This is a genomic window from Caldicellulosiruptor acetigenus, assembly GCF_026914305.1.
In the GTDB taxonomy this organism is placed as follows: Bacteria; Bacillota; Thermoanaerobacteria; order Caldicellulosiruptorales; family Caldicellulosiruptoraceae; genus Caldicellulosiruptor; species Caldicellulosiruptor acetigenus.
This window is the reverse complement of the sequence record NZ_CP113866.1, coordinates 1,749,557-1,807,227: the sequence shown is the minus strand read 5'-3', so window position 1 is coordinate 1,807,227 and position 57,671 is coordinate 1,749,557. Positions and strand designations below refer to the sequence as shown.

Here is a 57,671-nt window from a genome sequence, read left to right as displayed (position 1 = left end):
CAGATAAAAGAAGTAAATTTGTACAATAAGATAATTCCTACCATAAGCTGCGGTATTGGCATAAGGCAAGACTCTATATTCCAGGCACAAAAGGATGCAAAAACAGCTCTTGACATGGCACTCAGCCGCGGCGGTGACCAGTTTGTAATATTTCATGATGGTAAATTTGAATTTTTTGGAGGTAAAACAAAAGAACACGAAAAGCGTTCAAAGGTGCGCTCACGTGTTATGGCACAGACAATAAAAGAGATTGTGAAACATTCTGATAAGATATTTATTATTGGCCATCAGTATTTTGACCTTGACTGTCTGGGTGCAGCTGTGGGTTTGAGTAAGTTGTGCCTAAATTTGGGTAAGGAAGTGTACATTGTAATTAATTCTTACAATCCTACGATTAAAAACTTTCTTCAGATGCTACTTGATGATCCTCAATATCAGAATATAATAATTGACCAGCAAAAAGCTTTGAAGATGAAAACAAAAACCTCTCTTTTGTTTGTGGTAGACACTCAAAGAACAAGTTACATCGATATTCCAAACATGATTTTGGAGTTTGAAAAGATAATTGTAATTGACCATCACAGAAGGCCTGCCGACTGGATAGAACAGGCTCTCATTTGCTATTCAGAAACATACGCTTCATCTGTATCTGAACTTGTTGCAGAGCTTTTGAGCTATGAAGGGATAAAACTGAAAAAATTTGAGGCAGAGATACTATTGGCGGGCATAATGATTGACACAAGAGGATTTACAAAAAATGTTGGTGTGAGGACTTTTGAGGTTGCAACGTACCTCAGAGAGAATGATGCTATGCCGGAAGCTATTAAAGAGTACTTAAAAGAAGACTTGGAAAGCTATATTTTAAAAAGTCAGCTCATTTCGAACCTGGAAATCATTTATAGCAATATTGCGCTTGTGGTTGATTATTCACAAGTGTGCCGGGATAATGTTATAATAGCAAAGGTGGCAGATGAGCTTTTGAACATAAAAGGGATTGACGCTTCTTTTGTTGTGTGCAAAATAGAAAACAGTGTGCTAATAAGCGGCCGGTCGAATGGAAAGATAAATGTTCAGGTTATATTAGAAAAAATTGGCGGTGGAGGTCATTTAGAGACAGCAGGAGCAAGGCTTGAAAACAGAAGCATTGAAGAGGCAAAAGAGGTTCTTTTAAAGGCCATTCAAGAATATATTAACGAAAACAGAAACATCTAAATTGAAACAAAAAGGAGTGTGTATTCTAAGATGAAGGTTGTACTTTTGCAAGATGTAAAAGGACTTGGGAAGAAAGATTCAATAGTTGAAGTAAACGATGGGTATGCCAGAAACTATTTAATTCCAAGAAAGATTGCTCTACCGGCAACAGAAGGGTTAGAAAAGCATATAAAAGAAAAGAAAGAGGCTGAACAGAAGAAAAAGGAAAAAGAATTGCAAGCTGCAAAGGATTTGGCAAGTAAGCTTGAAAAGAGCCAGATTATTATAAAAGCAAAAGCAGGTGAAAATGGAAAGCTTTTTGGTTCTATAACAAACAAAGAGATTGCTGATGAGATAAAAAAGCAGCTTGGGTTTGACATTGACAAGAAGAAAATAGAGCTTGATGACCCTATAAAGCTTATCGGAAGCTATGATGTTGTTATTAGACTATATCAGGGAGTTGTGGCAAAGCTTAAAGTTCATGTGACAGCAAGCTAAGTAGATTTGAGGAAGTGAGTAAAAGATGGAGCCCGACATTGTTCAAAACCAGGGTCAGATGCCCGAAAGCCGCGAAGCAGAAGAAGCGGTTGTAGGTGCAATGCTTTTGAGCCGCGAGGTAATTTCTGATGTTGCAGAGATTTTGACAGAAGAAGATTTTTCAACGCCACAGCTTAAAGAGATTTTTGCTGCTATAATGGACCTTTTTGAAGAGGGCAAACCGGTGGATGTCATAACTGTAGCTGAAAGACTGAGAGAGAGAGGAACATTCGATGCGATTGGAGGAAATGAGTATCTGACAAGCCTTGTGATAAATACTCCGACCACTGCAAATGCTACATATTATGCAAAGATTGTTGAAGAAAAATCGCTACTTAGAAAGCTCATAAACTCTTCAATGAAGATTATTGAAAAGTGCAAGAGCCAGACAGAAAGAGTTGAAGACATTGTTGATTTTGCTGAAAAGACAATCTTCAATGTGATTTCTCACAAAAATTCAAAAGATTTTTCTCATTTAAAAGAGATATTAATTGAAACATACAACAAGATAGAAGAGTTGTATCTCAGAAAATCACATATCATAGGTGTGCCCACAGGATTTGCTGAGTTTGACAGAATGACAGCAGGTCTTCAGCCATCAGACCTGATACTTATCGCAGCAAGACCTGCAATGGGCAAGACAAGTTTTGCGCTAAACATTGTCCAGCACGCAGCTTTGAGAGCTGGTGTGCCTGTTGCTATTTTCAGTCTTGAGATGTCAAAGGAACAGCTTGTAACCCGTATGATTTGCTCAGAAGCAATGATAGACAGCCATAAGCTTAGAACTGGCAACTTAGAGGATGAAGAGTGGAAAAAGTTTGCAAAGGCTTTAGCACTTTTGTCAAACGCTCCAATTTATATTGACGACACGCCTGCCATAACAGTTTCTGAGATGAGGGCAAAGTGTAGAAGGCTCAAGCTCAAAGAAAAAGGGCTTGGTCTTGTGATGGTTGACTATTTGCAGCTTATGACTGCTCGTGGCAGGTTTGAAAGCAAACAGCAGGAGATTGCCGAGATTTCAAGGTCATTAAAAGCCTTGGCAAGAGAACTAAATGTCCCAGTACTTGCTCTTTCACAGCTATCCCGTGCACCTGAAACAAGGGCTGACCACAGACCGATTCTCTCTGACCTTCGCGAAAGTGGGGCAATCGAGCAGGATGCTGACATTGTTGCGTTTTTGTACAGGGATGAGTATTACAATCCTGACACTGACAAAAAACACATAGCAGAGCTTATAATTGCAAAGCACAGAAATGGACCCACTGGTACAATTGAGCTTCTTTTCTTGGACAAACATACAAAGTTCAAAGATTTGGAGAAAAATAGATAAGTAAAATAACTATAAAATCAAAAAAGGGTGTGATGCTGTTGTCAATTATCAAAGATTATTCTTTGTGGGAAGATGGGCTCAAAAAAATTAACTGGGCAAAAAGGTTTATGCCTATTTTGAATCAGATAAGAAAAGAGTATGAGGATAGAAAACCACTCAAAGGCTTTAACGTAGCAATTTCTGTTCATCTTGAGGCAAAGACGGCAAATCTTGCCTTGCTTTTGAAAGACTTAGGTAGCAATGTATTTGTAACAGGGTCCAATCCTTTATCTACTCAAGATGATGTTGCCAGCGCTCTTGTTCATGAGGGCATTGAGGTGTTTGCAATAAGAGGTGTGGATTCATCCGAATATTTTAATCATCTTGAGAAAACTCTTGAAAATGATATAGACCTAATCATTGATGATGGCGGAGATTTGACGTATCTTCTTCATACCAAGCGAGAAGATTTGGGAAATAGAATAATTGGTGGCTGTGAAGAGACAACAACAGGGGTAATAAGGCTCAGAGCCCTTGAAAGGGAAGGCAAGCTCAAATTCCCTATGATTGCAGTCAACAATGCTTATTGCAAACATCTTTTTGACAATCGAATTGGAACTGGTCAGTCTACTTGGGATGGGATAATGAGAACCACAAATATAACAGTTGCAGGTAAGTATGTGGTTGTTGCGGGATATGGTTTTTGCGGCAAGGGAATTGCTAAAAGAGCCCAGGGACTTGGTGCAAAAGTGATAGTTAGCGAGGTTGACCCAATCAAGGCTTTAGAAGCGTATATGGACGGGTTTGAGGTAATGAGGATGCAAGATGCTGCAAAGATTGGGGATATATTTGTTACTGCAACAGGGTGTAAGGATGTGATAAGGTATGAACATATTTTGCAAATGAAAGATGGAGCAATCTTGTGCAACAGTGGGCATTTTAATGTTGAGATTGATATTACTACGCTTGAGAAAAAGGCAGTCAAAAAGTACGAGGCAAGAAAAAATATCCAGGGGTATCTTCTTGAAAATGGCAAAGAGGTTTTTGTAATAGCAGAGGGAAGGCTTGTCAACCTTGCAGCAGCAGATGGACATCCAATTGAGATTATGGATATGTCATTTGCAATTCAAGCACTGTCAAGTATATACGTTGTCCAAAATCATAAAAAATTGGAAAAGAGAGTGTATAACGTTCCAGAGGAAATTGACAGGTTTGTTGCTGAGGTTAAATTAAGGTCTCTTGGGATTGAAATAGACAGGCTCACACCTGAGCAGGAAAAATACCTTGAAAGTTGGGAAGTGTAAGTAAAATGGATATATTGATTAAAAATGCTACAATTATTACTTGTAATGCACAAAATGAGGTTCTAAAGGGTGATATTCTTATCAAGAGTGGCAAGATTGCAAGGATAGCAGAAAATATAGAGCTATCTATTTATGAGCAAGCTTGTGTTAAAGTCATTGAAGGAAAAGATTTAATAGCCATGCCGGGACTTATAAATGCCCATACACACTGTGGTCAAACAGTTTTGCGTTCTTTTGCAGATGATTTGCCTTTGTACGAGTGGTTATTTGAAAAGATTTTCCCGGCAGAAGAAAAGCTCACGAAAGAGATGATTTATTTTTCTTCTCTTCTTGGTATTGCAGAGATGCTCAAAAGTGGCACAACAATGTTTTTTGACATGTATTTTCATGAAGATATGACAGCAAAAGCTGTCCAGCAAACAGGTATAAAGGCAGTTTTATCACGAGGACTTCAGACAGATGAAAAAGAAGATCTTAGACTTGATGAGACAAAAGAGCTGATTTATAATTATTCAAGTGACAAGATAAAAGTGTTTTTCGGCCCACATTCGGTTTATACATGTTCATATGAGCTTTTAGAAAAAGTTGCACAGCTTGCACAGGAGTTTAAAACAGGTGTGATGATACATCTTAGTGAGTCAGAAAATGAAGTTAATGGATGTTATGAAAAATATGACATGTCACCTGTAAAACTATGCAATCAGGCAGGGCTTTTTGATACAATTTGTATAGCAGCACACTGCGTGTATGTCGATGATGAGGATATCGAAATTATGGCAGAGAAAAATGTATCTTGTGTTTACAACCCGACAAGCAATCTCAAGCTTGGCAATGGCTTTGCACCTGTGCAAAATATGATAAAGTCTGGTGTAAATGTTGCCATTGGCACAGATTCTGCAGCAAGCAACAATAACTTGAATATGCTTGAAGAGATGCACATAGCATCTTTGCTTGAAAAGGGAATGTATAGGTTATCAGATATTTTGAATGCACAGCAGATTCTAAAGATGGCAACAGTAAATGCAGCCATAGCAGCAGGTATAAACAAGACAGGCGTTCTTCAGGAAGGTTTTTGCGCTGATATAGTACTGCTGAAAGCAAATGATTTTAACATGCTGCCATGTTACAATCCGATTTCAAATGTTGTTTACAGTAGCAATCCTTCGAATGTGTATGCTACAATAGTGGATGGTCAGATACTTTACATGAATGGAAAGCTTTTTACACTTGATGAAGAGGCTCTTGTAAAAGAGGTAAAGAGCATAGAGAAGTTTTTGAAAGAGAGTGTTTAGAAATCTTTTTAAGCCATGAAAGGAAGGACAAGAATTGCAGTATAAAAAGGCAACAAAAATAGCATTGCAGCTTTTTGTTGTAACAGTCTTTACAAAACTAATAGGATTTATAAGAGAGGTAGTATTTGGTGCAAGGTTTGGTACAAGCGTAAAGGCAGATGCTTTCCCCCTTGCACTGCAGCTTCCGAACATCCTTTTTGCTTCTATTTTTGCTGCTTTTTCAACCTCATTTATACCGTTTTACACAGATATACGTGAAAAAAAAGGCGAGGATGAGGGAATAAAATTTACAAACAGTGTGATAAATACATTGCTTCTTGCATCAAGCATTGTTGCAATCTTTGGCTTTATCTTCTCAAAACAACTTATTATGCTTCAAGTGCACCAGAGTAAAGAACTCCAGATAATGTATGCGTCAAGAATTTTAAAAATCACAATCTTTATGATAATATTTACAAGTTCAGCAAACATACTTCAGGGTTTTTTGCAAGCAAATGGGAACTTTACAAAGCCAGTACTATCAAGCATTCCTTTTAATCTCTCAATTTTTGTCGCGATATTTTTATCATACTTTGAACCGTTCAAGAAATTTGATATATATATAGTGGCAGTAGGATTTGTTGTCGGGTATTTTTGGAGCTTGGTTTACCAGCTTAATAACTCAAAGAAATATGGCTTTAAATTTTATCCTGTGGTCGGGCTGAAGGATGAAAACATAAAAAAGATGATAAAATTTTCTTTCCCGGTTTTCATAAGCAGCAGCATGGCTCAGCTTTACACATTCATTGATAGATACCTTTTGACAGGGACATCAACCGGTGCTGTTGCGGCTGTTGCATATGCAGGGAAGCTGAACGATGTGGTGGTTGGAGTTTTTTCATCCTCAATTTCTGTTTTAGCTTTTTCAACCCTCTCTAATCTGCAGGCAAAAGGAGATAAAGAGAATTTTAGAAAGTTCTTTGTTTCTGCTGTAAACTCGATTATTCTGATGATGATGCCGTTTGCCATAGGTGGAATAATTCTATCGAAGGAGATAACAAGACTCATTTACCAGAGAGGAAATTTTACCATTGAGTCTACCTTGCTTACAGCCTCACCACTTATGTTTTACTGTTTGGGTTTTGTAGGCCTTGGTCTTAGGGATATGTTAAATAGGACTTTGTATGTTTTGAAGGATTCAAAAACAGCTGTAAAAAACGGTGTCATTGCTATTGTTTCCAATATTATACTTGACATAATATTTATTCATAAGTTCAAGCACACCGGTGCTGCTATGGCATTTGCTTCGGCGAACTACATTGCAGCAGTTTTATTGTTTATTTCTCTTAGAAAAAAACTTGGTTCAATTGGCTGGAAAAGGATTGCAGGTGTGTTTGTAAAGGCGCTTGTTGCAAGCTTAGTAATGGGCGTCTTTGTATATGCATTTAAACAAAAATTTATTTATTTAACAATGCCATTTAAATACTTTGCCATTTATACCTCGGCAAGTATTTTGCTTGGAATGGGAATATATGCAGGGCTTATATACCTTTTGAAGGTAGAAGAAGTAGGTTTGATTGTTAAAATGGTAAGAGAAAAATTTGGAATTTGAAAAACTACAGAAAGGGGAAGAAGCTTTAAGATGGATATCGAACATCAATTGAAGGTTTTTAAAAAAGGTGCTGCTGAGATAATTACAGAAGAGGAGCTTGTTGAAAAGCTAAAGCAAGACAGACCATTAAACATAAAACTTGGTCTTGACCCGAACGTGCCAGACGTTCATCTTGGGCATGCTGTTGTTTTAAGGAAACTTAAACAGCTTCAGGACCTTGGACACAATATAATCTTGATAATTGGTGATTTTACTGCAATGATTGGTGACCCGACAGGAAAGTCGGAGACAAGAAAACAGCTTACAAAAGAAGAGGTCCAAAAAAATGCAGAGCCTTTCAAACAGCAGATTTTAAAGATTCTTGACCCGCAAAAGACCACAATAAGATATAACAGTGAATGGCTTGAACCCATGAACTTTTTAGATGTAATAAACCTTGCATCAAAATACACAGTTGCAAGAATGCTTGAAAGGGAAACTTTCAGACAGAGAATGGAAAAGAACCTTCCACTTTCTATCCATGAATTTTTCTATCCACTTATGCAAGGTTATGACTCTGTTGTGATTGAAGCTGATGTTGAGCTTGGTGCAACCGAGCAAAAATTCAATATATTGATGGGAAGGACGCTGCAAAAGGAGTATGGATGCAAAACAATCCAAGTTGCACTTTTGATGCCCATCTTGGTTGGAACAGACGGAGTCAACAAGATGAGCAAAAGCCTTGGAAACTATATTGGAATTAACGAACCGCCAAATGTAATGTATGGAAAAGTGATGTCAATCCCTGATGAGATTATGATTTCGTACTATGAACTGACAACCGATTTAGAGCCTGAAGAGATTGAGGAGATAAAAAGAAAGCTTGAAGAAGGAACTTTGCATCCAAGGGATGCAAAGATGAGACTTGCAAGAGAGATAGTAAAGCTTTACCATGGCGAGGAGGCGGCGCTGAAAGCTGAAGAGGAATTTATAAAAGTGTTCCAGAAAAAAGACATACCAGATAACATTCCAGAGGTTGAGCTTGAGAGCTCCAAGGTTTACCTGCCAAGGTTTATGGTAGAAAATAAACTTTGCTCCTCTACGAGTGAGGGAATGAGGCTTATAAAAAGCGGTGCTGTTAAACTCAACGGTGAGAAAGTAAATGACCTTGACATTGAACTTCAAAACGGAGATGTCTTACAAGTTGGGAAACTCAAATTTGTGAAGATAAAGCTTTTGTAAAGGGTTTTTCCTTTGCAAAAGCTTTATTTTTAGTTATTAAATTGACTTTTAGTCATTGACGATTGGCTAATATATGTGGTAGAATAACTTGTGTAATTTTTTCAAAGAGGTGAGGTGTGTGAAACAGGTTTTAGAGCGACCATGGATAAGTGTTACAATATGGGCAATTTTAACAGCTGTATTTTTAATTACAATGCCTGATATTAACAAGATAGTAAGACTAAAAGGTGAACCCAAAATTGGGCAAACTTATCCTTCTCAAGTTGCTGCTGTATTAGAAAAAGAGTTTCAAGGTGCACCAAAAGATAAAAAACTTTCAACAATAGCTATGGTCTTTTATAATAAGAGTGGGTTAACAAAAGATGATATTACAGCAGCAAAAAAGATAATTGATGAACTTGAAAAAAACAAAGAAAAATACAATATTCAAAGCATTTCAACTCATTTCAAAAATCCCGAACTAAAAAACTACTATGTATCAAGTAACAACAAGGTTATCATTGCAAGCATTCAAGCAGATAAAACAAAGAGAGAAATTATTGAGATAAGAGATGATATATATAGACTGATAAACTCGACTCAAAAGCCAAAGAGTCTTGAAGTATATCTTACAGGTGGAGATTTAATTACCCAGGACTTTGTAAAAGCATCTGAAGATGGTGTTAAAAAGACAGATGTTATTACAATAGTGTTTATCATAGTTGTTTTGATTCTTGTATTTCGATCACCTGTCACCCCAATTGTTTCACTTTTAACAGTTGGTGTTTCGTTTTTAATCTCACTTAGCATAGTTGGACACTTGGCAGATAAGTTTAATTTTCCAATCAATACTTTCACAAGAACATTTATAGTTGTATCTTTGTTTGGAATTGGTACAGACTATAACCTTTTGATTATTTCAAGGTTTAGAGAAGAGCTTGCAAATGGAAAAGATGTTGACGATGCGATACTTACGACATTTAAAACGGCAGGGAAAACAGTGATATTTAGCTGTCTTGCAGTTTTTACAGGGTTTGCGGCTTTTGCAGCAGCATCTTTTAACTTTTTCAGAGCCATGTCAGCAATTGCAGTAAGTGTACTTGTCCTTTTGCTTGTGCTTTTAACCTTGGTTCCAGCAGTGCTCAAAATTTTTGGTAAAAATCTTCTCTGGCCATTTAATAAAGAAATACAGCACACCCATAGCAGACTCTGGGAAGCTGCTGCAAGACTTTCAACTAAATATCCTTATGTGGTGTTGACAACAGTTATTTTAATCTTAATACCTTTTCTCTTATCAGTCAGAGGCGATTTGTCATTCAACACACTAAATGAGCTTTCTGAAAAGTATAAATCTGTAAAAGGATTTAATATAATTTCAAAGAACTTTAGCAGCGGAAAAACATTTCCTGTTACGATTTATTTAAAAGCTAATAAGAACCTGGCAACTTCAGATGCACTGTCTGACATTGAAAAAATAACTGAGATATTGAGCAGGCAAAAAGGCATAAAAGATGTGTATTCAGCTACAAGACCTCAAGGAGAGATTATAAAACAATTTACTTTGTCAGACCAAGCAGATACTGTTATAAAAGGTATTGATAGTTTGAAAGATGGCCTTTTGAAAGTAAACAATGTAATTGATACTATAAACAAAAATTTAAATGTGTCAACAAAAGAATTTGATGTTCAAAAACTTGTAAGTGGCATTTCACAGCTTGAGAATAGCGTATATGAATTGAAAATTGCTTTAGAAAAGCTAAATGGTGGATTTGAACAGGGTTTAAATGGTTCGAAGAAGATATATGATGGTCTTAATAAGCTTTCAAGTGGAAGCAGCAAACTGTCTGAAGGTTTTAAAGAATTCTACTCTGAATATACAAAGTCAATAAACAAAGTAAAAGGAGAATTACAGGGATTTGATGTAAATCAAATTGAACTTTTATTGACAGGTATTAATACTGCTAATAACAATTTAAAAGCACTTTCAAATAAGTATCCAGAAATCTCAAAGGATATCAATTATATTATGGCCTCTGAAATTCTATCAAGAATTGAAACTGAAACTAATAAGCTTGCTCCAAAGTTAAAAGAGTTTTCATCTGAATATGAGAAGATTTCAGCCCAGATAAATGAAGCTGACAAGGCTCTAAAGCTTATTTCAACTTCCATTGATAGCATAGCCTCAGCTTCAAAACAGCTTGCAGATGCTCAAGGTAAGGTTCTAAGTGGCTACAATCAAATTGACAAAGGTCAAAAGCAAATAATCTCAGGCGTAAATCTTATGTATTCAAAGCTTCAGGAGTTTGACAAACAAAAAGAACAGATTCTAAAAAAAGTGGATGAACTTCAGACTGGGTTTACAAGTTTAAAATCAGGACTTTTGCAGATTTCTGATGCACTTAACAAGATGGCAAATTCTATGCAGAGTATGAAGAGTTATTTTGAAGGATACAAGACAACAAACATCTTTTATGTTCCACCAGAGGCTATAAAAAGTAGTAGCTTCAAAAAGGCTTTAGATTCATATATGAATAAAGATAGAACAATAACAAAGATAATCTTGATTCTTGACACAAACCCATATACAAACAAAGCAATTGATGTTGTTGACAACGTGGAAAAAGTTTTGAAAAATTCTTTAGAGTTTGTAGACACTAAATTTGTTTCATGGGGAGTTGGAGGAATATCATCAAGCAACCACGATTTGAGAAGCATTTATTTTAAGGATTTCAAGACTTTAAGACTAATAATGATAATAAGCATATTTATTCTCATGTTCATTATTTCAAGGTCAATGTTCAATGCTATAGTAATGGTAATAATAGTTTTTGCCGACTACTACCTTGCACTCTCTATCACAGAGATGATTTTCAAAGGCATTTTCAAGTACGAAGCACTCAACTGGAGCGTGCCATTTTTCACCTTTGTTGTGTTCTTAGCTCTTGGAATAGACTACAGTGTATTCTTGCTGATAAGGTTTTATGAATATAAAGACTTGGAGATAAATGAGGCACTCAGGCTTACCTCAGCAAATATAGGACATGTAGTAACATCTGCAGTGATAATTTTAGCCGGCACATTTGCGGCAATGCTGCCATCTGGGATTTTGACACTCATGCAGGTTTCCATCTGCGTTGTGATAGGTCTTGTTTTGCTTGCGTTTTTCCTGCTACCGTTTTTGTATAATAGTTTGATGAGGATAAAAAGGGATATAGTCTAAAAAAGCATCTTTGAAAAAATTAAAAAGCTGCTTCCAAGGGAAGGGAGCAGCTTTTTATTTGCATAAAAATGTGAGAAAATTGAAGAAATTTAGAGATATTTGAAGAAAGAGAAAGCTGATAGCAAAAAATTGCTTAAAATTAACTAAAAAAAAAAGTTTGACAGGATAAAAATTAATAAAGTAAAATTAAGGTGAAAATACCAAGGATGATATTAATAAGTATAGAAATTTGCATATATCCTTTCGCGAATAAGATAGATTATATGCAAATAGGATGGTATACCAGGAAATATTAAAAGAAAATATTGCAACAAGTTTATGTCTGCTACTATTATATGTTTATTTGTTTTTCCGTAACTTAAAAGATTTCAACTTACAATGGCATCAACCGCTCATGGGCGCTCATGAAGGGATGCAAAATAAAATAGGTAGGTGGAATAGGAATATGAAAAACCGTAAAAAGAAGGTAGCTTTTTTAAGTATCATGACGATTTTTGTATTTATATTTAATGTATTTAACTTCTCTTTATCATATGCTGAAGATGAAAAATATAAAGTAGTCGGCAACTATACATTGCAAGATAGTAAATTGATAGCAAGTTTGTTCGACATTAATAGTCTTATACTAAAAAATCCCAAAAATTATTTAAAGATTAATGATGATGGAAGTATTACTGTCAATGAATCAATAAAAGATATAGTCAAAGACGATAATTTAATATTAAAGTATAAAGAATGCATAAAATACCTTAACTTAGCTATAGAGGAAGGGATTATAGAAGTAAAAGATGATTTTAGTATACAGCTTTCTGAAAATATCCAACTAAAAAATAAAAGTGTAAAAAGCAATAAAAATTCAATTGTTATTCAGCGTGATCCAGATGAGCCAGAGCGTGTATATTTGATAGAAATGTGCAGAGCTAATGTAAATGAATTGAACAGTATTTATTTATCAATATTAATAGTTAGTGGGAATCCTGTTTTAGCATATTCTGCAAAAGTTGCATATTGGACATCTAAAGTAAGAGAAGGTGGTGATTGGGATTACAAAAGAATATATGGATGGAATAAATTATATAAAATTGTTGTTAATGGTAAGATAGAGTATATTCATGGAGAAGATATTGGTAATATTCATTATGGATATACAGGTAGATCATTACCTCTTCCAGCAGAAGTTTTATGTTCAGCTGCTGGACTTGTTCAAATATTATCTGGAACATGGGATATCTCTTACTATAAAAGCTATTTTGATGATCCGAAAGATCAAGAAGCAATTAGGAAAGGGATATCATGGTATGAGCAGGGTTTATAAATCTAATGGTTCAGCTAAAGTAAACAAAGGTTCTTTTAAAAGAATATTAATCAAATTACTGAAGACAATATTAATGCTCATATTATTATTTTCTTTTTTTGTCTACTGGCTATTTTTTGATATAAACAGACTTCCACATGGCGAATTTTTAAAGGAATCTTTATCCCCCGATGGGAAATATAAAATTAAATTTTACTTAATCAACGGCGGTGCAACAACAGCATATGGAGTTAGAGGAGAGCTGTGTTATAAAAATGGCTTAAAAATTAGAAACATATACTGGAACTACCCGGAAGATAAAGCTGATGTTAAATGGATAAATAATCATGTAGTTATAATTAATGGTCACAGATTAGACATTTTTAAAGACTCTTTTGATTTTAGAAAAGAATCTTTAAAAAGGCTGATAGAAAAACTTCGAAGTAAAAAACAAAAATTTCCCGGTATGTGGTTAAGGGAGAGAATTTTATGAAAAGGAAAACAACTGTTATATTTACGACAGTGGTAATTTTGGTTTCAGTAGCAATAGGTATTTTAGTCAAGGGAGATTTTCTTAATGGATTTAAGGAAGGAGAAAAATACGTCAAAGGTATGTTCCCACAGGAAGGAAGTATAACAATTCAAGATAATCAGATTTATTTTAACGATGAGAAAATGACAACTGACAGTGACAAAAAATCTTTTCCAGTATTATCGCCAGATAAAACAAGAGTCGCCTATTATATCTCTGACATAAACAATGAAAGTATAGGTATTTTAGAACTTAAAACAAAAGAAATAAAGAAAATTCGTTTAGAAAATATTACTTTTTCATCTGTAAATGGTTTAGAGTGGCTCAACAACAGTATGATTGGATTTTACGCTCATGTTAATCCAAGCTTGGATGTCTATTGTTTGCTTGATGCAAATAAATTACAAAAAGTAAAAGAGTATTATGGGATAGGATTTGCTTGGGATAGTCGGAAAGAAAATATTTATTATGCTTTGCCGAAACCACATTTTTTAAATCTGAAAGGCAGAGAAAAGATTTATAAAAATGACCAGGTCATTTTTGAAACATCTGATAGTGAAAGTATTCTCAAAGGTCCTTATATATCTGAAAATAATGATATTGCATTCTACACGAAAGATATAAATGCTGAAGATGAAGTGAAGCTTAATATAGGCAAAGTTAAAGATGAAAAGATTGTAATAAATAAAAGAGTAAAATGGGACAAAGAAACTGGAGCAATGACGTTTACTGATAATTCTATTCAGATTAGAAGTGACAGTGGAATAAAAGAGTATAAAATTGATGATATAAAATAACAAATTTTGTATTATTCTTTGATAAGAAGAAAAAAGATATAATCTAAAAAAGAACTTCGAAAAAATAAGAAAGCTGCTACCAGAAAAGGTGGCAGCTTTTTATTTACATGGAAGTGTAAGAAAATTTAAGAGATTTAGAGATATTTAAAGAAAGAGAGAGCTTATAGCTGAAAAATGCTAAAAAATTGATTAGAAGAAGTAAAAAACGCGTTTGACAAAATAAAATTACCAATGTAGAATTTAGGCAAAGATAGTAAGGTGGATATTAATAGATATAACAATTTATACATTGTCTTATCAAAATAATATAGTTTATATACCAACAGGTTGATTTGCTATTTGGTATTAAACCTGTATATGATTAAAATTATTTCTTAAGAGGTTATAGCTTACAATGGCATCAACCTCTCATGGGCGCTCATGAAGGGATGCAAAATAAAATAGGTAGGAGTTTGAGGTAAATGATAAAGGTCCATTTGTTGTGCTTTCTGGAGACAAAATGACAACATGTTTTTTAGCTAAAGATATCAACAAAAGTAAGTTGTATGTAGCAGAAGAAAGAGAAGGAGTATTTTCGTCTGATGGAAGCGTGAGTGAAGTAAAAGCTTCTGCTTGTAAAGCGAGCGTAGATGCAAGTGAAGCTTTTGAATTTCCAAGATGGCTTGTTAATGAAGATTGTGCTTATGATTATATTGGTAAGAGAGGTTTTATTCAATTCTGGAAGATAACTAACGATTACGGTGAATGGATAGTCAAGTTAAATTCAAAAACAAAGAATATTGAAGGACTTGTTAAGATTCCAGATGGTAAATATTATTTCCCAATGAGTGATGCGGTTCTTGAAGGCGATGATATCTTTGTATTGTTGCCGTGTGAAAAGAATGTGTATGTATTAAAAGTGGATTCATGGATGACAAGTGCACAATATATGAAGTACACAGAATCTGTAGAAAGTAGAGTAAATTTAATCGAGAGCAAAAACGAAACAATACAATTTACGGAGCAAACTAAATATACTGTAAGTGCTTCAAGTATAACGAGAGACCAAATAATGTCAACTGCTTTCCAATACAATAATTACAAATGGTATTGTTCAAAACAAAATTATGATGGTTCAAAGGCCGCAAATTCTAATTTGTGGCGAAGACCAAGTTTTATAACATCGTATAATACTTACTATTATCAGGTGCCATATTGTTGGGGTGGAGGACACTCTCTATCAGAGTTTGAACAGAAAATTAAGGATGGTTATGCTGCAGGAAATGTTTATACTAATACTAGTTCATATTTGGATGGAACAACTGGGGTCGATTGTGCAGGTTTTGTTAGTAAATGCTGGGGGATGTCTGGTAGATGGAGTACTTATGACATAATGAAATATTGCAGTAAAATCAGTTTCATTGCTTTGCAAAAAGGAGACGCTTTATGTAACAGTGGTCATGCTATGCTATTTTATCAAAGGGATGCTTATGGCAACTATATAGTATATGAGAGCACAACTGGAGGTTATGATCGAGTTATCCATCGTGCACGAAGCAAGTCTGATGTAGAAGGTTCATATGGTGCATACAAATGTCTTTTTGTGACAAATTAAATATATTTTTTTGTTAATTTGCATTATGCATAAAAATGATGCCTCTTTTGTGTTTATATATTTAATTGACCACAAGGGAGGATTTTCATATTTTTTAAGTTTAAATTATTAGGTTTAAGATTTTAAGCAAATTTATTGCAAACGTATTAAATAGATTAGTATTAAAGTAAAATTTAATTAAATTTTATATCAAAAAAGAGAAAGGATGTGAATAATGAAGTCAAATAACAAAGTTACTATAAAAAAGCTTCTTTTTGCTGGGCTGATATTATTTGCAATAGTTTTACTTGGATTTTTGTATGCATATTTTCAATTAGGCATTGAAAAAATTGGATATGTAAAAGTATTAAATAACAAAAATCGAAATGTGTTATATGGTAGAGAGTTTGAGGGAAGACTAGTTGACAGCCGTGGAAATGACGATTTGTTGTTCAAATTCAAAACAACTGATGCTGAGATTGACAAGAATTTTACGCTTTTTCCACGTCGATTTTTTGCATGGGGAAAAAATTATGTAGCTTATACACAAAATTTCAAAGAAATAATTCTGGTTGATTATAAAACCAAAAAAGAAGTATGTAGGCAGGACCTAAATGAGAGGGTTGAGTTTATTAATGTAAACAAGGAAAAAGAAGAATTTGTAATAGCCACTGAAAAAGCACTGTATGTATTGAAATATCAGAAAAAACAGGGTAATGAGAAAAAATCTCCTTTCATATTGGCACGTATAGCAGAAGGTAAATTTTGCTGGCCGTCTCTTTCGTGTGATAGCAGATATATAGTGTGTGGGGAAAATAACAATAAGGAAAACTATTCAGCTACATCGTTTGTTTTGATTGATTTGCAGAATAATACAAAGAAAAAGATTATCTCTGAAAAAATAGGTAATTTACCCTTGACACAAGATTATAGATTGATATTTTCTACTGCCATAAGCAACGATAATAAGTGGGTTGTAATTAGCACCTCCTCATCGGCATCTCCACCATATGTATATCTAATGGCTGTAAACTTAAAAAGCGGAACTGTAAGAGAATTTTCTGGAAATACAGGTTTATGCAACTCACCAGGTTTCTTTATTTCAAATGATAAATACATGTTTGCACAGGGAGAACCAGAATATCGAGAATTTGGGGATTATTCTTCTATTATTGACCCATTTAGATCAAAACCGGTTATTCTTGACCTTAATACTGGAAAGTTGGAGATTGTTAATGATGTGCCCAAAGATATTAATGCCTATTGGCCGATATATGGAAATGATAAAACAATTTATTTTATTGACAGAAACTATCAGTCATTTATACCTAATAAAATTTTTGACACCAATATTTATAGACTAAGAAATAAAAAGATTGAACTATTATTTCAGATAAAAGGCGGTATTGTAAGTTATGATGTGATTTCAAAGTGAAGCTTTTATATTAATCCAAGCTTGGATGTCTATTGTTTGCTTGATGCAAATAAATTACAAAAAGTAAAAGAGTATTATGGGATAGGATTTGCTTGGGATAGTCGGAAAGAAAATATTTATTATGCTTTGCCGAAACCACATTTTTTAAATCTGAAAGGCAGAGAAAAGATTTATAAAAATGACCAGGTCATTTTTGAAACATCTGATAGTGAAAGTATTCTCAAAGGTCCTTATATATCTGAAAATAATGATATTGCATTCTACACGAAAGATATAAATGCTGAAGATGAAGTGAAGCTTAATATAGGCAAAGTTAAAGATGAAAAGATTGTAATAAATAAAAGAGTAAAATGGGACAAAGAAACTGGAGCAATGACGTTTACTGATAATTCTATTCAGATTAGAAGTGACAGTGGAATAAAGGAGTATAAAATTGATGATATAAAATAACAAAATTTGTATTAAAAAGTTATAATAATATTTCTCAATCAAAACAAAAGGGGCTACATCCACCGAGATTGCAGAGAGCCCCTTTTCTATTTAGTGCATATTTTTCCATGCTTCGCATTTTCAAAACCTTTTTGCTATCTCCTCAGCCTCTTTCAATACGTTTGAAATAATCTTTTCTACATCCTCACCCACAATGTCAAGCCGTTGAGCTGAAATTAGCTGAAAATCATCCACTCCCATGAATCCTAAGATTGTTTTAAGGTATCTATTTGCCATTTCAAAGTCCGAAAATGGCGGTGTTTTGTATTCTCCACCTGTTGCCATGATGTGGACTGCTTTTTTGCCTTTTAAAAGTCCAACAGCACCTTGTTCGGTGTATTTAAATGTTATTCCTGAAACTGTGATGTAGTCTATATACGCCTTGAGGATTGCAGGAATGCTCAAATTCCACATAGGTGCTGCAAACACGTACTTATCAGCTTCAAGAAACTGATAAGCATACTTCAAAATAGGATGATTTTTAGAAGACTCAGTCTTTGGAGCAAATATATCGTTGATATCCTCTGCAGTGAGAAAATGAATTCCTTCTTTGTAAAGGTCCAAAGTAATAATTTCATCATTTGGGTGAAACTCTTTGTATACCTTTATAAAATGTTCTGAGATTATAAATGTCCTTGAACTTTGGTCGCTCTTTGGATTAGCCTTTATATACAGTAGCTTTGCCATTCTGAACTTCTCCTTACATAGATAATTTTCTTGATTATATTATACCCTTGTAAATCGATTATATAACTATGAATTTATTTTGAATTACTCAACCGAACCTTTCAAAACATCTATCATTTCTTCAAGCGAGATTGCATGTTTTAAGTTTGAAACATTTTTAGACTCAAGCGCTCTTTTTGCATAATATTCGATTTTGTCGCTTGTCAAATTTGGAATAGAGTCTTTAACAAAAAATCTTACAAACTCAGAAAACTCATCTAAACTCTCAAAGCCCATGCAGTTTAGAACAAAGCTTACTTCCTCTTTTAAATATTTGCTCTCAAGTTTCAAAAAGCTTGAAAGTAAGATTGCATTTGCTCTTCCGTGTGGAATGTCGTGATAATAAGTAAGGTTGTATCCTAAAGGATGAACAATTAAAGTACCTGTCTGTGCAATGATTATTCCACCAATCAATGATATCCATGCAAACTTTTCAAGGTCAGCTTCTTTTAAAGCGTTCTCTTTCAGATTGTCTTTTGAGCTTTCAAACAGGCTCAAGGCTTTTTTAGCATAAGCTTCAATAATGTGGTCAGAGGCTTTGGAAAGATACCCTTCAATTACGTGAGAAAGAGCGTCAAAAAGTGTGTTTACAATAACTCCGAAAGGAAGTGTCAATAGATACTTGTAATCAACTATTGCTACTTTTGGGAAAATGAGTTCAGAAGCAAAACTCCTCTTGTTTTCAATGGTTTTCAATGTCAAGATTGAATAGGGAGTAACTTCACTTCCTGTACCACATGTTGTTGGAATTGCAACTATAGGTAAGCACTTTTCGAATTTTGAGTCAAAAAGGTCTTGAGCTTTTAAATCCTTTTCTGCACACAGCACTGCTACTGCCTTTGATGAGTCAAGAGGAGAACCTCCACCAATTCCAATTATAAAATCTGGGGAAAACTCTCTTGCCAATTTTGAAACTTCATCTATCTGTTCTACGCTTGGGTTTTGAGCGATTTTGCTGTATATTGAATATTCAATTGAAAGTTCCTTTAATACAGTTGTCACATCTTCTAAGGAGCCGTTCATCAGAGAAGATGGAGATGTCACGATGAAGGCTCTTTTGCCAAGCTTGAAAAGGTCTTTATTCTTCAAAACACCATCTTTTTCAAATATGACCTTTGTTGGCAAGAAAAATTTGCTCATTTTCAAGGCCTCCTTCACAGTACTATACTATTTGTGCTTTAAAATAAATTATAGCACATATTTTGTGTTAAAGACGTATAAAAGACCATCTTCACAGGAAAAGTTATTTATTATAGAAAGTATTTTAAGACCAAGTCAGGGGTGATAAAAAACATGGCAAGCAAGGAACAGCAAAGAGCAGTTGCAAAATTGTGTCCGGAGTTTAACGATGGTGGATACTCTCACAAAGGGGATATAAGCTGTGATGTCTGTATTCACTGGGACGGGAAAAAGTGCGATATAAACTATTTTGATAACGTTCTGACCAGCATGGACCAAACATAGAGTTTGTGGCAAGGCTTTTAAAAAATTTTTATTGATTTTTTGATTGAATTGTCTTAAAATAAAGCTTGGCAAGAGATGTGGAGAGCCTGCAAATAGCTTCTTTCAAAGAGGGGCTATTTGCAGGCTTTTTATTTACCATATTTTGAAAAGGGTGATAATATGAGCAGAATTTATGATGTTGCTGTAATAGGAGCAGGAGTTATTGGCATGTCAATTTTAAGAGAGCTTACACGTTACAGATTAAAAGTATGCAGCCTTGAAAAAATGGAAGATGTTGCAGAAGGTGCGTCCAAAGCAAACTCTGGAATAGTGCACGCAGGTTATGACCCAATTGAGGGGACCAAAAAGGCAAGATTCAATGTTGAGGGGAACAATATATTTGCAGATGTTTGCAATGAACTTGATGTTGAGTATAAGATGATTGGTTCGCTTGTGGTTGCGTTTGATGACCATGAGATAAATGTGTTGGAAGAACTCCTGCAAAGAGGAAAGAGAAATGGTGTCAAAGGACTTGAGATAAAAGGTCAAGAGTGGGTTTTTGCAAATGAGCCGAATTTGAGCAGAAATATAAAAGCAGCACTTTTTGCTCCATACTCTGGAATTACAAATCCGTATAAGTTAACAGTCGCCCTTTTTGAAAATTCTATTCAAAATGGGGCAGATGTGATATTTGGCTTTGAAGTTTGCAAGATAGAAAAAGATGGAGACTATTTTGTGGTTCATTCAGCGGACAGCCGCTTTATAAAAACCAGGGTTTTAATAAACTGTGCAGGAGTGCATGCAGATGAAATAAGTAAAATGGCAGGAGCAAGGCTTTTCAAAATATATCCAAGACGGGGACAGTACTACATCTTAGACAAACCAGAAAAGATGCCAGTTGCCAGAGTCATTTTTCAGGTACCCACAGAAAAGGGAAAAGGAATTTTAGTAACCCCGACTGTAGATGGAAATGTACTTGTTGGACCAAACTCCGAGTATATAGATAGCAAGGATGACACAGCAACAACCCAAGAAGGGCTTGATGAGGTATTTGAAAAGGCAAGGAAAGTATTGCCAAACTTAAGCAAGAGAGATGTAATAACAATCTTTTCGGGAATCAGAGCAACACCAGATACTCATGACTTTATCATTGAAGAAGACGAAGATGTCAAAAACTTTATAAACGTTGCAGGAATTGAGTCACCAGGTCTTACCTCATCAGTGGCAATAGGAAGGTATATTGCTGAGTTTGTTGCAGATAAGCTAAACGCAAAAAGAAATCTTAATTTTAATCCTTATAGAGAAGATATAAAAAGGTTTTCAGAACTTTCTGATGAAGAAAGAGAGGAGATGATTAAACTTCATCCGACCTTTGGAAACATTGTGTGCAGGTGTGAGCTTGTGTCTGAATACGAGATAGTTGAGGCAATAAAAAGAGGGGCAAAGACTTTAGATAGCATCAAAAGAAGAACAAGAGCTGGTATGGGAAGGTGCCAGGGCGGTTTTTGTCTACCTCGTGTGATGGATATACTTTCAAGAGAGCTGAAAATTGACAAAACTCAAATAACAAAGTTTGGGAAAAACTCTTATATTCTGACCGAAAAAAGGTGGGAAGATTGAGATGGAAAAATATAAAGTAGTTGTCATAGGTGGGGGACCAGCCGGGCTTGCGGCTGCTTTAGAAAGTTTTAAGAACTTAGATGATAAAAAAGTGCTGATTATAGAGAGAGATAAATTTTTAGGAGGGATTTTAAACCAGTGCATTCATCCTGGTTTTGGGCTTCACTACTTCAAGGAAGAACTGACAGGGCCTGAGTATGCCCACAGGTTTATTGAACAAGTGATGGAAAACCAAATTGAATATCTTACCGAAACTCATGTGATAGAAATAACCCCACAAAAGGAGATAGTGGCTGTCAATAAAAAAGGGCTTAAGAGGATAAAAGCAGATTCAATTGTGCTTGCAATGGGATGTAGAGAGAGAACAAGAGGTGCTATAATAACACTTGGAACAAGACCTGCAGGGATTTTCACAGCAGGTCAGGCTCAGAGGTTTATAAACATTGAAGGGTATAGGATTGGCAAAAAAGCAGTGATTGTTGGCTCTGGTGATATAGGTCTTATCATGGCAAGACGTCTTACTTTAGAGGGAATAGAGGTAAAGGCAGTGGTGGAGATAATGCCCTACTCTACAGGGCTAAGAAGAAACATTGTTCAGTGCTTAAATGATTTTGGGATACCTCTTCTTTTGTCTCATAAAGTTACCAAAATCCACGGAAAATACAGAGTTGAAGGTGTTACAATTGCAAAGGTGGACTCTCAGCTGAAAGAAATTCCGTCAACAGAAAGGTTTATTGAATGCGACACGGTGCTATTTTCTGTTGGGCTGATACCTGAAAATGAACTGAGTAAAAAAGCTGGAATTGTTCTTGATATGAGAACAGGAGGTCCAGTTGTTGACAATACATTTTCAACATCACAAAAAGGTATATTTGCCTGTGGAAATGTTCTTCATGTTCATGACCTTGTTGACAATGTTACATTAGAGGCGCAGACAGCAGGAAGGTATGCTGCTATGTATTCTCAGCACCCTGAGCTTTTTGAAAATAATATTCATATCAACATAGTAGCAAAAGAGGGTATAAGATATGTCGTGCCGCAAAAGCTAAACAAAAATTTTGTTCAACCCTTTGTTCTCAGATTTAGGGTAGATAATTTTTATAAAGATGCTATTGTAACTATTTCCAATGCAGGCAAGATTCTTATGAAAATCAAAAAAAGCATTCTAACACCCGGTGAGATGGAGAGTATAGAAATTTCACAAAAGATTCTCTCTCAGCTGGATTTTTCTAATGATATTGTGGTAAGCTTGCAAAACATTTAAAGACTAAAAAGGAGAGAAGAATCCAAGATGCAGGAAAATAAAGTCACATGCATTCTTTGCCCGAGAGGCTGCACAATTGAAAAAAAGGAGCAAGGCGGTACTTTTGAGTTTGCCGGATTTGGGTGCAAAAGAGGGCTTGAATGGGCAAAAGTAGAGTTTACAAACCCTAAAAGAATTCTTACAACCACAGTCCATGTTAAAAGTGGTGAGATAGAGTTTGTGCCTGTTCGAACTAACCTACCTATTCCTAAGGAGAAGATTTTTGAAGCTATCTCAATCTTAAAAGGCATAGAGGTTTTAGCACCAGTTGAAATAGGAAGTGTGATTGTGAAAAATATTCTTGATACTGGTGCTGATGTTATTGCAACAAGAAAGGTTGGCAAAAAAGACTCATCAGATGATTGAAAAAAGAGCAGGTTTGCTTGTTGAGATTGCTACAGCCCCTGAAGACAGAGCCTGGATTACTTCTTCTTTTGTTTCAATCATTCCTCCTGCAATGATTGGAACTGTGGTTGAAATGGCCAGCCTTTGTATTGCCTTCGGGATAACACCTGGCAATACTTCAATTAGTGTTGGCTTGGAATTTTCTATTATCTTAAGACCGGAGGTTATGGACTGTGAGTCTATCAAAAATATTCTTTGAACACAAGGTACAGAAAGAGAAGCAGCATGGTTGATTAAGTTTTGCTTTGTTGATATAATACCATCAGCACCGCAGTTTATCACAAACTCAATCCCTTTTTCATCTTTTCCCACACCTTCAATTAGGTCTATGTGGACGAAAACTATTTTGTTTTTCTGTTTTATCATATTAATTTCATCTTTTATGGTTAAAATAGAAGAGTGAAGAAGAAAAATGATTTTGCACTCAGAATTTATTGCATATTCAAGTATTGCTTTGTCTCTTATAGCTGGTATAATAGGATTTTGAATGAGTTTGTCTATCAAGTTTTCAATCATAGCAATTAGCTCCTTTGAAGAGTTTTTAATATAATTATACACCCAGAAATAAAATTATAAAAACGGAGGCAGATAAAATTTGAGCAGCACAGTATCTACAAGAACAATACCAGTGATTCCTCTGCGTGGGCTTGTGGTTTTTCCATACATGATGCTTCACTTTGACGTTGGAAGAAAGATTTCTCTTAAGGCATTAGAACAAGCTATGGAAAACGACCAGCTTGTTTTGCTTCTTTCTCAAAAAGACCCAAAACAAGAAGAGCCTACACCAAATGATATGTATCAGTTTGGCACAGTTGCAAAGGTAAAGCAGATGTTAAAACTGCCGAGTGAGACTTCAAGGATACTTGTTGAGGGGCTCTACAGGGCACGGGTGATAAAGTATCTGTCAACAGAGCCATATTTTTTGGTTGAGGTCGAAGAGTATAAAGAAAATGAAATTAAATTAGAAGATGACCCTGAGTTAGAGGCGCTCATAAGAAATGTGGTTGGAGCATTTGAAGAGTTTGCAAGACTTACAAACAAAATTCCACCTGATGCTATTTTGTCTGTCACTACAATTCAAAGCCCTGACCAGCTTGCAGATGTTATAGCTGCAAATGTTGTTGTGAAGCTTGAAGATAAACAGCTTTTACTTGAGAAGGTTGACTTGAAAGAAAGACTTGCAAAGCTATATGAGATGATATTGAAAGAAAAAGAGATAATTGAGATTGAGAGAAAGATTGCTATCAAAGTGAAAAAGCAAATTGATAAAACGCAAAAAGAGTATTATCTGAGAGAACAACTAAAAGCAATCCAGAGCGAGCTTGGTGAAAAAGACAGTCTTTTTTCTGAGGCAGAGGAATATAGAGAGCAGGTCAAAAAACTGGGACTGAGCCAGGAAAGTCTTCAAAAGGTGTTCAAGGAAATAGACAGGCTTGAAAAATTGCCTCCAAACTCACCCGAGGTTGGGGTTATTAGAACATACCTTGACTGGATTGTTGACCTTCCATGGAATGTGAGAAGTGATGAGAAGATTGATATAAACGTTGTCAAAAAGGTACTTGATGAAGACCACTATGGGCTTACGAAAGTAAAAGAAAGGATACTTGAGTATATTGCTGTAAGGAAACTAAAAAACAATATGAAAGGACCTATTTTGTGTTTGGTGGGACCACCTGGTGTTGGGAAGACATCGATTGCAAAGTCGATAGCACGTGCACTTAACAGAAATTATGTAAGAATTTCGCTTGGTGGTCTTCGCGATGAGGCAGAGATACGAGGACACAGGAAAACCTATGTTGGTGCAATGCCAGGAAGGATTATTTATGCTCTTCGGCAGGCAAAAACAAAAAACCCTCTTATACTTTTAGATGAGATTGACAAGATGTCACACGATTTTAGAGGTGACCCTGCGTCTGCGCTTTTAGAGGTCTTGGACAGTGAACAGAACTTTGCATTCCGCGACCATTATATTGAAATTCCGTTTGATTTGTCTGAGGTAATGTTCATCGCAACAGCAAACACACTTGAGACAATCCCCAGACCTCTTCTTGACAGGCTTGAAGTGATTGAGATTACAGGGTATACTGAAGAAGAGAAGCTTGAGATTGCAAGAAGGTACCTTTTGCCCAAGCAGATGGAACAAAACGGGCTCAAAAAATCTCAGCTAAGATGTGACCCAGAAGCTATCAAGGATATAATAGCATTCTACACGCGCGAGTCTGGTGTCAGAAACTTAGAAAGAGAAATTGCAAGGCTTTGCCGACGTGTTGCTAAAGAAATCTTAGAAGAAAACAAGAAGATGGTAAGAGTCACTCAAAAGAATTTGGAAAAGTATTTAGGTGCGCGAAAGTACAGAAGAGATGAGCTGATTGAACAGAACAGGGTTGGAATTGTAACAGGCCTTGCATGGACACCTTTTGGCGGTGAGACGCTCTATGTCGAAGCGCTTGTGATGCCAGGGAGTGGCAAATTGGAGCTAACAGGCCAGCTTGGAGAAGTCATGAAAGAGTCGGCAAAGGCTGCTGTGAGCATTATAAGGTCAAGGGCAAAGGAGCTTGGAATTGACCAGAACTTTTATAAAGAGTGCGATATTCATATTCATGTTCCGGAAGGTGCTATTCCAAAAGACGGACCATCTGCCGGAGTAACAATGGCAACTGCAATGGTTTCAGCATTGTCACAGAGAAAAGTAAGATACGATGTTGCTATGACCGGTGAGATTACTTTAAGCGGCAGGGTACTTCCAATTGGCGGTGTAAAAGAGAAGGTTTTAGCAGCAAAAAGAGTGGGTATTAAAAATGTTATCCTGCCTTTTGGAAACAAAAAAGATGTAGATGAACTTGAAGACTATGTAAAAAAAGATATGAACTTTATATTTGTAAAGACAATTGATGAGGTATTTGATATTGCAATTGTAAAGTAAAGGGGGTGAAAGCTAATTTGAAAATCAATCTTTCCAATGCAAGGCTTGAAAAGATTGCTGTGAAAAAAGAGGACTACCCGCCAATTAAAATGCCAGAGATGTGCATATGCGGAAGGTCAAACGTGGGGAAATCTTCTTTTATAAATGCGGTGTTCAAAGACAAGCTTGCAAAGGTTGGGTCAACTCCAGGCAAGACCCGAACAATTAATTTTTTCAATATAGACAACAAATTCAGGGTTGTTGACCTGCCGGGTTATGGTTATGCTGAGGTTTCAAAAGAGGAAAAGCGAAGATGGAGAACCATGATTGAAGAGTACCTGCTTGAAAGGCAGGAGCTAAAACTTTCTGTTTTGCTTTTAGACTCAAGACATCTTCCCACAGAAGATGATAAAATAATGCTGAGCTTTTTTGACAAAAAAGAAATTCCAATAATGATTGTACTGACAAAGTGTGATAAACTTTCGAATAATGAACTTGCAAAAAATACAGAGCTTATTTCAAAAGAACTGGGGATTGAAAAGGAACTATTTTACCAATTCTCTGCCAAGTCTGGTATGGGAGTAAAGCAGGTTCAGTATGCTATAGTCAAGTTTATGGAAGAGGCAATTTTGCAGGAGAAGGGTAAAAAATGAGGTATGCACTTATTAGCAGTTGCCTTATAGGTCTTAACACAAAATATGATGGGACAAACAATTTGAGAAAGGAAGTTGTTGAAAGGCTAAAAAATGAGTACATTCTAATTCCAGTTTGTCCTGAACAGCTAGGTGGACTTCCAACACCTCGAAATCCCTGTGAGATAAAAGATGGCAGGGTTGTAGATATAGAAGGCAATGATTTTACCGATAATTTTTATAAAGGTGCGTATGAAGCTTTAAAGCTTGCAAGGTTTTTCGATGCACAGATTGCATTTTTGAAGTCTAAAAGTCCTTCTTGTGGCTGTGGCAAAATCTATGATGGAAGCTTTTCAGGAGAACTTGTTGAAGGAAATGGCATCACAGCGGCTGTTTTCATGCAAAATGGTATCAAAGTGGTCTGTATTGATTAAGATTATAAAGGGTGTAAAGAGGATATGGATTTTAAAGAGATTATCAAGTATGACGATTTGATTTCGGTTTTAGACAACTTTTCTTACATCACAGGAATCTCAGCAAACTTTTTGACAGCTGACAACAAATGGGTTGAGAATAAGAAGAAAGGCACATGCGAATTCTGCACCATCATGAAAAACTATTACAAAAATGGTGAAGCGTGCAGGGAATCTGATTTGAACGGTGCACTGACTGCTCAAAAGAAAAAGGGTATACATGTTTACAGATGTCACATGGGGCTTATTGAGGCTGTTATTCCTCTGTTTTTCAACACAAGCTATATAGGCTCACTTTTTATTGGTCAAATTCTTTTAGAGCCGCCATCAGAAAAGATGTGGGAACAAATTGCAAAAAAATTAGATGGTCAACCAGTTGATATACAAAGAGCAAAAGAGAGCTTTTTCAAGCTTACCTTCATAGACCAGGAAAAACTGAAAAGTGTACTTGACATGATGCATATTGTAGCGAAGTACATTATAGACTCAGAGATGATAAGAATTTCTTCTCTTTCGTCAATTGAAAGGATAATTGAATATATCAAAAATCATTATATGGAAGAGATAACACTTGACGATTTGGCTAAAATGGTGTACCTGTCACCAACTTATTTGAGTTATCTTTTTAAAAAGCAACTTGGTGTGACATTCAAGGAATATCTCATCAATATAAGGCTCAAAAAATCAAAAGAGCTCATAGAAACAACAGACCTTCCGATTGGAGAAATCTCAAAGATGGTAGGAATAGAAGACCAGAACTATTTTAGCAGACTGTTTAAAAGAAAATATGGAGTGTCTCCAATGAATTACAAGAAGGATAAATATATTTACGATACATCTAAAAAAAATGCTAATACATAAAAAAGAAGTGCATTCAAATTGCACTTCTTTTTTTTTAGAATGAAGATTAGGAAGAAAGGAGAAAAATTTTGTTTTGATGTGAGGGGAGAAAAAATGGCAGAACTCAGATGGAATCCTCTTTTGCGTGATTGGGTAATGATTGCATCGCACAGACAGGAAAGACCTCAGATGCCCAAGGACTGGTGCCCGTTTTGTCCTGGCTCTGGCAGGGTTCCTGACAATTATGACGTTTTAGAGTATGACAACGACTTTCCAGCCCTTATGCAAAATCCGCCACAGCCAGATGATGTCGCAACATCTTTTTACAAGGTTGCACCTGCGTACGGTAAGTGTGAGGTGGTTTTGTACTCTCCAAATCACACGATAACACTGCCCGAGCTTGAGGTGTCTCATATAAGAAAGCTTGTGGACCTGTGGGTTGAAAGATTTGAAACTCTAAAAAAAGATAGAAACATAAAGTTTATATTCATCTTTGAAAACAGAGGCGAGGTTGTGGGTGTTACTATGCCGCATCCACATGGTCAGATATATGGATATTCATGGATACCATTAAAAATCTTGCGTGAACTTGAAAGTGCTAAGTTGCACTATGAGCAGCATGGCGAGTGTTTAATCTGCAGGATTGACAGGGAAGAGATGGAGTTTAAAAAGAGAATAATTATAGAAAACGACCATTTTGTAACATACCTGCCTTTCTTTACTGAATATCCTTATGGTGTATTTATAGCTCCAAAGCGACATGTGGGAGTTATTTCTGACCTTACAGAAGAAGAAAAAGACAGCTTTGCAAAGATATTAAAAGAGACAACAGGAACGCTGGACAGTCTTTTTGACTATCAGTTCCCATATATGATGTGCATGCATCAGCTACCTGTCAATGTCGATGAGGATTATTCAAAATTTTACCATTTTCATGTGGAGTTTTACCCGCCCATGCGCTCAAAAGACAAGCAAAAGTTCAATGCATCAAGTGAAACAGGGGCATGGGCACCGTGTAACACCACCTCACCCGAGGAAAAGGCAGAAGAGCTGAGACAGGCTTATAAAAGATTTATGCAAAAGATGCAAGGAGGAGACAAGAAAAATGAAGATTGAAGAGCTTTTGAAGATGTTCAAGGAGGTTTATGGTGAAGGTAAAGAGCCTATCAGGTGCTTTTTCTCAAGCGGAAGAGTAAACCTAATCGGTGAGCACACAGACTACAACGGTGGGTATGTTTTCCCTGCAGCGCTCAATGTCGGTACCACCGTTCTTGTACGAAAAAGAAACGACAATAAAATTCGCTTGTATGCAACAGACTTGAAAGAGCTTATTGAAGCAGACATCGATAGGATTGATGAGTATAAAAACATCAGATGGGGAAACTATCAGCTTGGTGTTGTAAAAGAGCTAAAAGAGGAAGGATATGAAGTTGGCGGGGTCGATATGCTCTTTCACGACACTGTACCACACGGAGCAGGACTTTCATCATCTGCTGCGATTGAGTGTGCAACTGGAATTGCAGTTTACTCACTCTTCAATAGCAAACCAATTGACAAGCTCAAGCTCAGCTTTATATGCCAAAGAGCTGAGAACAGGTTTGTTGGGGTAAACTGTGGTATTATGGACCAGTTTGCTTCAAGTCTTGGGAAAAAAGACCATGCCATTTTTCTCAACACACGCACTATGGAGTACAGGTATGTACCTTTAAAACTTGGTGATTACAAGATTGTCATCAGCAATACTAACAAGAAAAGAAGCCTTGCAGACTCAAAATACAATGAAAGAAGGTCTCAGTGCGAAAAAGGGCTTGAACTTTTGAAAAAGGAACTTAACATTTCGTGCCTTGGCGAACTTGATGTTGAGACGTTTGAAAAGTACAAAGATTTGATTGATGATGAAATAATCTTAAAAAGGGTAAGACATGTTGTGTACGAGGACGACAGAGTTTTAAAATCCATTGATGTTTTGCAAAAAGGCGACCTTGAAGGTTTTGGCAAGCTTATGATACAATCTCATATATCGCTAAGAGACGACTATGAGGTAACAGGACTTGAGCTTGACACACTTTTTGATGAAGCTTTAAAGGTAGAAGGGGTAATTGGCTCAAGAATGACAGGTGCTGGTTTTGGTGGCTGTACAGTTTCAATTGTTCATAAGGATGCTGTAGAAGAGTTTGTAAGGAAAGTAGGGGAAAACTATCGTGCAAAGACAGGACTTACAGCTCACTTTTACACATTTGAAATTGATGATGGCGCAAGGGAGATAGAAATTTAAAAATTCTTTATATAAAGAAAGGATTGATACAAAGATGATTTTGGTTACAGGTGGCGCAGGATACATTGGAAGCCATATGGTTTGGCTTTTGCTTGAAAAGGGATATGATGTTGTTGTAATTGACAATCTTGAAAAAGGTCACAAGAAAGCCGTTTTGGGCGGAAAGTTTTATAATGGTGACCTTAAAGACAAAGAATTTTTGGAAAAAGTATTTGCTGAAAATGACATTTCGGCAGTTATCCATTTTGCTGCGTCTTCTTTGGTGGGAGAGAGCGTTCAGAATCCTATAAAGTATTACTACAACAACGTTTATGGGACTTTGAATCTTGTTGACACAATGATAAAACACAGTGTAAAAAAACTTGTGTTTTCTTCAACAGCTGCCGTCTATGGAGAACCAGAAAACATCCCTATCCTTGAAGAGGACAAGACACAGCCTACAAATCCTTACGGTGAGACAAAACTTGCAATTGAAAAGATGTTAAAGTGGATGGATGTTGCCTATGGTCTTAAGTTTGTGTCACTGAGGTATTTCAACGTTGCAGGTAGCCACCCCGATGGGATTATTGGAGAAGACCATAATCCTGAGACACACCTTATTCCGATAGTGCTTCAAACAGCGCTTGGTATTCGTGAAAAGGTTATTGTGTATGGCAATGATTACAATACAAAAGATGGCACGTGTATAAGAGACTACATCCATGTTGTTGACCTTTGCGATGCACACCTAAAAGCTATGGAGTATTTAGAAAAGAACAACAAAAGTGAAATATTTAATCTGGGAAATGGAATGGGATTTTCGGTGATGGAGGTAATTGAAAAGGCGAGCGAGGTTGTTGGCAAGAAAATCCCATATGAAATTGGACCAAGAAGAGCAGGCGACCCTTCAATCTTAGTAGCATCATCCAAAAAGGCTCAAGAAATTCTTGGATGGCAGCAAAAATACAACAGTCTCGATATTATAATCTCAACTGCTTGGAAGTGGCACTCAAAACATCCTCATGGCTATGAAGAGGACTAAAGAGAAACTGGAAAATAAAAAGGGTTGGAAGAGGACTTTATCTTTCTTTCCAACCCTTTTTGGTTTTTATGCAAATATCTTCAAAGTTTTTTCTATCCTGCGGATGGTCTCTTCTTTTCCAAGTACTTCCATCATTTCAAAAAGACCGGGTGTTACAGTCCTTCCGCTTATGCACATTCGGATAGTATGAATTATATTTGCAGCTTTTGTGTTCAGCTCTTCAGCCTTTCTTCTCACAAGCTTTTCAATTTCTTCTGCTGAAAAAGGCTGTATATTTTTCAAATCATCAAGAAGAAGTTGAAGGTTATTAAGGTTATCAGGAGTGAAGTATTTTTCCACACCCTTTTGTTCATATTCATAATTAGAGTCAAAAAAGTAAATGCTTGCGCTAACTACTTCAACAAGTGTTTTGACCTTTTCGCGCACAAGCTTTAAAACAGACTTTACATACTCTTTGTCAAAGCTTGATATATCAATTCCATTTTTGGAATAAAAATATTTCATCCTCTCATACAAATCATCAAGGTCTATTTCTTTGAGGTAATACCCGTTTATCCAAGTAAGCTTATTTATGTCATAAATAGCTGCATTTTTTGAAACCTTTTCAAGCTCAAATTTCTGTATTGCTTCATCAAGACTTATGATAGTTCTATCTTCGCCAGGTGACCAGCCAAGGAGCAAAAGGTAATTGACAATTGCTTCTTTTAAGTATCCATTTTCAAAAAACTCTTCAACTGAGGTTGCACCATGTCTTTTGCTGAGCTTGCTTCTGTCGGGTGCCAGAATCATGGGAACATGTGCAAACTGCGGCGGCTGAATATTTAAAGCTTCATATATGATTAGCTGTTTTGGGGTGTTCGAAAGATGCTCTTCAGCCCTTATAACGTGTGATATTTTCATAAGATAATCGTCAATTACGCACACAAAGTTGTATGTTGGATTTCCATCAGATTTTAAGATTATAAAGTCATCTAACTGGTCATTTGAAAATTCGACATCTCCGCGTATGATATCATGCACAACTGTTGTTCCTTCCACCGGTGCTTTTATTCTAACAACTGCCTTTTCACCGTTTTTGATTCTCTTTTTTGCTTCTTCTAAACTGATGTTTCTGCACTTTTTGCTGTACTTGTACGGTATCTTTTGCTGCCTTGCCATTTCCCTTTCTCTTTCTATCTCTTCCTGTGTACAAAAACAGTAATAAGCCTTTCCTTCTACTAAAAGCTTTTGGATGTACTCAAGATAGATTTCCTTTCTCTGAGATTGAAAATACGGTCCAAATTCACCACCAACGTCAGGTCCTTCATCCCATTCAATTCCAAGCCATCTAAGACTTCTCATAATACCTTCTGCCCACTCTTCTCTTGACCTTTCAAGGTCGGTGTCTTCTATACGCAAAATAAATTTTCCATTGTGTTTTTTAGCAAATAGATAGTTAAAAAGTGCTGTCCTTGCACCACCTATGTGAAGCTGACCGGTCGGACTTGGTGCAAATCTGACTCTTACCATCTTTTTACTCCTTTCATGCTAAGTTGCATTTTGGTTTGGCATTAAAAGTTGTTTATTTTATTAGTTTATAACAGATTGTATTATAACACAAAAATGCTGTTGAGAGAGTTGATTTTTTGAGAAAGAAAATAAATATTTTTTATTTTCAATTTCATAAAGTGCATAGAAATTTAGAGAAATAAAGAGCAAATTAAAGCATGAAGGAGCTAGATTTAAAAAATGAAGAGAGAGAAGAAATGAAAAAATGAATGTTGACAGGGGATGAAATGCTTGGATATAGAATATCACCATAAAATTAAGTTTCAGAGAATGGATAAATAAAAAGATTTAGTTTATATATCAAGGAAGCATAAAAATCGGTAATGCAAAAATCAGAAATATTTATAAACATTTTTATTTCTGCAATTTATAAAACTTCAATTTCTTTTCAATTTGTTCCCATTTAATTTTAGCTTCTTTTCTATTGCTAATTTTTGAAATATCAAAACTTCTTATTAATTTTAAATCATCTTTTAACACCAGTAATTGGTTAACAACTTCATTTACTCGATTTATCTTTTTCTCTTCATCTAATAGCAATGCTTGAAGCTGGTAAATCTTATCTTCATAACCTGAAAGTAAAAATGCAACATAGAAAAAAGAAAAATCTCTACCACTTCTGCTCTCAAAACATTTGTCTAAAATTTGCAACATAGAATGCATTCTTCCAATGCTCTTCTGAAGAACACTCAAATATCCAATTGTAGTCAATTTGAATTCTGAAGTTTCTTTGGCTTCTCTTATAAATTGGTCGGTTATAGTTATGCTACGATTAATTTCAGATAAGAAAGTTTGAGATAAATCTTCTTTAATTTCTTTCAATGTTCTGTTATAATTATAAAGCTTAGCAAATGCCAATAAATTGCTTATGACAAGAATTAGAAGAGTTAATATTCCAAGCTTAAAACTTTTATTTTCCATAACACTTCTATAATTCATCTTTAAGCTTTTCCCTCTCTTTTGACGTAATATAATAAATACTAAAAAGTCTTTTTTGAAAACTAAAATTTCATTTTATATAGTGCATTATATCATAATTATATTTCTTTGCAAATATTAGTTTCATGTTCCATTTATCCATATCAAAAGTGCTGGTAATAATTATTTAAAAATTATCGAAAAATGTACTTGACAAATTCAAATCATAGTGTTATATAATTATATAACACTATAAAAATCAAACAGGAGGGTAGATAATGCATTTCAATCAGAATGTATTAGGACTTATTGGTTTGCTGATGGTCCTCTTTTTCATTGGACTTGGGCTTTTTTATCTTATATCCAAAGATAGTTCTAACATATTTCAGATTAAAAAATTTCACACCAGCCAAACAGTGAGGCTTGTTTTATCACTGTTGTCAATCCTATTTGCATGGATTTTTCCGTGGACTGCATTAAAGATTTTATTTGTATTGAGTTGCATTTTGTTTTTACTTAGCATTTTTCCAATAAAGAAAACCTCTTTTGGAATGGTTATTGCTGTGGCCTTAGTCACATTGGTTATTATTGGTTCAATTATATCTCAACTTCACTACTACTCTTCTGATAAGCAAGACTTTAAGTTTTCTGGGTTATCAAAAAGTATTTCACAAATAATTTCTGATGTGATTACCAGCAGCGATTTTATTGAGGTTTATCGTTCAATTACTTATTCTGCAGACCAGGATATGTCAATTGAGAATTTTGATGAAATTGTAATTACCTGTTCAGGCGGAATAGATTTAGAACTCATTGATGATGAAGATACCATCTATTTTCCTTCGGTGCTCAAAACAAAAGTTTCAGGAAAAACTTTAAAAGTCTTTGACAAAAATACAGAATCTAATACAACATATGAAATAAAACTTGGCACAAAATCTTTGAGAGATGTAAAAGTTTCTTGTAGAGGTTTAAAAATAAGAGGTAATGGGAAGTTCAAAAATCTAGCAATAAATTCAACTGGGAGCTTTATTCAAGGGCAGATTGAAGCAACAAATGATATTTCTATAGAGTGTGCAGGGCTTGAGCTGAGAGCTGATTTAAAAGGAAAGACTTTAAAGATTGACTCTTCAGGCACAAATATTAATTCACAATTGATGTTTGACAAAATTGAAATTGACTCAACAGGTTTGAATATCAAGGCAAAAGCAAGGTTTGAGGATTTTGATATTAATGCATCAGGTTTGAGTGGGTCAATAGATATACTAAATAGCGAAAATGAAAAAGGCGTTTTGAACATTGAAGCAACAGGTGGTATTGTAAAAATCAATAACCCTTACAATGCACCTGTTACAACTAAAACTTCAGGGTATGTAAAACTTATAAGAGAGTGATGATAAAAATGCTAAGAAAAGTTGATAAACACAGCGGTGTTCCTGCATACGTGCAGATTGTCAACATGATAAAGTCAGAGATAATACTTGGAAATCTTCAGCAGGGTTCACAGCTTCCAACTGTGAGAGAACTTCAGGCAATTTTTGATGTGAATATAAACACAGTCTTAAAAGCATTGGAAAAACTAAAAACAGAAGGTTTTATTGAAGCAGAACAGGGGATTGGGTATTTTGTGAGGAAGGATATTGATGTTGACAAAAAGATAATTGAGATAATAAAAGAGTGTGTTAGGGAACTTAAAAGTCATCAAATGGATTTTTACACAGCAATGATTATATTTGAGGAGGTGTGGAAAAATGAAGGGGTTTGAATTTTCAAGAATTTTAAATTTTAATATTGAAGAAAATCTAACAAAAATGGATATTTACATTGAAAAAGAGCTAAAGGAAAAAACAGGTCAAATACTATTTTTCACGCTAATATTACTTATACCGAGTTTTACCATAAGAGTTATTGGCATAATACTTCTATGTTCTGCGATGCTTGTAAACGATATTAAGAATAAGAATGTTGAGCTTTTGTATTTTTTGCCATTCTCAAAGAAAGAGCTTTTCCTGTATAATCTAATATTTTTAGTTTTTGTAATTTCAATAACATCGGCAGTTGATAAAATATACTATAACCTGACCATTTTAGAAGGGTTATTGGCTATTTTAAAAACAATCATCGCACTTTTAGCAATTTACGGGATAAGTATGTTATTCACGACATTGGGACATGATGGTTTTATTTGGAGTGTTGTAATAACAATTGCAGATGCTTTGCTGGGAGATTTAGGCTCAATTAATTTGAATTCAGCTGATTTTAATCCGTACAGTTTAATAAGCTTTACAAAGCAGGGGAACATGATTTTAGCCTTTTTGTATGCTGCTCTGATTTGCTTTCTGGCATACTTTGCATATATTAAAAAAGGTGGTGAGAACTGAGATGGTGGCAGTAGAAGTCAAGAATTTGAGCAAAAGAATAGGTGGCAAACAGATTTTATCTGATGTAAGTTTTTCAGTTCAAAAAGGTGAGATATTAGCTCTTGTTGGTCCTAATGGAGCTGGTAAAACAACAACTCTAAAATGTATAATAAATGCAACTTCCAAAGATACCGGAGAAATTTTGATTTTTGGCAAGCCTTTTGAACCTTCTTTAAAGAAAAACATAGCATTTGTTTCTGAGCACAGAAAAGTTTTTTCGAAATTCACATTGGGTGATTACCATAAAATGTATCAAGCCTTATATCCAAATTGGGATGAGGTTTTTTTCAAAAATTTTCTTTCGCATTATGGGTTTAGCTTTAATCAAGAACTTTCTAAATTTTCAATGGGTCAAAGAACACTTATTCTTGTTATCTTAGCATTGGCAACAAATGCAGATCTGGTGCTATTAGATGAACCCACTCAAAACCTTGACCCAACGGTGAGATTTGAGCTAATTCAACTTATAAAACAATATGTTCAAGAGAAGAATATAGCAGTTGTAGTATCTTCACATGAGATTTTTGAACTTGAGGAGTATGCAACAAATATTGCAATAATCAAAAATGGCAGAATTTTATACTGCGATTCAATTGATGATGCTAAGCAAAAACATAGAATAGTCTCTTCAATGGCAAACTTGAAGGATGCAGAAGTTATCGGTTTGCTTGACGGTGAGGTTTTAGTAAGAACTGAAAAAGAAATGGGAGAATATCCCCGATTAAATCAAATTATAATTGGCTATTTAAGAGGGAAAGAAGGTATGCAGGAAATTAAAAGTGGTTATTTGCAGATAACGGATTTAAATTCCATATAAGTTTGCCTTGAGTTGCCTGAAAAAGTGTAGCACCTTTGCTTTTGTATTCCTAGGCAAAAATAGCGAAGGTGCTTTTTTCGTTGTCAATCACAAAAAAATTTTGACAAAAGAGCTTGGATTTATTATCATATAATAGTGTCAAGTTTTTAAGCTTTACAGTGAGATGAAATATAAAATGCAGCAAGAAAATAAGGTATATTTGAGTCTTCTTTATGACTTTTATAAAGACTTTTTGACCGAAAGACAAAAAAAGATTATAGAGCTGTATGTAAATGAAGATTTAACCTTGGGAGAAATATCAAAAGAACTTGGCATATCACGGCAGGGTGTTTTTGATGCATTTAGAAAAGCAGAAATAGCCTTGAAAAGGTATGAGGCAAAGCTGAAATTAGCAGACAAGTATTATAAAAACAGGAGCATAATTGAAGAGGTCCTACAGAAACTTAGGAGAATATACGAGAGATATAAAGATGAAGAAATAATGAGCATAATAAATAGTATTCAGGAGTGGCAAGAAAATGTTTAGTAGTCTTTCTGAAAAACTGCAAGATGTTTTCAAAAGACTTAAAGGTAAGGGCAAGCTAACAGAGAAAGATATTAAAGATGCTATGAAAGAAGTAAAACTTGCCCTTTTAGAGGCTGATGTAAACTACAAAGTGGTAAAAGATTTTATCAACACTGTGACACAAAAGGCTGTGGGAGAAGAGGTTTTAGAAAGCCTCACTCCTGCTCAGCAGGTAATAAAAATTGTGTACGATGAGATGGTAAATCTTCTGGGTGGAAGTGACACAAAACTTACATTTTCACCAAGCGGGTTTTCCATCTATATGATGGTTGGTCTTCAAGGTTCTGGTAAGACTACAACAGCTGGAAAGCTTGCCGGGCTTTTAAAAAAGCAGGGCAAAAACCCTTTGCTTGTTGCCTGTGATATATATAGACCTGCTGCAATAAAACAATTAGAAGTTGTTGCACAAAAAGTAGGAGTGAAATGTTTTGCAGATTACAACAGCAAAGATGCTGTTAAGATAGCAAAGGAAGGCATTGAGTTTGCAAAGGCTAATAGATGCGATGTTGCCATTGTTGACACTGCAGGAAGACTTCACATAAATCAAGAACTTATGGACGAGCTGGTTAGTATCAAAAATGCAATAAAGCCAACAGAAATTTTGCTTGTATTAGATGCTATGACAGGACAGGATGCTGTGAATGTTGCTACAGCTTTCAATGAGCAGCTTGGCATAGATGGAATTATTATGACAAAGCTTGACGGTGATACACGAGGCGGAGCCGCACTCTCTGTCAAGGCAATAACTGGCAAGCCTATAAAGTTTGCCGGTGTTGGCGAGAAGATGGAAGATTTAGAGGCTTTTCATCCTGACAGGATGGCTTCCCGAATACTTGGAATGGGAGATATTTTGACATTAATAGAAAAGGCTCAGGAGGCAATTGACCAGAAAAAGGCTGAGGAGCTTGAAAAAAAGCTCAGAAGCATGCAGTTTACCCTTGAAGACTTTTTAGACCAGCTAAAGCAGATAAAGAAGATGGGACCTTTATCTCAGATTATTTCCATGATACCTGGTGTCAAGTTAAAAGGCGATGTAGATTTTGATGCTGGTGAGAAGGAACTTAAAAAGATAGAAGCAATCATAAATTCCATGACAAAAGAAGAGCGCCAAGACCCAAGCATTATTAATTCCAGCAGAAAAAGAAGAATTGCTATGGGGTCAGGCACCACTGTGCAGGATGTAAACAGGCTTTTGAAACAGTTTGAAGATATGAAAAAGATGATGAAACAATTTTCAAATCCTAACTTTGCTAAGAAAGGAAAATTTAAATTTCCTTTCATGTAATACATCAAAACATTTAAAAGAGGAGGTGATTATGAGTGGCAGTAAGAATAAGACTCAAAAGAATGGGTGCAAAAAACAATCCTTTTTATAGAATTGTTGTAGCAGATTCAAGAACACCGAGAGATGGAAAGACAATTGACGAGATTGGCTATTACAATCCTTTGAAGAATCCTGCTGACATCAAGGTTGATGTTGAAAAAGCAAAAAAATGGCTATCATACGGTGCTCAGCCAACAGATACTGTAAAAATTCTGCTTAAAAAAGCTGGCGTCATTGAATAAAACATACGTAGAAGGAGGGGGAGTTTGTCATGCTAAAAGATTTAGTTGAGGTCATAGCAAAATCTTTAGTTGACAATCCAGACCAGGTAAAGGTTAGCGAAATCCACGGTGAGCAGTCAGTAATTATTGAGCTTAAAGTTGCTCCTGAAGATATGGGAAAGGTCATTGGCAAGCAGGGAAGAATAGCAAGAGCTATAAGAACAGTTGTCAGAGCTGCAGCAAACAAAGACAACAAGAGAGTTATAGTTGAGATTTTACAATAAAAGAGTTAGGCTTATCTTGCCTAACTCTTTTTTAAAAAGGAGGTAGAATATGCATAAGTACCTCCAGGTTGGCAAGATTGTAAATACTTTTGGACTAAAAGGTGAAGTTAAGGTAATACCTCTTACAGATGAGGTTGACAGGTTTTCTGAGCTTGAATATGTTCTTTTGGAAGACAACCTTTCAACAAAGCTCACAATTGAAAGATATAGAGTAAAAGATAATATTGTGATAATCAAGTTCAAAGAAATTTCCAGCATAGATGAAGCACAAAAGCTGAAAAACAGGTATATAGTGATAGAAAGAGAAAGAGCCAAAAAACTGCCAGAAGACACTTATTTTATATGCGATATCATTGGGCTTGAGGTGTATGATTTAGATGGTAGAAAACTGGGTAGAATAAAGGATGTTTTAAAAACGGGCAGCAACGATGTGTACATTTGTGATAGTTATATAGGAAAGAAAGATATATTGATTCCTGCTTTGAAAGACATTGTAAAAGAGGTCAATATTGAAGAGGGATATATGAAAATAAAGGTTGTTGAAGGGTTGTTAGATTGAAAATGGTATTCAAAGTTCTAACTTTATTTCCAGAAGTTATTTTATCTGCAACAAACTACAGTATATTAAAAAGAGCTCAAGAAAAAGGTTTAATAAAGGTAGAAGCAATTAATATAAGAGATTTTACAGTTGATAAGCATAAAAGAGCTGATGATTATCCATATGGCGGCGGCTGCGGGATGGTAATGACTGCCCAGCCGATAATTGATGCATATGAGAGTATAAAACCAGCCAAACCTCACAGAGTTATTTATCTTACACCTCAAGGTAAAACATACACTCAGCGGTATGCAGAGCAGCTGTCAAAAGAAGAAGAGATTATAATTATATGTGGGCACTATGAAGGAATTGACCAGAGAGTAATTGACATGATTGTGACAGACGAGATTTCTATAGGAGACTATGTTTTAACTGGAGGAGAGTATGCTGCACTTGTGGTGATTGACTCAGTTTCGCGGCTTTTAAAGGGTGTCATTGAAGAAAAGTCAGCTCAAGAAGAGAGTTTTTCAACAGGACTTTTGGAATATCCGCAGTATACAAGACCGTCTGAATTCAGGGGCAAAAAAATTCCTGAAGTACTTTTGTGTGGAGACCATGAGAAGATAAGAAAGTGGAGAAGGTATCAGAGCTTACTGAAAACAATAAAAAACAGGCCTGATTTGCTTGAAAACTTTGAGCTTACCGACGAAGACAGAGAATTTTTAATTAAATATTGTGAGACGCAAAAAATTGTGTTATAATTACACATGTTCATTTTTGGGCTTTTTTCTTGTAAATAAAGTACATGGTCCTCTGCAAACACGGTTTGCAAGAACATCCTTATTGCTGGAAGGAGGGAAAGTGGTAGATGGATATAATCAGAGAGATTGAAAGCGAAATGCTAAGAAAAGATATTCCTGATTTTAAGCCTGGCGACACAGTAAGAGTTTACTTTAAGGTTATTGAAGGTGGAAGAGAAAGGGTGCAAGCTTTCGAAGGGCTTGTCATAAAAAGAAGAGGAAAAGGGCTTTCGGAAACTTTCACAGTCAGACGAATTTCGTATGGTGTTGGTGTTGAAAGAGTATTCCCTCTTCACTCACCAAGGCTTGAGAAGATTGAAGTTATAAGAAGAGGTAAAGTAAGAAGAGCAAAACTCTATTACATCCGTGAAAAGATAGGCAAGGCTGCAAAGATTAAAGAGCTTGTTCAGCAGCCAAACAATAAAGAAAATGACAATAATACCGAAGAGACTAATGCTTAAAAAAGCTTAGTCTCTTTTTTATATTTACAACAAAAAGAGGAGGATTTTTGCTTTGATTGTTCAGTGGTATCCTGGCCATATGCAAAAGGCAAAAAGAGAAATTTTAGAACTGAACAAGTATATTGATTTGTACCTAATTTTGCTTGATGCAAGAGCACCTTTGAGTTCCAGAAACGAACAGTTAGAAAGCTTGATAAAAGATAAACCCAAAATCTATGTTCTGAACAAATCAGATTTAGCCGATGAAAAAAAGAACGAGGAATTTGTAAAATATTTTCAGGAAAATAACCAGGTTGCTGTGTGCATTGATTCTTTGAAAGGTACAAACGTAAAGAATATATTGAAAATAGCCGAAAATTTATTAAAAGACAAGATTGAAGAGGCAAAACAAAAAGGAAGAAAGAAGATTATAAGATTTGGTGTGCTTGGCATACCAAATGTCGGAAAGTCGACGCTTATAAACAAGATAACAAACTCAGCCAAGGCAAAAACAGGTGACAAGCCTGGTGTGACAAGAGCAAAGCAGTGGATAAAAATCAACGACTATTTTGAGATGCTTGACACACCAGGAATACTTGTGCCAAAGCTTGAAGATGATACTGTTGCTATAAAGCTTTGTGCGATAGGCAGTATTAAAGAGGAGCTGTTTGACAAAGAACTTGTTGCAAAGAAAACAATTGAGATGATAAAGAAAAGATATTGCCAGCTGCTTAACCAAAAGTATTCGATCGATTTTTCCACCCTTTCGGAGGAAGAGTACTTAATAGAAATTGGTAAGAAAAGAGGATGTGTACTTAAAGAGGGCAGGATTGATACTCTTAAAGCAGCAACAATATTTTTGGACGATTTGAGAAAAGGAAAGATTGGGAGGATAACACTTGATGAGGTTGTCGGAAGATGAAAACTATTTTGAAATAGAAGAAAAGCTTTTAAATGAAGGTTACAGATTTATTTGCGGAGTTGATGAGGCAGGGAGAGGTCCTTTGGCAGGACCTGTTTTTGCCGCAGCAGTTGTAATGGACAGAAAAAGAATAATTGAAGGTGTGAGAGACTCAAAGAAGCTGACTCCTAAAAAGAGAGAAAAGCTTTTTGAAGAGATAATAAAAGAGAGCATAGCCTATTCTGTTGCTATGGTGGATAGCAAAATCATAGATGAGATAAACATAAACAATGCAACTTTTTTGGCCATGAAAAATGCTATTGAAAACTTAAAAATTGAGCCTGACATAGTACTGGTTGATGGCTATGAAATTCCGAACCTGAGCTTTAATCAAATGGCTATTATAAAAGGTGATAGAAAATCCTACTCAATTGCCTGTGCGTCAATCTTAGCAAAGGTTTCAAGGGATAGATATATAGTAGAGATTTCTTCAAAGTACCCGGTTTATAAATTTGAAAAACACAAAGGGTATGGTACAAAAGAGCACATAGAGATTTTGCAGAAATATGGTCCGTGCGAGATTCACAGGATTTCGTTTTTAAAAAATATCCTATCTCTGTAAGGTGAAAAATATGAATCAGGTAAATAATCTTGTAACTTTCTTCAAACAAAATAATATCAAGGAGATACTGAACCTTTTTGACTCCTCAACAAAAGAGTTTGATGCTCAGGTTATAGGGGTTGAAGGAGATAGGCTTATTCTGAATGTAGGTTCAAAGACAATTTTAGCTCAAAATAGCTCCTCATTTTCTTTCAATCCAGGTGACAAGGTGCGTCTTGCAAATCCTGTTTGGAAAGATGGCAAGCTCACATTCAAGATAATGGATGTTGTTTCTAAACAAGAAAATTTTAATAATATATCTTACTTTGAAGATAAACTACGAGAAGAGACTTTATTTAAAACCCTCGATGCTATGAAGTTAAATAGCGTGTTTGACCTTACGGGAAAAGCCAAAGAAGAGATTTTCACCATCCCCGAAGAAAAATTACCAGTTGAATTTTTGGAGTTTGCAGACAAAGAAAAGGTGTTTGTTGCTTCTTTAGAAATTGAAAGGGATGAAAATGTCTTTTTGAAATTGTCTGATAAGACCTTTGAATTTAAAAAAGAGGTTTTTTTGGGAAGTCAAAATGAAAATGGGATATTGGAAAGGCTGAAATTTTCTGACTACAAAAGTGAGAGTTTCATAGTGGTATTCGAAAAAGGCAAAGGATTAATTTTTGTTCCTCAGAAGAATTTCATGAAGGATTTTTTTAAAAGTATGTTAAATGACCATATAGGAAATTTTGATATTAAAATAGATAATGAAAATGACTTATTTGCTTTTCTGGGCTTGATTTTTTCTAAAAAGCCTTTGTCAAAAGAGGAATTTATAAAAGAAAAAAGTGAATTTATAAGGTTTGTGGAGAAGATTAAAGAGATTTTTGAAAAATTTGAAAACAAAGAAGCGGTTAAACTTCAAGATATTGCCTTGAATAAAAAAGAGGAATTTTTGCTTTTCAAGATAGCTGACTCTCACAAAGAGTTTTCAGAACAAAAGGTGTTACAGCTGCTGGAGAAGATAAACCCAAATCAAAACCAGCAGGCCACACTTGATTTTGATACCTTTTACATGAATATTTTTAATCTCAAGTATGAGCTTAATAATCACCAATATGAAATTTCAGTTTTTGTTAACAAAAAGAAGGGAGTTTCAAACTTCAAAGCAAATTCCATTATGCTAAAGCTGACAACCCAGAACATTGGGACAATTGGCATTTATGTTAAAAAGGTTTCCCAAGGCAGTTTCAAATCAATCATAGTTTGTGAAAGGCTGTCAACTTTGAATTTGATAAGAGAAAATCAACAGAAGCTCTTAGAGCTTCTAAAAGAAAATGGGTATAAACTTGATATTGAGTACAAAATGGACCAAACCTCTAATTCTTCTCTTGCAGTTGACTATTTGATATTTGATAATACTTTAAGCAGGCTTGATTTGAAGGTGTGAAATAATGAATAAGAAAAAGGTAAAAAAAGCTGTGGCTATAAAGTATGAACTTGAGGACATAGCACCAAAAATTATTGCGAAAGGAAAAGGCTATGTTGCAGAAAAGATTATTGAAAAAGCAAAAGATGAAGACATTCCTGTATATGAAGACCAAACCATTGCAGAGAAGCTATTTAACTTGGAGCTTCAGGAGTATATTCCAGAGGATTTGTATGAAGTTGTCGCACAGATATTAGTTTTTATTGGGTATCTTGATAAAATTAACAAGGATGGAGAAAATAAAAGATGAATTTAAAACAGGTAGGAAGATTGGGTGAGGATTTAGCAGTTGACTTCCTAAAAAAACATGGATATGAAATTTTGAGAACCAACTTTCGATGCAGGCTTGGCGAAATTGACATAATAGCAAAAGAAGGGAGTACAATTGTATTTGTTGAGGTAAAAACAAGGAAGAGCTTGAAATTTGGCATGCCTTCAGAATCTGTCAACTTCAAAAAACAGCTTCACATAAAAAGGGTTGCTGAGTATTTCATTGCATACCATCTTTCGCAAGACAAGTATTTATACAGATTTGATGTTGTGGAGATATTTATAGATGGCAAAAATAATGTAACTAAAATAAATCTTATCAAAGATGCATTTTAAAAATATTAAAAAAGAGGCAAAAAGCTACCAAAAGTAGCTTTTATTTTTTTTGTCCAAGCACCTTTTTTAACCTCAAAACATAGACTATATTAGCTTTGCAGCAAGAACAAAAAAGAGGGGTAATGATGGAAAAACATATAGGTGTTATTGGTGGTGACCAGAGGAATTTGATTTTGGCGAAAAGCTTAGCTGATAAAGGATTTGATGTTTTGCTCTGGGCAACAGATAAAAGCAAAGCGTTTAATAGTCCAAATATAAACTTTGCAAAAAGTTTAGATGAAATTATTGAAAAATCAAAGGTATTAATAGGGCCAATTCCCTTCACACAGGATGGAAAGTATATATTTGCACCTCTTTCACAACAGTCAGTAGAGATACAAAGTTTAATAGAAAGGTTATCTGGCAAAGAGATTGTCCTCGTTGCAAGTGTAATTCCTGAAGATATAAAAAGTCTTTGCAGGGAGAAAAATGTGAAATTTTTTGACCTTTATGAAAAAGAAGAGCTTGCGATACTGAACGCAATTCCTACTGTTGAAGGGTGTTTGATGATTGCAATTGAGAAGATGCCAATTACCCTTCACTCTTCAAACATCTTAATACTTGGATATGGAAGAATAGGCAAAGTCCTTGCAAAAGTCTTGAAAGGATTTGAAGCAAATATATATGTGGCTTCAAGAAAAAGTTCAGATTTGACATGGTGCAAAGCATTAGGTTTTCTGCCAGTCCGCCTGTGTGATATAGCAGAGTATGTAAATAAAATGGATTTAATTGTCAACACCATTCCTGCCATGGTTGTGACAAAAGAAGTGATAGATAGGATAAGAGATGATACTCTTGTAATTGACCTTGCCTCAAAACCGGGCGGAGTGGATTTTGAATATGCAAGAAAAAAGGGGATTGAAGTTGTTCATGCGCTTTCTCTTCCTGGCAAGGTGGCGCCTGTTACAGCTGCCAAATATATATCTGAAGTGCTGTTGAGTTTGCTGGAAGAAATCTGGGGGTGATAGAGTGAGCTTGAATAATCTAAAAATAGGGTTTGCTATTACAGGGTCGTTCTGTACATTTGATCAAATAATACCTGTGATTGAAGAACTCAAAAAACAAGGTGCAATCATAACACCAATATTCAGTGAAAAAGTACAGACAACCGATACACGCTATGGAAAAGCGGACGAAGTTGTGAAGAGAATAGTTTCTATTTGTGGAAATACGCCAATAACAAATATTGTGGAGGCAGAACCTGTCGGTCCTAAAAAACTGTTTGATGTACTTATTGTTGCACCTGCAACAGGGAACTTTATTGCCAAGCTTGCAAATGGAATTGTTGATGAAACTCCTGTTATGTGCGCAAAAGCCCATCTTAGAAATCAAAGACCGGTGGTTATCGCAATATCTACAAACGATGCACTTGGCCTTAATTGTAAAAATCTTGCTACACTTCTTAACACAAAAAATATCTACTTTGTCCCATTTAGGCAGGATGACCCTTTAGCAAAACCAAATTCACTTGTTGCAGAATACACTCTTCTCATTCCCACAATAATTGAAGCACTTTCTGGCAGGCAAATTCAGCCGCTTTTGCTCTGTCCTGGTGCAAAAAAATGATTGAGCCCCCTGCAAAAGAATATTTTTGGGGGTTTTATTTTTTTGGAAAAAGGCTATAATATTCTTAGAAAAATAAGCACAGAAGAAGTGAAGGGATTTATGAGAGCAAAGGCAGTTTCGAAAAAGAAGAGATATAAAATAAAAAAAGAGGTTTTTGACAGGTTAAATGCCGAGGTGTACGGGACTTTTTTATTTTTTGTCTTTCTATTTCTTGTTTTTTCAGTTTCAACGAATAAAGTAGGAATAGTTGGCGATTTTGTCAAGAAAACCTTGCTGGGATGTTTTGGAGTTGGTGTTTTTTTAATCCTTGCTTTCATGCTCTATGTATCACTTGATTCAATTTTAAGAAGACCAAGGGTGTTTGACAAAAGGGATGTAATAGTATTTACCTATATACTTCTTATATTCATGATTTTCACCACCTTTATACAGGCAAACAAAAAAACTTTTGGTTCATTTATAAAGGTTTTAAAAGATGCATACTTTGATGGTTTGAACTTCAAGGGATTTGGTGTTTTTGGTTCTGCCATTACATACCCTTTTGTATCGTTATTTGGTTTTACAGGCACGCTCATTATTTGTTTTTCCACGCTTATAATCATGAGCATGATTGTTTTCAGCTTTTCTATAAGGGATTTTTTGAAACAGAGAAAGCTTAAAAATACCCAGCAAAATGAAAAAAGGGTAGAAGGGACTGAAGAGGATATAAAGATAAAAAGCAATGGGTTTTACAACTTCAATCTTGATGCTGATATAGAAGAAGAAAAAAAAAGTGAAGAGGTCATTGTAAATATACCCAAAAAATCTAAGGAAAGTAATAAGGTTGCAGCCAAAAAGCAAACATTACAATCAAGCAGTCAATATTTGTATCCTCCCATTGATTATCTTAAAAAACCAAATGATAACTTGCAGGTTTCAAGAAAAGATATAAACGAAAACATAAGAAAGCTGGAAGAGACTTTAAAAAACTTTGGCATTGAAGCTCAGGTGACGGAAGTAAGTGTTGGACCCACAATTACAAGATATGAGCTGCAGCCGGGCCAGGGTGTAAAGGTCAGCAGAATTGTCAATCTTTCTGATGACATTGCGCTTGCACTGGCAGCACCATCTGTCAGAATTGAGGCGCCAATTCCAAATAAGTCTGCAATAGGAATAGAAATTCCAAATAGAGAACCAAAACCTGTTTATATAAGAGAGCTGATTGAAAGTCCAGATTTTTACACGCTGCAGTACAAGATACCATTTGCCATAGGTAAAGACGTTGCAGGAAGTCCTGTAATAGCAGATATAACAAAAATGCCTCACCTTTTGATTGCAGGTGCAACAGGGTCGGGTAAGAGTGTGTGTATAAATTCGCTTATAATAAGCATTCTTTACAGGTGCGTACCTGATGAGGTAAAACTGATTTTGATTGACCCAAAGGTTGTTGAGCTAAGTCTGTACAATGGCATACCTCACCTTTTAATACCGGTTGTAACAGACGCTAAAAAGGCTGCAAACGCACTTGCCTGGGCAGTTCAAGAGATGACAAACAGGTACAAGCTCTTTGCTGCAGCGGGTGTAAGAGACATTGTGGGTTATAACAAGTGGTGTGAGGAAAATGGACAAGAAAAACTTCCATATATTGTTATCATTATAGATGAGCTTGCCGACCTTATGATGGTATCACCTGCCGAGGTTGAAGACAGTATATGCAGGCTTGCACAGATGGCACGAGCAGCGGGTATGCATCTTGTTGTTGCGACCCAGAGACCTTCTGTAGATGTCATCACTGGTCTTATAAAGGCAAATATTCCGTCGCGAATAGCCTTTGCAGTGTCATCCCAGGTTGACTCACGCACAATTTTAGACCAGGCGGGAGCTGAAAAACTTTTGGGAAGAGGCGATATGCTATATCTTCCAATAGGTTTGGCAAAACCTCTGAGAGTCCAAGGTGCGTATGTTTCTGAAAGCGAAGTTGAGAAGGTTGTGGAGTTTTTAAAACAGAACTTTAACATTGAGTACAATCAGGAAGTGATTGAAGAGATAAACAGCAAGGTTTTAGATGTTAAAGATGATAAGGCTGATGAGCTTTTAATAAAGGCTATTCAGCTTGTGGTGGAAGCGCAGAATGTTTCAACCTCATTTTTGCAAAGAAAACTCAGAATTGGTTATTCAAGAGCGGCAAGGCTAATTGACCAGATGGAGGAAAGAGGAATAATTAGCAAGATGGATTCTACAGGCAAGCGACAGGTTTTAATAACCAAAGAGCAGTTTGACGAAATGCTTATGAATATGGAGTGAGAAAGTAGAATGGCTTTTTTACCTATTTGCAAGGAAGATATGAAAAAGCGTGGGTGGGACGAGCTTGACTTTGTATTTGTATGCGGAGATGCGTATGTGGACCATCCTTCTTTTGGACATGCAATAATATCACGAATAATAGAAGATTATGGTTTCAGAATTGGAATAATTCCTCAACCAGACTGGAGAGATTCAAAAAGCATAACAGTGCTGGGAAGACCACGGATTGCTTTTTTGGTATCGGCAGGTAACCTTGACTCCATGGTTGCACATTACACTTCATTTAAAAAGCCACGAACTCAGGATTATTATTCACCCGGTATGAAAATGGGAAAAAGACCAAACAGAGCAACGATTGTTTATTGTAACTTGATAAGGAAAGAGTATGGAGATATTCCTATCATAATTGGCGGGATTGAGGCTTCTTTGAGAAGATTTGCTCATTATGATTACTGGTCTGATAAGGTGAGAGCTTCAATATTGATAGATAGCAGTGCTGACCTTTTGATATACGGAATGGGCGAAAAGCCATTGTTTGAGATTTTACCAAGGCTCAAAAAAGGAGAGAACATAAAAGAGATAAGAGATGTGCAGGGGACATGTTATGTTGCAAAAGATATTCAGCATCTTGAGGGAAAAGACTATATTATCATTGACAGCTATGAAAAAGTGAAAGAAGACAAGGTGGCGTACGCCCGTGCTTTTGCTATTCAGTACAGGGAACAGAACCCGTACACAGGAAAGATAATTGTCCAGCCACATAAAAATTTATATGTAGTTCAAAATCCGCCCGCAAAACCTTTGACAGTGGAAGAGATGGACTATGTTTATTCTCTGCCGTATGAGCGAAACTATCATCCCATTTATGAAAAAGAAGGCGGGATAAAAGCCCTTGAAGAGGTCAAGTTCAGCATTGTATCCCACAGAGGGTGCTTTGGAGGCTGTAATTTCTGTGCTCTTCACTTTCATCAGGGAAGGATTATTCAAAAAAGGAGCCACAAGTCAATCTTAGAAGAAGTTAAAAAGCTAACAAAATTTCCTGATTTTAAGGGATATATTCACGATGTTGGTGGACCTACTGCAAATTTCAGAAATCCTGCGTGCAGTCTTCAGCTTGAAAGAGGTGCTTGCAAAAATAGGCAGTGTCTTTTTCCACAGCCTTGCAAAAATTTGGAGGTTGACCACAGCGAGTATTTTGAACTTTTAGAGAAGATAAGAAAGATAAAAGGTGTAAAGAAGGTATTTATAAGGTCGGGAATAAGGTATGACTATCTTCTGCTTGACAAAAACTACAGAAAGTTTTTGGAAAAACTCTGCATGCACCATATTTCTGGCCAGTTAAAAATAGCACCTGAACATATCTCTAATAATGTGTTAAAATATATGGGTAAGCCTCCGAAAGAGGTGTATGAGAAATTTGTAAAAGAATATTTTGAGACAAATAAAAGGCTGAATAAAAAACAGTATATCATTCCTTATCTTATGTCAGGACATCCTGGGACAAAGCTTGAAGATGCAATTGAGCTTGCAGTGTTTCTAAAAAGAAATGGGTTTGTGCCAGAGCAGGTACAGGACTTTTATCCAACACCCGGGACTGTATCAACTACAATGTATTACACTGAATTGGACCCGTTTACCTTAGAAAAGGTCTATGTTCCAAAGACGTTAAAAGAAAAGATGATGCAAAGAGCTCTTTTGCACTTTCACAATCCCAAAAATTATGATTTGGTGTATGAGGCTTTGAAGATAGCAAAAAGAGAAGATTTAATAGGATATGGCAAAGACCATTTGATTCCACCAAAACCAAAAGATGGAGGTAATAAAAGTGTCAGCAAAGATAATAGACGGAAAAAGAATAGCGCAGGAAATAAAAAATGAAGTAAAGATTGAGGTTGAAAAGTTAAAACAAAGAGGAATAGAGCCAACTTTGGCTGTTGTGATTGTGGGAGATGACCCGGCATCCAGAAGTTATGTGAATTCCAAGAAAAAAGCATGTAGTGAGGTTGGAATAAATTCTGTGGAGTTTGCGCTAAGCCAAAACACAACCCAAGATGAACTTGAGAGCTTAATTGATAGACTAAACAGAGATGAGAAAATAAACGGTATATTGGTTCAGCTTCCGCTACCAAATGGACTTGATGAGAAAAGGATTTGCACAAAAATCCTTCCACACAAGGATGTTGACGGGTTTCATCCGCTCAATGTTGGGATGGTTGCAACTGGCATAGAGTTTGAAAGAGCAATCAAACCGTGCACACCCTTTGGAATTATTGAACTTTTGAAAAGAGAAAATATAGAGATAAAAGGAAAACATGCTGTTGTGATAGGAAGAAGCAATATTGTTGGGAAACCCTTGGCTTTGCTTCTTTTGAGAGAAAACGCAACAGTTACCATTTGTCACTCATATACAAAGGGCTTGAAAGACATCAGTAGACAAGCAGATATACTTGTTGCTGCAGTTGGAAAGCCAAGGTTTGTCACATCTGATATGGTAAAAGATGGAGCAGTTGTAATTGACGTTGGAATAAACAGGGACGACGCTACCCAGAAACTTGTTGGTGATGTTGAATTTGAAACTGTAGAAAAAGTGGCATCGTTTATTACACCTGTTCCCGGTGGTGTTGGACCAATGACAGTTGCTATGCTTATGAAAAATACACTTTTTGCTACCATGCTTCAAAACAATCTGGTGTAAAGAAGGAGTGCCAAGAATTGATTAAGGTTGGGTTTGTCTCGCTGGGATGTAATAAAAACCTTGTTGACAGTGAAATAATGATGGGTGCATGTGTCAAGGCAGGATTTGAAATCACCTCAAATGCAGAGGATGCTGATGTAATTGTTGTAAACACATGTGGTTTTATAAACGATGCAAAACAGGAATCAATAGATACCATATTAGATATGGCTGAATATAAGAACAAAAAATGCAAGTTTTTGATAGTGACAGGGTGTTTGACGCAAAGATACAAAGGTGAGATATTGGAACAGATGCCAGAGGTTGATGCAATACTTGGTGTGAAAGAGATGTTAAAACTACCTGAGGTAATAAGAGGCTTATATGAAGGTAAACAGAAAATAAAAATGTTTGATGATGCAACTTCGTTTGTGTATACAAGTTCAATGCCAAGGGTGATTGCCACTCCCAGATACTATGCCTACATAAAGATAGCAGAAGGGTGCAACAACAGGTGTTCTTATTGTTCCATACCATTTATTAGAGGCAAGTATACAAGCAGACCTATTGAAGATATAGTAAAGGAAGCAAAAGAATTAGCAGAAAAGGGATACCAGGAAATTGTCCTCACAGCTCAGGATACTACAAAGTATGGTTTGGATTTGTATGGCAAGAAGATGTTACCCTCTTTACTTGAAGAGCTTGAAAAGATTGAAAAAATCAAGTGGATAAGATTTTTGTACTCTTACCCTGAGGATGTGGATGAAAATCTTATCGAGGTGGTAAAATCTTCTTCTAAGATAGTAAACTATTTTGACATTCCAATTCAGCATATAAATAATAGAATATTAAAGCTCATGAACAGAAAAACAACAAAAGAAGGTATAAAGAGGCTAATAGAGAAGATAAGAAGAAGTTTTGATGAGGTTGTGATAAGGACAACAGTTTTGGTTGGATTTCCTACAGAAACTGACGAGGAGTTTGAAGAGCTTTGCAGCTTTTTAAAGTGGGCTGAGTTTGACAGGCTTGGCGCTTTTATGTATTCTCAGGAGGAAGGTACACCTGCTTCGCAGCTTCCTCAGGTTGACGATGAGGTGAAACAAAGAAGATATGAAAAGGTTTTGAATATTCAAAGAAAAATTTCTAAAAAGCAAAACAAAAAGCGAGTAGGCAGAGAATACGAAGTTGTTATAGAGGCAAAAGATAAAAACAACTTTTATATTGGAAGGAGCCAGTTTGAAGCACCAGAGGTTGACGGAAAAGTTCTGGTGTTTTCACAAAATAAACTGACAGCTGGTCAGTTTGTCAAGGTAAAGATACTCGATGCGTTTGAGTATGATTTGGTAGGAGAGATAATTTGATGAATGTTGCCAATATTTTAACAAGTGTGAGAATATTGTTGATACCTGCATTTATGTTTTTCTTACTCTACAGTAATATTCCATATTCAAAGGTTATAGCAGCGGCCATATTTATAGTTGCTGCAATTACTGACAGTTTAGATGGTTATATTGCAAGGTCAAGAAAAATTGTAACAAATTTTGGTAAATTTTTGGATCCTCTTGCAGACAAGTTGTTGATAACCGCAGCACTTGTAAGTTTGGTGGAGCTACAAAAAATTTCCTCTTGGGTTGCCATGATTATAATAGGAAGAGAATTTGTAGTAACTGGCCTTAGGATGGTTGCAGCTGCAGAAGGTGTGGTTATTTCTGCAAATGTGTGGGGGAAACTGAAAACAATAAGCCAGATTGTGGCAGTTGTGCTTCTTTTGCTTGACAACTATCCTTTTGTTCTTCTGGGGTTTCCTCTTGATAAGATAATGTTGTACGTGGCAGTCATACTTACAATTTATTCAGGTTTTGATTATATAAAAGCAAACTGGAAAGTGATAGACTTTACAAAAAAGTGAGGCGAAAATTTATGGTGGCTGAAATAATCTGTGTGGGCACAGAACTGTTGCTTGGTCAGATTTTGAACACAAATAGTCAATATCTTGCTCAAAAATTGGCCGAGCTTGGTATTGACCTTTATTTTCAGACAACTGTTGGGGATAACATGGAAAGGCTCAAAATGGCAATTGATATAGCCACAAAAAGGTCTGACATATTGATTTTTACAGGAGGGCTTGGTCCAACATCTGATGACATTACAAAAGAAGCAGTAGCAGATTATTTTGGCTTGGCGCTTGTGCTGGATGAAGATGTATTAAGAAGAATTGAAAAGTTTTTTGAACGCAGGCAAGTAAAGATGCCTGAGATTAACAAAAAACAGGCATATGTTCCCGAAGGTGCAAAAGTTCTTCACAACAAAAATGGTACAGCACCTGGACTCATCATTGAAAAAGACGGCAAGATCGCAATTTTGCTTCCTGGACCTCCTTTTGAGATGCAGCCGATGTTTGAAGAAGGAGTCTTGCCTTATTTAGAGAAGTTTTCAAAACAAAAGATTTACTCAAGAGTTTTAAAGTTTGTTGGAATAGGTGAGTCTTCTATTGAAGAGGCTCTGAAGGATTTAATTCTCTCTCAGACAGACCCAACGATGGCTCTTTATGCAAAGCCGTTTGAAGTTGAGCTGAGAATTACAACAAAAAAAGAAAGCGAAGAGTGTGCAAAATCACTTCTTCAATCGATGGAAAATAGAATAAGAGAGCGTTTAGGAGAGTATATTTATGGTGTTGACAGACAGCTGCTGGAAGAAGTTGTGATAGGCTTGCTTGCAGAAAAGAAGTTAAAGGTTAGCGTTGCCGAGTCGTGCACGGGAGGGCTTATCTGCAACAAGCTTACCAACGTTCCAGGTGCATCTGAAGTATTTGACAGAGGATTTATAGTGTATTCGAATGAGGCTAAGATGAAACTGCTTGGTGTTCCAGAACAAGTTTTGAAAGAACACGGGGCAGTAAGTTCTCAGACAGCAAGGTATATGGCACAGGGAGCACTTTCAAATTCGCTTGCCGACATTGCTCTGTCTGTGACAGGAATTGCAGGGCCAGGCGGTGGAAGTGAAACAAAACCTGTTGGACTTGTATATATTGGCATTGCAACAAAAGACTATAGCGAGAGTTTTGAATTCAGGTTTTCGGGTGACAGATTAAGGATAAAAGAGATGACTTCAAAGGCTGCCCTCAACATTTTGAGAAAAAAGATAATTGATTATTGAAAAGTCAGAAGCAAAAGTATATAATAATTCTAAACATATGTTCGAAAAGATGGGGGTTAAAAATGGAAAACTTAGATAAGAAAAAAGCCTTAGACAAGGTTATTATGGAGATTGAGAAGGCTTACGGGAAAGGCGCTATAATGAAGCTTGGCGAGATGGCAAAGGAAAATATTGATGTAATACCCACAGGCGCACTTTCACTGGACATTGCGCTTGGTGTTGGTGGAGTTCCGCGAGGAAGAATTGTAGAGATATATGGTGCAGAGTCATCTGGTAAGACCACCATTGCGCTTCACATAATTGCAGAAGCACAGAAAATGGGTGGTGAGGCAGCATTTATTGACGCTGAGCATGCGCTTGACCCATTTTATGCTAAAAAGCTTGGTGTTGACATAAACAATCTTATTGTTTCCCAGCCGGACAGTGGCGAGCAGGCTTTGGAGATTGTGGAGGCGCTTGTTAGAAGCAATGCTATAGATGTAATTGTAATTGACTCTGTTGCGGCGCTTGTGCCTCAGGCAGAGATTGATGGTGAGATGGGAGAAGCGCATGTTGGACTTCAGGCAAGGCTCATGTCACAGGCGCTCAGAAAGCTTGCGGGTATTACAAGCAAGACAAAGACCACAGTCATATTCATAAACCAGCTTCGTGAAAAGGTTGGTGTGATGTTTGGCAATCCAGAGACAACACCGGGTGGTAGAGCACTCAAGTTCTATGCATCTGTCAGGTTAGAAGTTAGAAAAGGTGAGATTATCAAGTCTCAAGGCCAACCGATAGGCAGCAAGGTAAAGGTCAAGGTTGTAAAGAATAAGGTTGCGCCACCGTTTAAAGAGGCTGAGTTCGATTTGATTTATGGAGAAGGAATCTCAAAAGAAGGAAATGTTTTAGATGTTGCAGTTAACATCGATGTTATTCAAAAGAGTGGGGCGTGGTATACTTACAACGGTCAGAAGATTGGGCAGGGCAGAGAAAACGCAAAACAGTTTTTGAAAGAAAATCCTGATATAATGCAGGAGATAATTGAAAAGATAAGGCAGAATGCAAACCTTGCATTTGAGAAGATAAAGACAACAGCAGAGATTTCTGATGAGGATTTGCTGTTGAGTGGTGAAATTAATGAGGATATTGGATAAAAAGATAGTTGGAAGCAGAGCTTTGCTTGTTTTTGACGATGGCAAAGAAGTTGAGATTGACAGAGAGGTCTATCTTGAAAAAGGGTTGTATGCAAAAGATGAAATAGACCAAAAAGAATTGGAAGAGGTTTTATTTGAAAGTGGTCTTAAAAATGCAAAAAAGATGCTGGTAAGTTACATTCAAAGGTATCCGCTCAAATCTGAATATGGGTATTATAAATATTTGCTTTCCCGCGGGTATGATTCGGCTACTGCTTTGAAAGCGGTAGCTTATTTTGTTAATAGCGGATACATTGATGAGATGGAAGCTGCAAAAAAGCTTGTAAATAAGTATCAAAAGAAAAAGTCAAGCTTTGAGATATTACAGCTTTTGCGGAAAAATGGGTTCAAATCGTCTACAATTTCAAAGCTGAATTTAAAGCATGAAAATGATAAAGAAATTCTTGTAAAGCTTTTGCAAAAGAAGTTGAGAAGAGTAAATAAAAAAGATAGCAAAGAGATTTTAAAAATTATTAAGTGGTTTGTGTCAAGAGGATATGACTATAATACAGTGGTTGAAAAAATTAGAGAATTCTTAGATTATTGAGAAGTCGCCATTGTTGACACTGTGTGCAAAAAGTAATAAAATTTAATTGAAGCAGTTTTTTATAATTTATCATTGACTATTCAACACAAAGGAGGTGCAAAAGATTAGTGAGACATTGAAGCTTGTAATTATTGGAGCAATTGTTTTGATAGCATCAATGGTTGCCTTTTTCTTGGGCTATTTATATAGAAAGAAGATTGCAGAAAAGACCATAAAAAGTGCTGAACAAGAAGCCCAAAGAATTGTTGAGGAGGCCAAAAAACAGGCCGAGGCATACAAAAAAGAGGCAACACTCCTTGCAAAAGAAGAGATACACAGAGCAAGGAGCGAATTTGACAGAGAAGTAAGAGAGAGAAGAGCAGAGCTCCAGAGGTTCGAAAGAAGACTTATCCAAAAAGAAGAAATGCTTGACAAAAAGATGGCTTCTGTAGAAGAAAAAGAGGAGCAGCTCAATCAGAAGCTGAAAGATATTCAGAAACTTCAAGAGGAGATTGAACTTTTAAAACAAAAAGAGCAGGAAGAGCTGCAGAGAATTTCCGGGCTCACTCAGGAAGAAGCAAAACAAATTATATTAAAGAGTGTTGAGCAGGATGTTAAACACGACGTTGCCCTCATGATAAAAGAGCTTGAACAACAAGCAAAAGAAGAAGCTGACAAAAAAGCCAGAGAAATTATTGCTACTGCTATCCAGCGCTATTCATCAGACTATGTTGCAGAAAACACTGTATCTGTTGTTACACTGCCAAATGACGAGATGAAAGGTAGAATCATAGGTAGAGAAGGAAGAAACATAAAGACATTTGAAACTGTCACAGGAATAGACCTTATAATTGACGACACACCTGAAGCAGTGATACTGTCGGGATTTGACCCGATAAGACGTGAAATAGCAAAATTGACGCTTGAAAAGCTCATTTTAGATGGGCGAATACATCCTGCGCGAATTGAAGAGATGTACGAAAAAGCAAAACGAGAGGTTGAAAATAAGATTCGAGAAGAAGGAGAAAGAGTTGTATTTGAGCTTGGAATTCACAACTTGCATCCAGAACTTATTAAGCTCATAGGAAAGCTCAAGTACAGAACAAGCTATGGTCAAAATGTTCTTGCGCATTCTATTGAAGTAGCAAACATAGCAGGTATCATGGCAGCAGAGCTTGGTCTTGACCAGAGTATTGCAAAGCGTGCAGGGCTTTTGCATGACATTGGCAAAGCAGTTGACCATGAAATGGAAGGATCACATGCCCTAATTGGTTACGAGCTTGCTAAAAAATACAAGGAGACAAACCCGGATGTCCTTGAGGCGATTGGCGGGCATCACGGTGAGATGGAAACAAGGTCAATTTACAATGTGCTAATTCAGGCTG

57 protein-coding genes (2 of these 57 running past the window's edge) are annotated in these 57,671 nt (G+C 35.9%); 52 read left to right on the top strand and 5 right to left on the bottom strand.

Annotated features, from left to right (window positions below; translation table 11 throughout):
• From OTK01_RS09020 to OTK01_RS08955, 14 genes are all read left to right on the top strand, one after another.
• A protein-coding gene (locus OTK01_RS09020; protein WP_029228721.1) for a DHH family phosphoesterase crosses the window boundary here: on the top strand, nucleotides 1-1,212 show its 3' portion. 792 nt of this gene lie to the left of the window's left edge; only the last 1,212 of its 2,004 coding nucleotides appear in the window; its start codon lies beyond the left edge, outside the window; its stop codon occupies nucleotides 1,210-1,212.
• Nucleotides 1,213-1,242: 30 nt separating this feature from the next.
• Complete coding sequence (rplI, locus tag OTK01_RS09015; RefSeq protein ID WP_013432019.1) at nucleotides 1,243-1,689, top strand: 50S ribosomal protein L9; 447 nt, start codon at nucleotides 1,243-1,245, stop codon at nucleotides 1,687-1,689.
• Between the two features lie 25 nt (nucleotides 1,690-1,714).
• A complete protein-coding gene (gene dnaB / locus OTK01_RS09010; protein WP_029228720.1) occupies nucleotides 1,715-3,058 on the top strand; it encodes a replicative DNA helicase in 1,344 nt (447 codons plus the stop codon).
• A gap of 32 nt (nucleotides 3,059-3,090) precedes the next feature.
• Entirely contained in the window at nucleotides 3,091-4,341 is a 1,251-nt protein-coding gene (locus OTK01_RS09005; protein WP_029228719.1) for an adenosylhomocysteinase, read from the top strand.
• A gap of 5 nt (nucleotides 4,342-4,346) precedes the next feature.
• Nucleotides 4,347-5,633, top strand: a complete 1,287-nt coding sequence (locus tag OTK01_RS09000; protein WP_029228718.1) for an amidohydrolase — start codon at nucleotides 4,347-4,349, stop codon at nucleotides 5,631-5,633.
• Nucleotides 5,634-5,667: 34 nt separating this feature from the next.
• Entirely contained in the window at nucleotides 5,668-7,224 is a 1,557-nt protein-coding gene (murJ, locus tag OTK01_RS08995) for a murein biosynthesis integral membrane protein MurJ (protein ID WP_029228717.1), read from the top strand.
• Between the two features lie 30 nt (nucleotides 7,225-7,254).
• The gene (tyrS, locus tag OTK01_RS08990; RefSeq protein WP_013430705.1) at nucleotides 7,255-8,445 is read left to right on the top strand and encodes a tyrosine--tRNA ligase; all 1,191 of its coding nucleotides are present in this window, start codon (nucleotides 7,255-7,257) and stop codon (nucleotides 8,443-8,445) included.
• A gap of 118 nt (nucleotides 8,446-8,563) precedes the next feature.
• The gene (locus OTK01_RS08985; RefSeq protein WP_029228716.1) at nucleotides 8,564-11,644 is read left to right on the top strand and encodes an MMPL family transporter; all 3,081 of its coding nucleotides are present in this window, start codon (nucleotides 8,564-8,566) and stop codon (nucleotides 11,642-11,644) included.
• A 445-nt stretch (nucleotides 11,645-12,089) separates the two neighbouring features.
• Complete coding sequence (locus OTK01_RS08980; RefSeq protein WP_029228715.1) at nucleotides 12,090-12,959, top strand: polymorphic toxin type 44 domain-containing protein; 870 nt, start codon at nucleotides 12,090-12,092, stop codon at nucleotides 12,957-12,959.
• Nucleotides 12,943-13,431 (top strand): DUF5412 domain-containing protein, encoded by a 489-nt coding sequence (locus OTK01_RS08975; RefSeq protein ID WP_014042706.1) that lies wholly within the window; start codon nucleotides 12,943-12,945, stop codon nucleotides 13,429-13,431. Before OTK01_RS08980 ends, OTK01_RS08975 begins: the two co-directional genes overlap by 17 nt.
• On the top strand, nucleotides 13,428-14,267 hold the full coding sequence (locus tag OTK01_RS08970; RefSeq protein WP_269011593.1) for a hypothetical protein: 840 nt from the start codon (nucleotides 13,428-13,430) through the stop codon (nucleotides 14,265-14,267). Before OTK01_RS08975 ends, OTK01_RS08970 begins: the two co-directional genes overlap by 4 nt.
• 481 nt (nucleotides 14,268-14,748) lie before the next feature.
• Nucleotides 14,749-15,861, top strand: coding sequence for an NlpC/P60 family protein (locus OTK01_RS08965; RefSeq protein ID WP_029229271.1), 1,113 nt, complete (start codon nucleotides 14,749-14,751; stop codon nucleotides 15,859-15,861).
• A 214-nt stretch (nucleotides 15,862-16,075) separates the two neighbouring features.
• On the top strand, nucleotides 16,076-17,275 hold the full coding sequence (locus tag OTK01_RS08960; RefSeq protein WP_029229270.1) for a hypothetical protein: 1,200 nt from the start codon (nucleotides 16,076-16,078) through the stop codon (nucleotides 17,273-17,275).
• A 36-nt stretch (nucleotides 17,276-17,311) separates the two neighbouring features.
• Nucleotides 17,312-17,725 (top strand): hypothetical protein, encoded by a 414-nt coding sequence (locus OTK01_RS08955; RefSeq protein WP_269011592.1) that lies wholly within the window; start codon nucleotides 17,312-17,314, stop codon nucleotides 17,723-17,725.
• Between the two features lie 120 nt (nucleotides 17,726-17,845).
• On the opposite strand, the gene OTK01_RS08950 is transcribed toward OTK01_RS08955, so the two are convergent.
• Both OTK01_RS08950 and OTK01_RS08945 read right to left on the bottom strand, forming a co-directional pair.
• Nucleotides 17,846-18,451 (bottom strand): FMN-dependent NADH-azoreductase, encoded by a 606-nt coding sequence (locus OTK01_RS08950; protein WP_029228140.1) that lies wholly within the window; start codon nucleotides 18,449-18,451, stop codon nucleotides 17,846-17,848.
• A gap of 84 nt (nucleotides 18,452-18,535) precedes the next feature.
• Nucleotides 18,536-19,630 (bottom strand): iron-containing alcohol dehydrogenase family protein, encoded by a 1,095-nt coding sequence (locus OTK01_RS08945; protein WP_029228141.1) that lies wholly within the window; start codon nucleotides 19,628-19,630, stop codon nucleotides 18,536-18,538.
• A gap of 153 nt (nucleotides 19,631-19,783) precedes the next feature.
• Here OTK01_RS08945 and OTK01_RS08940 point away from each other — a divergent pair, with 153 nt between their 5' ends.
• From OTK01_RS08940 to OTK01_RS08925, 4 genes are all read left to right on the top strand, one after another.
• Nucleotides 19,784-19,954, top strand: coding sequence for a hypothetical protein (locus OTK01_RS08940; protein WP_013432266.1), 171 nt, complete (start codon nucleotides 19,784-19,786; stop codon nucleotides 19,952-19,954).
• Between the two features lie 159 nt (nucleotides 19,955-20,113).
• Nucleotides 20,114-21,553, top strand: coding sequence for an NAD(P)/FAD-dependent oxidoreductase (locus OTK01_RS08935; RefSeq protein WP_029228142.1), 1,440 nt, complete (start codon nucleotides 20,114-20,116; stop codon nucleotides 21,551-21,553).
• A 1-nt stretch (nucleotide 21,554) separates the two neighbouring features.
• Complete coding sequence (locus OTK01_RS08930; protein ID WP_029228143.1) at nucleotides 21,555-22,817, top strand: NAD(P)/FAD-dependent oxidoreductase; 1,263 nt, start codon at nucleotides 21,555-21,557, stop codon at nucleotides 22,815-22,817.
• 27 nt (nucleotides 22,818-22,844) lie between these two features.
• On the top strand, nucleotides 22,845-23,222 hold the full coding sequence (locus OTK01_RS08925; protein WP_013432269.1) for a DUF1667 domain-containing protein: 378 nt from the start codon (nucleotides 22,845-22,847) through the stop codon (nucleotides 23,220-23,222).
• Here the strand turns inward: OTK01_RS08925 and OTK01_RS08920 are convergent.
• Nucleotides 23,211-23,774: a glycerol-3-phosphate responsive antiterminator gene (locus OTK01_RS08920; protein WP_029228144.1), complete on the bottom strand. Its 564-nt coding sequence runs from the start codon at nucleotides 23,772-23,774 to the stop codon at nucleotides 23,211-23,213. The two genes, OTK01_RS08925 and OTK01_RS08920, sit on opposite strands and share 12 nt — an antisense overlap.
• An 82-nt stretch (nucleotides 23,775-23,856) precedes the next feature.
• On the opposite strand from OTK01_RS08920, the gene lon reads away from it, so the two are divergent.
• The 7 genes from lon (at nucleotide 23,857) to galE (ending at nucleotide 31,404) form a co-directional block, all read left to right on the top strand.
• Entirely contained in the window at nucleotides 23,857-26,184 is a 2,328-nt protein-coding gene (lon, locus tag OTK01_RS08915) for an endopeptidase La (protein ID WP_029228145.1), read from the top strand.
• Nucleotides 26,185-26,201: 17 nt separating this feature from the next.
• On the top strand, nucleotides 26,202-26,816 hold the full coding sequence (gene yihA, locus OTK01_RS08910) for a ribosome biogenesis GTP-binding protein YihA/YsxC (protein WP_029228146.1): 615 nt from the start codon (nucleotides 26,202-26,204) through the stop codon (nucleotides 26,814-26,816).
• Nucleotides 26,813-27,229, top strand: a complete 417-nt coding sequence (locus OTK01_RS08905) for a 2-thiouracil desulfurase family protein (protein WP_029228147.1) — start codon at nucleotides 26,813-26,815, stop codon at nucleotides 27,227-27,229. Before yihA ends, OTK01_RS08905 begins: the two co-directional genes overlap by 4 nt.
• Nucleotides 27,230-27,253: 24 nt before the next feature.
• On the top strand, nucleotides 27,254-28,129 hold the full coding sequence (locus tag OTK01_RS08900; protein ID WP_029228148.1) for a PocR ligand-binding domain-containing protein: 876 nt from the start codon (nucleotides 27,254-27,256) through the stop codon (nucleotides 28,127-28,129).
• 93 nt (nucleotides 28,130-28,222) lie between these two features.
• Nucleotides 28,223-29,224, top strand: a complete 1,002-nt coding sequence (gene galT, locus OTK01_RS08895) for a galactose-1-phosphate uridylyltransferase (RefSeq protein WP_029228149.1) — start codon at nucleotides 28,223-28,225, stop codon at nucleotides 29,222-29,224.
• Nucleotides 29,214-30,383, top strand: a complete 1,170-nt coding sequence (locus tag OTK01_RS08890) for a galactokinase (RefSeq protein ID WP_029228150.1) — start codon at nucleotides 29,214-29,216, stop codon at nucleotides 30,381-30,383. The genes galT and OTK01_RS08890 overlap by 11 nt, the downstream gene beginning before the upstream one ends.
• A 34-nt stretch (nucleotides 30,384-30,417) precedes the next feature.
• A complete protein-coding gene (gene galE, locus OTK01_RS08885; RefSeq protein ID WP_029228151.1) occupies nucleotides 30,418-31,404 on the top strand; it encodes a UDP-glucose 4-epimerase GalE in 987 nt (328 codons plus the stop codon).
• A gap of 66 nt (nucleotides 31,405-31,470) precedes the next feature.
• On the opposite strand, the gene gltX is transcribed toward galE, so the two are convergent.
• A complete protein-coding gene (gltX, locus tag OTK01_RS08880; protein ID WP_029228152.1) occupies nucleotides 31,471-32,913 on the bottom strand; it encodes a glutamate--tRNA ligase in 1,443 nt (480 codons plus the stop codon).
• A 393-nt stretch (nucleotides 32,914-33,306) separates the two neighbouring features.
• Nucleotides 33,307-33,891, bottom strand: a complete 585-nt coding sequence (locus OTK01_RS08875) for a hypothetical protein (protein ID WP_029228153.1) — start codon at nucleotides 33,889-33,891, stop codon at nucleotides 33,307-33,309.
• A gap of 257 nt (nucleotides 33,892-34,148) precedes the next feature.
• Between OTK01_RS08875 and OTK01_RS08870 the strand changes: the two genes are divergently transcribed.
• From OTK01_RS08870 to rny, 27 genes are all read left to right on the top strand, one after another.
• Complete coding sequence (locus OTK01_RS08870; RefSeq protein ID WP_029228154.1) at nucleotides 34,149-35,264, top strand: hypothetical protein; 1,116 nt, start codon at nucleotides 34,149-34,151, stop codon at nucleotides 35,262-35,264.
• 8 nt (nucleotides 35,265-35,272) lie between these two features.
• Complete coding sequence (locus OTK01_RS08865) at nucleotides 35,273-35,635, top strand: GntR family transcriptional regulator (RefSeq protein ID WP_029228155.1); 363 nt, start codon at nucleotides 35,273-35,275, stop codon at nucleotides 35,633-35,635.
• Nucleotides 35,622-36,251 carry a hypothetical protein gene (locus OTK01_RS08860; protein ID WP_035168221.1) on the top strand — a complete coding sequence of 210 codons (630 nt, stop codon included), beginning with the start codon at nucleotides 35,622-35,624 and terminating at the stop codon, nucleotides 36,249-36,251. Before OTK01_RS08865 ends, OTK01_RS08860 begins: the two co-directional genes overlap by 14 nt.
• A 1-nt stretch (nucleotide 36,252) precedes the next feature.
• The gene (locus OTK01_RS08855) at nucleotides 36,253-37,107 is read left to right on the top strand and encodes an ABC transporter ATP-binding protein (RefSeq protein WP_029228157.1); all 855 of its coding nucleotides are present in this window, start codon (nucleotides 36,253-36,255) and stop codon (nucleotides 37,105-37,107) included.
• Nucleotides 37,108-37,282: 175 nt separating this feature from the next.
• Nucleotides 37,283-37,633 (top strand): YlxM family DNA-binding protein, encoded by a 351-nt coding sequence (gene ylxM, locus OTK01_RS08850; protein ID WP_011917672.1) that lies wholly within the window; start codon nucleotides 37,283-37,285, stop codon nucleotides 37,631-37,633.
• Nucleotides 37,626-38,957: a signal recognition particle protein gene (ffh, locus tag OTK01_RS08845; protein WP_029228158.1), complete on the top strand. Its 1,332-nt coding sequence runs from the start codon at nucleotides 37,626-37,628 to the stop codon at nucleotides 38,955-38,957. Before ylxM ends, ffh begins: the two co-directional genes overlap by 8 nt.
• A 35-nt stretch (nucleotides 38,958-38,992) precedes the next feature.
• Nucleotides 38,993-39,238, top strand: a complete 246-nt coding sequence (gene rpsP, locus OTK01_RS08840) for a 30S ribosomal protein S16 (protein WP_013290832.1) — start codon at nucleotides 38,993-38,995, stop codon at nucleotides 39,236-39,238.
• Between the two features lie 29 nt (nucleotides 39,239-39,267).
• Nucleotides 39,268-39,501 carry a KH domain-containing protein gene (locus OTK01_RS08835; RefSeq protein WP_013290831.1) on the top strand — a complete coding sequence of 78 codons (234 nt, stop codon included), beginning with the start codon at nucleotides 39,268-39,270 and terminating at the stop codon, nucleotides 39,499-39,501.
• A 49-nt stretch (nucleotides 39,502-39,550) separates the two neighbouring features.
• Entirely contained in the window at nucleotides 39,551-40,060 is a 510-nt protein-coding gene (gene rimM, locus OTK01_RS08830) for a ribosome maturation factor RimM (protein WP_013432285.1), read from the top strand.
• Nucleotides 40,061-40,062: 2 nt separating this feature from the next.
• Nucleotides 40,063-40,800 carry a tRNA (guanosine(37)-N1)-methyltransferase TrmD gene (gene trmD, locus OTK01_RS08825; RefSeq protein WP_029228159.1) on the top strand — a complete coding sequence of 246 codons (738 nt, stop codon included), beginning with the start codon at nucleotides 40,063-40,065 and terminating at the stop codon, nucleotides 40,798-40,800.
• A 107-nt stretch (nucleotides 40,801-40,907) separates the two neighbouring features.
• The gene (gene rplS, locus OTK01_RS08820; RefSeq protein ID WP_029228160.1) at nucleotides 40,908-41,300 is read left to right on the top strand and encodes a 50S ribosomal protein L19; all 393 of its coding nucleotides are present in this window, start codon (nucleotides 40,908-40,910) and stop codon (nucleotides 41,298-41,300) included.
• A gap of 52 nt (nucleotides 41,301-41,352) precedes the next feature.
• On the top strand, nucleotides 41,353-42,201 hold the full coding sequence (gene ylqF / locus OTK01_RS08815; protein ID WP_029228161.1) for a ribosome biogenesis GTPase YlqF: 849 nt from the start codon (nucleotides 41,353-41,355) through the stop codon (nucleotides 42,199-42,201).
• Nucleotides 42,182-42,802, top strand: a complete 621-nt coding sequence (locus OTK01_RS08810) for a ribonuclease HII (protein WP_029228162.1) — start codon at nucleotides 42,182-42,184, stop codon at nucleotides 42,800-42,802. Before ylqF ends, OTK01_RS08810 begins: the two co-directional genes overlap by 20 nt.
• Before the next feature lie 10 nt (nucleotides 42,803-42,812).
• Nucleotides 42,813-44,225, top strand: a complete 1,413-nt coding sequence (locus OTK01_RS08805; protein ID WP_029228163.1) for a hypothetical protein — start codon at nucleotides 42,813-42,815, stop codon at nucleotides 44,223-44,225.
• Nucleotides 44,226-44,229: 4 nt separating this feature from the next.
• Complete coding sequence (locus tag OTK01_RS08800; RefSeq protein WP_029228164.1) at nucleotides 44,230-44,514, top strand: EscU/YscU/HrcU family type III secretion system export apparatus switch protein; 285 nt, start codon at nucleotides 44,230-44,232, stop codon at nucleotides 44,512-44,514.
• Nucleotides 44,511-44,870: a YraN family protein gene (locus OTK01_RS08795; protein ID WP_013432292.1), complete on the top strand. Its 360-nt coding sequence runs from the start codon at nucleotides 44,511-44,513 to the stop codon at nucleotides 44,868-44,870. The genes OTK01_RS08800 and OTK01_RS08795 overlap by 4 nt, the downstream gene beginning before the upstream one ends.
• A 125-nt stretch (nucleotides 44,871-44,995) precedes the next feature.
• Nucleotides 44,996-45,874, top strand: coding sequence for a dipicolinate synthase subunit DpsA (gene dpsA, locus OTK01_RS08790; protein WP_029228165.1), 879 nt, complete (start codon nucleotides 44,996-44,998; stop codon nucleotides 45,872-45,874).
• 4 nt (nucleotides 45,875-45,878) lie between these two features.
• Entirely contained in the window at nucleotides 45,879-46,475 is a 597-nt protein-coding gene (locus OTK01_RS08785) for a dipicolinate synthase subunit B (protein WP_014042671.1), read from the top strand.
• A gap of 99 nt (nucleotides 46,476-46,574) precedes the next feature.
• Complete coding sequence (locus OTK01_RS08780; protein WP_029228166.1) at nucleotides 46,575-48,758, top strand: FtsK/SpoIIIE family DNA translocase; 2,184 nt, start codon at nucleotides 46,575-46,577, stop codon at nucleotides 48,756-48,758.
• Between the two features lie 9 nt (nucleotides 48,759-48,767).
• Nucleotides 48,768-50,636, top strand: coding sequence for a YgiQ family radical SAM protein (locus OTK01_RS08775; protein WP_029228167.1), 1,869 nt, complete (start codon nucleotides 48,768-48,770; stop codon nucleotides 50,634-50,636).
• On the top strand, nucleotides 50,584-51,453 hold the full coding sequence (gene folD / locus OTK01_RS08770) for a bifunctional methylenetetrahydrofolate dehydrogenase/methenyltetrahydrofolate cyclohydrolase FolD (RefSeq protein WP_013432297.1): 870 nt from the start codon (nucleotides 50,584-50,586) through the stop codon (nucleotides 51,451-51,453). The genes OTK01_RS08775 and folD overlap by 53 nt, the downstream gene beginning before the upstream one ends.
• A 17-nt stretch (nucleotides 51,454-51,470) precedes the next feature.
• The gene (rimO, locus tag OTK01_RS08765; RefSeq protein WP_029228169.1) at nucleotides 51,471-52,793 is read left to right on the top strand and encodes a 30S ribosomal protein S12 methylthiotransferase RimO; all 1,323 of its coding nucleotides are present in this window, start codon (nucleotides 51,471-51,473) and stop codon (nucleotides 52,791-52,793) included.
• Entirely contained in the window at nucleotides 52,793-53,341 is a 549-nt protein-coding gene (gene pgsA / locus OTK01_RS08760) for a CDP-diacylglycerol--glycerol-3-phosphate 3-phosphatidyltransferase (protein ID WP_029228170.1), read from the top strand. Before rimO ends, pgsA begins: the two co-directional genes overlap by 1 nt.
• An 11-nt stretch (nucleotides 53,342-53,352) precedes the next feature.
• Nucleotides 53,353-54,588 carry a competence/damage-inducible protein A gene (locus OTK01_RS08755; protein ID WP_013432300.1) on the top strand — a complete coding sequence of 412 codons (1,236 nt, stop codon included), beginning with the start codon at nucleotides 53,353-53,355 and terminating at the stop codon, nucleotides 54,586-54,588.
• A gap of 62 nt (nucleotides 54,589-54,650) precedes the next feature.
• The gene (gene recA, locus OTK01_RS08750) at nucleotides 54,651-55,721 is read left to right on the top strand and encodes a recombinase RecA (RefSeq protein WP_013403618.1); all 1,071 of its coding nucleotides are present in this window, start codon (nucleotides 54,651-54,653) and stop codon (nucleotides 55,719-55,721) included.
• Nucleotides 55,705-56,307, top strand: coding sequence for a regulatory protein RecX (locus OTK01_RS08745; protein ID WP_029228171.1), 603 nt, complete (start codon nucleotides 55,705-55,707; stop codon nucleotides 56,305-56,307). The genes recA and OTK01_RS08745 overlap by 17 nt, the downstream gene beginning before the upstream one ends.
• A 94-nt stretch (nucleotides 56,308-56,401) precedes the next feature.
• Nucleotides 56,402-57,671, top strand: partial view of a ribonuclease Y gene (gene rny / locus OTK01_RS08740; RefSeq protein ID WP_013432302.1) — the 5' portion only. 296 nt of this gene lie beyond the right edge of the window; the window shows 1,270 of its 1,566 coding nt (coding positions 1-1,270); it begins with the start codon at nucleotides 56,402-56,404; the stop codon falls past the right edge of the window.

Excerpts from the sequence above, each read along its gene's own strand:
- rplI (WP_013432019.1), top strand. The coding sequence starts at position 1,243 with ATGAAGGTTGTACTTTTGCAAGATGTAAAAGGACTTGGGAAGAAAGAT.
- dnaB (WP_029228720.1), top strand. The coding sequence starts at position 1,715 with ATGGAGCCCGACATTGTTCAAAACCAGGGTCAGATGCCCGAAAGCCGC.
- OTK01_RS09005 (WP_029228719.1), top strand. The coding sequence starts at position 3,091 with ATGCTGTTGTCAATTATCAAAGATTATTCTTTGTGGGAAGATGGGCTC.
- OTK01_RS09000 (WP_029228718.1), top strand. The coding sequence starts at position 4,347 with ATGGATATATTGATTAAAAATGCTACAATTATTACTTGTAATGCACAA.
- tyrS (WP_013430705.1), top strand. The coding sequence starts at position 7,255 with ATGGATATCGAACATCAATTGAAGGTTTTTAAAAAAGGTGCTGCTGAG.
- OTK01_RS08980 (WP_029228715.1), top strand. The coding sequence starts at position 12,090 with ATGAAAAACCGTAAAAAGAAGGTAGCTTTTTTAAGTATCATGACGATT.
- OTK01_RS08975 (WP_014042706.1), top strand. The coding sequence starts at position 12,943 with ATGAGCAGGGTTTATAAATCTAATGGTTCAGCTAAAGTAAACAAAGGT.
- OTK01_RS08970 (WP_269011593.1), top strand. The coding sequence starts at position 13,428 with ATGAAAAGGAAAACAACTGTTATATTTACGACAGTGGTAATTTTGGTT.
- OTK01_RS08960 (WP_029229270.1), top strand. The coding sequence starts at position 16,076 with ATGAAGTCAAATAACAAAGTTACTATAAAAAAGCTTCTTTTTGCTGGG.
- OTK01_RS08950 (WP_029228140.1), bottom strand. The coding sequence starts at position 18,451 with ATGGCAAAGCTACTGTATATAAAGGCTAATCCAAAGAGCGACCAAAGT.
- OTK01_RS08945 (WP_029228141.1), bottom strand. The coding sequence starts at position 19,630 with ATGAGCAAATTTTTCTTGCCAACAAAGGTCATATTTGAAAAAGATGGT.
- OTK01_RS08940 (WP_013432266.1), top strand. The coding sequence starts at position 19,784 with ATGGCAAGCAAGGAACAGCAAAGAGCAGTTGCAAAATTGTGTCCGGAG.
- OTK01_RS08935 (WP_029228142.1), top strand. The coding sequence starts at position 20,114 with ATGAGCAGAATTTATGATGTTGCTGTAATAGGAGCAGGAGTTATTGGC.
- OTK01_RS08930 (WP_029228143.1), top strand. The coding sequence starts at position 21,555 with ATGGAAAAATATAAAGTAGTTGTCATAGGTGGGGGACCAGCCGGGCTT.
- OTK01_RS08925 (WP_013432269.1), top strand. The coding sequence starts at position 22,845 with ATGCAGGAAAATAAAGTCACATGCATTCTTTGCCCGAGAGGCTGCACA.
- OTK01_RS08905 (WP_029228147.1), top strand. The coding sequence starts at position 26,813 with ATGAGGTATGCACTTATTAGCAGTTGCCTTATAGGTCTTAACACAAAA.
- OTK01_RS08900 (WP_029228148.1), top strand. The coding sequence starts at position 27,254 with ATGGATTTTAAAGAGATTATCAAGTATGACGATTTGATTTCGGTTTTA.
- galT (WP_029228149.1), top strand. The coding sequence starts at position 28,223 with ATGGCAGAACTCAGATGGAATCCTCTTTTGCGTGATTGGGTAATGATT.
- OTK01_RS08890 (WP_029228150.1), top strand. The coding sequence starts at position 29,214 with ATGAAGATTGAAGAGCTTTTGAAGATGTTCAAGGAGGTTTATGGTGAA.
- galE (WP_029228151.1), top strand. The coding sequence starts at position 30,418 with ATGATTTTGGTTACAGGTGGCGCAGGATACATTGGAAGCCATATGGTT.
- gltX (WP_029228152.1), bottom strand. The coding sequence starts at position 32,913 with ATGGTAAGAGTCAGATTTGCACCAAGTCCGACCGGTCAGCTTCACATA.
- OTK01_RS08875 (WP_029228153.1), bottom strand. The coding sequence starts at position 33,891 with ATGAATTATAGAAGTGTTATGGAAAATAAAAGTTTTAAGCTTGGAATA.
- OTK01_RS08870 (WP_029228154.1), top strand. The coding sequence starts at position 34,149 with ATGCATTTCAATCAGAATGTATTAGGACTTATTGGTTTGCTGATGGTC.
- OTK01_RS08865 (WP_029228155.1), top strand. The coding sequence starts at position 35,273 with ATGCTAAGAAAAGTTGATAAACACAGCGGTGTTCCTGCATACGTGCAG.
- OTK01_RS08860 (WP_035168221.1), top strand. The coding sequence starts at position 35,622 with ATGAAGGGGTTTGAATTTTCAAGAATTTTAAATTTTAATATTGAAGAA.
- OTK01_RS08855 (WP_029228157.1), top strand. The coding sequence starts at position 36,253 with ATGGTGGCAGTAGAAGTCAAGAATTTGAGCAAAAGAATAGGTGGCAAA.
- ylxM (WP_011917672.1), top strand. The coding sequence starts at position 37,283 with ATGCAGCAAGAAAATAAGGTATATTTGAGTCTTCTTTATGACTTTTAT.
- ffh (WP_029228158.1), top strand. The coding sequence starts at position 37,626 with ATGTTTAGTAGTCTTTCTGAAAAACTGCAAGATGTTTTCAAAAGACTT.
- OTK01_RS08835 (WP_013290831.1), top strand. The coding sequence starts at position 39,268 with ATGCTAAAAGATTTAGTTGAGGTCATAGCAAAATCTTTAGTTGACAAT.
- rimM (WP_013432285.1), top strand. The coding sequence starts at position 39,551 with ATGCATAAGTACCTCCAGGTTGGCAAGATTGTAAATACTTTTGGACTA.
- trmD (WP_029228159.1), top strand. The coding sequence starts at position 40,063 with ATGGTATTCAAAGTTCTAACTTTATTTCCAGAAGTTATTTTATCTGCA.
- rplS (WP_029228160.1), top strand. The coding sequence starts at position 40,908 with ATGGATATAATCAGAGAGATTGAAAGCGAAATGCTAAGAAAAGATATT.
- OTK01_RS08810 (WP_029228162.1), top strand. The coding sequence starts at position 42,182 with ATGAGGTTGTCGGAAGATGAAAACTATTTTGAAATAGAAGAAAAGCTT.
- OTK01_RS08805 (WP_029228163.1), top strand. The coding sequence starts at position 42,813 with ATGAATCAGGTAAATAATCTTGTAACTTTCTTCAAACAAAATAATATC.
- OTK01_RS08800 (WP_029228164.1), top strand. The coding sequence starts at position 44,230 with ATGAATAAGAAAAAGGTAAAAAAAGCTGTGGCTATAAAGTATGAACTT.
- OTK01_RS08795 (WP_013432292.1), top strand. The coding sequence starts at position 44,511 with ATGAATTTAAAACAGGTAGGAAGATTGGGTGAGGATTTAGCAGTTGAC.
- dpsA (WP_029228165.1), top strand. The coding sequence starts at position 44,996 with ATGGAAAAACATATAGGTGTTATTGGTGGTGACCAGAGGAATTTGATT.
- OTK01_RS08780 (WP_029228166.1), top strand. The coding sequence starts at position 46,575 with ATGAGAGCAAAGGCAGTTTCGAAAAAGAAGAGATATAAAATAAAAAAA.
- OTK01_RS08775 (WP_029228167.1), top strand. The coding sequence starts at position 48,768 with ATGGCTTTTTTACCTATTTGCAAGGAAGATATGAAAAAGCGTGGGTGG.
- pgsA (WP_029228170.1), top strand. The coding sequence starts at position 52,793 with ATGAATGTTGCCAATATTTTAACAAGTGTGAGAATATTGTTGATACCT.
- OTK01_RS08755 (WP_013432300.1), top strand. The coding sequence starts at position 53,353 with ATGGTGGCTGAAATAATCTGTGTGGGCACAGAACTGTTGCTTGGTCAG.
- recA (WP_013403618.1), top strand. The coding sequence starts at position 54,651 with ATGGAAAACTTAGATAAGAAAAAAGCCTTAGACAAGGTTATTATGGAG.
- OTK01_RS08745 (WP_029228171.1), top strand. The coding sequence starts at position 55,705 with ATGAGGATATTGGATAAAAAGATAGTTGGAAGCAGAGCTTTGCTTGTT.